The 46,391-nt window shown below is 48.7% G+C and carries 36 protein-coding genes, 31 tRNA genes and 1 pseudogene; 49 read left to right on the forward strand and 19 right to left on the reverse strand.

Annotated features, from left to right (window positions below):
• Positions 1-770: 770 nt before the first annotated feature.
• The 3 genes from H6F86_RS01115 to H6F86_RS01125 all read right to left on the reverse strand — a co-directional run bounded on the left by H6F86_RS01115 (position 771) and on the right by H6F86_RS01125 (position 3,952).
• Entirely contained in the window at positions 771-1,874 is a 1,104-nt protein-coding gene (locus tag H6F86_RS01115; protein WP_190446296.1) for a response regulator, read from the reverse strand.
• 21 nt (positions 1,875-1,895) lie between these two features.
• On the reverse strand, positions 1,896-3,530 hold the full coding sequence (locus tag H6F86_RS01120) for an ATP-binding protein (RefSeq protein ID WP_190446297.1): 1,635 nt from the start codon (positions 3,528-3,530) through the stop codon (positions 1,896-1,898).
• A 227-nt stretch (positions 3,531-3,757) separates the two neighbouring features.
• The gene (locus tag H6F86_RS01125) at positions 3,758-3,952 is read right to left on the reverse strand and encodes a hypothetical protein (protein WP_190446298.1); all 195 of its coding nucleotides are present in this window, start codon (positions 3,950-3,952) and stop codon (positions 3,758-3,760) included.
• Between the two features lie 1,718 nt (positions 3,953-5,670).
• On the opposite strand from H6F86_RS01125, the gene H6F86_RS01130 reads away from it, so the two are divergent.
• From H6F86_RS01130 to H6F86_RS01145, 4 genes are all read left to right on the forward strand, one after another.
• A complete protein-coding gene (locus H6F86_RS01130) occupies positions 5,671-6,036 on the forward strand; it encodes a response regulator (protein WP_190446299.1) in 366 nt (121 codons plus the stop codon).
• Positions 6,033-6,893, forward strand: a complete 861-nt coding sequence (locus H6F86_RS01135; protein ID WP_190446300.1) for an HD domain-containing phosphohydrolase — start codon at positions 6,033-6,035, stop codon at positions 6,891-6,893. The genes H6F86_RS01130 and H6F86_RS01135 overlap by 4 nt, the downstream gene beginning before the upstream one ends.
• Before the next feature lie 200 nt (positions 6,894-7,093).
• Entirely contained in the window at positions 7,094-9,715 is a 2,622-nt protein-coding gene (locus tag H6F86_RS01140) for a response regulator (protein ID WP_190446301.1), read from the forward strand.
• Positions 9,716-9,717: 2 nt separating this feature from the next.
• A complete protein-coding gene (locus H6F86_RS01145; protein ID WP_190446302.1) occupies positions 9,718-10,080 on the forward strand; it encodes a response regulator in 363 nt (120 codons plus the stop codon).
• A gap of 735 nt (positions 10,081-10,815) precedes the next feature.
• On the opposite strand, the gene H6F86_RS01150 is transcribed toward H6F86_RS01145, so the two are convergent.
• The 4 genes from H6F86_RS01150 to H6F86_RS01165 form a co-directional block, all read right to left on the reverse strand.
• Entirely contained in the window at positions 10,816-12,159 is a 1,344-nt protein-coding gene (locus H6F86_RS01150; protein ID WP_190446303.1) for an S-layer homology domain-containing protein, read from the reverse strand.
• A gap of 2,277 nt (positions 12,160-14,436) precedes the next feature.
• Complete coding sequence (locus tag H6F86_RS01155; RefSeq protein WP_190446304.1) at positions 14,437-14,583, reverse strand: hypothetical protein; 147 nt, start codon at positions 14,581-14,583, stop codon at positions 14,437-14,439.
• Between the two features lie 34 nt (positions 14,584-14,617).
• Positions 14,618-15,367 carry a hypothetical protein gene (locus H6F86_RS01160; RefSeq protein ID WP_190446305.1) on the reverse strand — a complete coding sequence of 250 codons (750 nt, stop codon included), beginning with the start codon at positions 15,365-15,367 and terminating at the stop codon, positions 14,618-14,620.
• Positions 15,368-15,547: 180 nt separating this feature from the next.
• Positions 15,548-15,697 (reverse strand): hypothetical protein, encoded by a 150-nt coding sequence (locus tag H6F86_RS01165; RefSeq protein WP_190446306.1) that lies wholly within the window; start codon positions 15,695-15,697, stop codon positions 15,548-15,550.
• Between the two features lie 201 nt (positions 15,698-15,898).
• Here H6F86_RS01165 and H6F86_RS01170 point away from each other — a divergent pair, with 201 nt between their 5' ends.
• Positions 15,899-16,216 (forward strand): ATP-dependent helicase, encoded by a 318-nt coding sequence (locus tag H6F86_RS01170; RefSeq protein ID WP_190446307.1) that lies wholly within the window; start codon positions 15,899-15,901, stop codon positions 16,214-16,216.
• Between the two features lie 44 nt (positions 16,217-16,260).
• On the opposite strand, the gene H6F86_RS01175 is transcribed toward H6F86_RS01170, so the two are convergent.
• From H6F86_RS01175 to dinB, 4 genes are all read right to left on the reverse strand, one after another.
• Positions 16,261-16,416 (reverse strand): hypothetical protein, encoded by a 156-nt coding sequence (locus H6F86_RS01175; RefSeq protein WP_206755994.1) that lies wholly within the window; start codon positions 16,414-16,416, stop codon positions 16,261-16,263.
• A gap of 135 nt (positions 16,417-16,551) precedes the next feature.
• Entirely contained in the window at positions 16,552-16,740 is a 189-nt protein-coding gene (locus H6F86_RS01180) for a hypothetical protein (RefSeq protein WP_190446309.1), read from the reverse strand.
• Positions 16,741-16,826: 86 nt separating this feature from the next.
• Positions 16,827-17,039 carry a hypothetical protein gene (locus tag H6F86_RS01185; protein ID WP_190446310.1) on the reverse strand — a complete coding sequence of 71 codons (213 nt, stop codon included), beginning with the start codon at positions 17,037-17,039 and terminating at the stop codon, positions 16,827-16,829.
• A 128-nt stretch (positions 17,040-17,167) separates the two neighbouring features.
• On the reverse strand, positions 17,168-18,322 hold the full coding sequence (gene dinB, locus H6F86_RS01190; protein WP_190446311.1) for a DNA polymerase IV: 1,155 nt from the start codon (positions 18,320-18,322) through the stop codon (positions 17,168-17,170).
• Positions 18,323-18,671: 349 nt separating this feature from the next.
• Between dinB and H6F86_RS01195 the strand changes: the two genes are divergently transcribed.
• Complete coding sequence (locus tag H6F86_RS01195; RefSeq protein ID WP_190446312.1) at positions 18,672-19,463, forward strand: SAM-dependent chlorinase/fluorinase; 792 nt, start codon at positions 18,672-18,674, stop codon at positions 19,461-19,463.
• A gap of 1,337 nt (positions 19,464-20,800) precedes the next feature.
• On the opposite strand, the gene H6F86_RS01200 is transcribed toward H6F86_RS01195, so the two are convergent.
• Together H6F86_RS01200 and rsgA are read right to left on the reverse strand one after the other, a co-directional pair.
• Complete coding sequence (locus tag H6F86_RS01200; protein WP_190446313.1) at positions 20,801-21,007, reverse strand: hypothetical protein; 207 nt, start codon at positions 21,005-21,007, stop codon at positions 20,801-20,803.
• 141 nt (positions 21,008-21,148) lie between these two features.
• Positions 21,149-22,210 (reverse strand): ribosome small subunit-dependent GTPase A, encoded by a 1,062-nt coding sequence (gene rsgA / locus H6F86_RS01205; RefSeq protein ID WP_190446314.1) that lies wholly within the window; start codon positions 22,208-22,210, stop codon positions 21,149-21,151.
• A gap of 1,276 nt (positions 22,211-23,486) precedes the next feature.
• On the opposite strand from rsgA, the pseudogene H6F86_RS32005 reads away from it, so the two are divergent.
• Positions 23,487-23,864, forward strand: a pseudogene (locus H6F86_RS32005) (IS6 family transposase); the annotation flags it as partial.
• A gap of 95 nt (positions 23,865-23,959) precedes the next feature.
• Here the strand turns inward: H6F86_RS32005 and H6F86_RS01215 are convergent.
• Both H6F86_RS01215 and H6F86_RS01220 read right to left on the reverse strand, forming a co-directional pair.
• Positions 23,960-26,416 carry a tetratricopeptide repeat protein gene (locus H6F86_RS01215; protein WP_190446316.1) on the reverse strand — a complete coding sequence of 819 codons (2,457 nt, stop codon included), beginning with the start codon at positions 26,414-26,416 and terminating at the stop codon, positions 23,960-23,962.
• A 179-nt stretch (positions 26,417-26,595) separates the two neighbouring features.
• Positions 26,596-30,450, reverse strand: a complete 3,855-nt coding sequence (locus H6F86_RS01220) for an AAA-like domain-containing protein (RefSeq protein ID WP_190446317.1) — start codon at positions 30,448-30,450, stop codon at positions 26,596-26,598.
• A 100-nt stretch (positions 30,451-30,550) separates the two neighbouring features.
• Between H6F86_RS01220 and H6F86_RS01225 the strand changes: the two genes are divergently transcribed.
• On the forward strand, positions 30,551-32,554 hold the full coding sequence (locus tag H6F86_RS01225; protein ID WP_347240062.1) for an AAA-like domain-containing protein: 2,004 nt from the start codon (positions 30,551-30,553) through the stop codon (positions 32,552-32,554).
• A gap of 126 nt (positions 32,555-32,680) precedes the next feature.
• Here H6F86_RS01225 and H6F86_RS01230 read toward each other — a convergent pair whose 3' ends face one another.
• Entirely contained in the window at positions 32,681-33,136 is a 456-nt protein-coding gene (locus H6F86_RS01230) for a hypothetical protein (RefSeq protein ID WP_190446318.1), read from the reverse strand.
• 315 nt (positions 33,137-33,451) lie between these two features.
• Here H6F86_RS01230 and H6F86_RS32680 point away from each other — a divergent pair, with 315 nt between their 5' ends.
• Complete coding sequence (locus H6F86_RS32680; protein WP_277881629.1) at positions 33,452-33,574, forward strand: hypothetical protein; 123 nt, start codon at positions 33,452-33,454, stop codon at positions 33,572-33,574.
• Positions 33,575-33,720: 146 nt separating this feature from the next.
• Here the strand turns inward: H6F86_RS32680 and H6F86_RS01240 are convergent, their stop codons facing one another.
• Positions 33,721-34,266, reverse strand: coding sequence for a GNAT family N-acetyltransferase (locus tag H6F86_RS01240; RefSeq protein ID WP_190446319.1), 546 nt, complete (start codon positions 34,264-34,266; stop codon positions 33,721-33,723).
• Between the two features lie 805 nt (positions 34,267-35,071).
• Between H6F86_RS01240 and H6F86_RS01245 the strand changes: the two genes are divergently transcribed.
• From H6F86_RS01245 to H6F86_RS01255, 3 genes are read left to right on the forward strand one after another with little or no spacing between them, the layout of a single operon-like run.
• Positions 35,072-35,308: a hypothetical protein gene (locus tag H6F86_RS01245; protein WP_190446320.1), complete on the forward strand. Its 237-nt coding sequence runs from the start codon at positions 35,072-35,074 to the stop codon at positions 35,306-35,308.
• Between the two features lie 53 nt (positions 35,309-35,361).
• Positions 35,362-35,622 carry a hypothetical protein gene (locus H6F86_RS01250; RefSeq protein ID WP_190446321.1) on the forward strand — a complete coding sequence of 87 codons (261 nt, stop codon included), beginning with the start codon at positions 35,362-35,364 and terminating at the stop codon, positions 35,620-35,622.
• Positions 35,619-36,128: a hypothetical protein gene (locus tag H6F86_RS01255; protein WP_190446322.1), complete on the forward strand. Its 510-nt coding sequence runs from the start codon at positions 35,619-35,621 to the stop codon at positions 36,126-36,128. Before H6F86_RS01250 ends, H6F86_RS01255 begins: the two co-directional genes overlap by 4 nt.
• Here H6F86_RS01255 and H6F86_RS01260 read toward each other — a convergent pair.
• Positions 36,110-37,813, reverse strand: a complete 1,704-nt coding sequence (locus tag H6F86_RS01260) for a protein adenylyltransferase SelO family protein (protein ID WP_190446323.1) — start codon at positions 37,811-37,813, stop codon at positions 36,110-36,112. The two genes, H6F86_RS01255 and H6F86_RS01260, sit on opposite strands and share 19 nt — an antisense overlap.
• Positions 37,814-38,133: 320 nt before the next feature.
• A complete protein-coding gene (locus H6F86_RS01265) occupies positions 38,134-38,511 on the reverse strand; it encodes a hypothetical protein (RefSeq protein ID WP_190446324.1) in 378 nt (125 codons plus the stop codon).
• Between the two features lie 134 nt (positions 38,512-38,645).
• Between H6F86_RS01265 and H6F86_RS01270 the strand changes: the two genes are divergently transcribed.
• The 37 genes from H6F86_RS01270 to H6F86_RS01450 all read left to right on the forward strand — a co-directional run bounded on the left by H6F86_RS01270 (position 38,646) and on the right by H6F86_RS01450 (position 46,149).
• Complete coding sequence (locus tag H6F86_RS01270; RefSeq protein ID WP_206755996.1) at positions 38,646-38,828, forward strand: hypothetical protein; 183 nt, start codon at positions 38,646-38,648, stop codon at positions 38,826-38,828.
• 75 nt (positions 38,829-38,903) lie between these two features.
• The gene (locus H6F86_RS01275; protein WP_190446326.1) at positions 38,904-39,434 is read left to right on the forward strand and encodes an HNH endonuclease; all 531 of its coding nucleotides are present in this window, start codon (positions 38,904-38,906) and stop codon (positions 39,432-39,434) included.
• A 28-nt stretch (positions 39,435-39,462) separates the two neighbouring features.
• Positions 39,463-39,729: an alr0857 family protein gene (locus tag H6F86_RS01280; RefSeq protein WP_190446327.1), complete on the forward strand. Its 267-nt coding sequence runs from the start codon at positions 39,463-39,465 to the stop codon at positions 39,727-39,729.
• 268 nt (positions 39,730-39,997) lie between these two features.
• On the forward strand, positions 39,998-40,192 hold the full coding sequence (locus H6F86_RS01285) for a hypothetical protein (protein WP_190446328.1): 195 nt from the start codon (positions 39,998-40,000) through the stop codon (positions 40,190-40,192).
• Positions 40,193-40,244: 52 nt separating this feature from the next.
• Positions 40,245-40,318: transfer RNA gene (locus H6F86_RS01290), tRNA-Asp, on the forward strand.
• Between the two features lie 82 nt (positions 40,319-40,400).
• Positions 40,401-40,495 (forward strand) — tRNA-Arg (locus H6F86_RS01295).
• Between the two features lie 112 nt (positions 40,496-40,607).
• A tRNA-Cys gene (locus tag H6F86_RS01300) sits at positions 40,608-40,683 on the forward strand.
• Positions 40,684-40,688: 5 nt separating this feature from the next.
• Positions 40,689-40,764: transfer RNA gene (locus tag H6F86_RS01305), tRNA-Ile, on the forward strand.
• A 4-nt stretch (positions 40,765-40,768) separates the two neighbouring features.
• A tRNA-Trp gene (locus H6F86_RS01310) sits at positions 40,769-40,839 on the forward strand.
• 30 nt (positions 40,840-40,869) lie between these two features.
• Positions 40,870-40,934: transfer RNA gene (locus H6F86_RS01315), tRNA-Met, on the forward strand.
• Between the two features lie 32 nt (positions 40,935-40,966).
• Positions 40,967-41,043, forward strand: a tRNA-Glu gene (locus H6F86_RS01320).
• A 10-nt stretch (positions 41,044-41,053) separates the two neighbouring features.
• Positions 41,054-41,138 (forward strand) — tRNA-Tyr (locus H6F86_RS01325).
• 109 nt (positions 41,139-41,247) lie between these two features.
• Positions 41,248-41,347, forward strand: a tRNA-Arg gene (locus tag H6F86_RS01330).
• Positions 41,348-41,352: 5 nt separating this feature from the next.
• Positions 41,353-41,435: transfer RNA gene (locus tag H6F86_RS01335), tRNA-OTHER, on the forward strand.
• Positions 41,436-41,440: 5 nt separating this feature from the next.
• A tRNA-Phe gene (locus tag H6F86_RS01340) sits at positions 41,441-41,513 on the forward strand.
• A 5-nt stretch (positions 41,514-41,518) separates the two neighbouring features.
• A tRNA-Asn gene (locus H6F86_RS01345) sits at positions 41,519-41,594 on the forward strand.
• 5 nt (positions 41,595-41,599) lie between these two features.
• Positions 41,600-41,675: transfer RNA gene (locus H6F86_RS01350), tRNA-Gln, on the forward strand.
• 1 nt (position 41,676) lies between these two features.
• Positions 41,677-41,749: transfer RNA gene (locus tag H6F86_RS01355), tRNA-Gln, on the forward strand.
• A gap of 135 nt (positions 41,750-41,884) precedes the next feature.
• Positions 41,885-41,961, forward strand: a tRNA-Leu gene (locus H6F86_RS01360).
• A gap of 5 nt (positions 41,962-41,966) precedes the next feature.
• Positions 41,967-42,042 (forward strand) — tRNA-Pro (locus tag H6F86_RS01365).
• Positions 42,043-42,045: 3 nt separating this feature from the next.
• Positions 42,046-42,119 (forward strand) — tRNA-Leu (locus tag H6F86_RS01370).
• A gap of 5 nt (positions 42,120-42,124) precedes the next feature.
• Positions 42,125-42,200, forward strand: a tRNA-Leu gene (locus H6F86_RS01375).
• A 1-nt stretch (position 42,201) separates the two neighbouring features.
• Positions 42,202-42,276: transfer RNA gene (locus tag H6F86_RS01380), tRNA-Ile, on the forward strand.
• An 80-nt stretch (positions 42,277-42,356) separates the two neighbouring features.
• Positions 42,357-42,428: transfer RNA gene (locus H6F86_RS01385), tRNA-Lys, on the forward strand.
• Positions 42,429-42,459: 31 nt separating this feature from the next.
• Positions 42,460-42,534, forward strand: a tRNA-Lys gene (locus H6F86_RS01390).
• 5 nt (positions 42,535-42,539) lie between these two features.
• Positions 42,540-42,613: transfer RNA gene (locus H6F86_RS01395), tRNA-Leu, on the forward strand.
• Between the two features lie 80 nt (positions 42,614-42,693).
• Positions 42,694-42,768: transfer RNA gene (locus H6F86_RS01400), tRNA-Thr, on the forward strand.
• Between the two features lie 4 nt (positions 42,769-42,772).
• Positions 42,773-42,846 (forward strand) — tRNA-Gly (locus H6F86_RS01405).
• Positions 42,847-42,849: 3 nt separating this feature from the next.
• Positions 42,850-42,921, forward strand: a tRNA-Gly gene (locus tag H6F86_RS01410).
• A 5-nt stretch (positions 42,922-42,926) separates the two neighbouring features.
• Positions 42,927-43,001, forward strand: a tRNA-Val gene (locus tag H6F86_RS01415).
• Positions 43,002-43,007: 6 nt separating this feature from the next.
• Positions 43,008-43,082 (forward strand) — tRNA-Arg (locus H6F86_RS01420).
• A 3-nt stretch (positions 43,083-43,085) separates the two neighbouring features.
• Positions 43,086-43,162, forward strand: a tRNA-Ala gene (locus tag H6F86_RS01425).
• A gap of 176 nt (positions 43,163-43,338) precedes the next feature.
• Positions 43,339-43,412: transfer RNA gene (locus H6F86_RS01430), tRNA-Val, on the forward strand.
• A 2-nt stretch (positions 43,413-43,414) separates the two neighbouring features.
• Positions 43,415-43,491 (forward strand) — tRNA-His (locus tag H6F86_RS01435).
• A gap of 121 nt (positions 43,492-43,612) precedes the next feature.
• Complete coding sequence (locus tag H6F86_RS01440) at positions 43,613-43,813, forward strand: hypothetical protein (RefSeq protein ID WP_190446329.1); 201 nt, start codon at positions 43,613-43,615, stop codon at positions 43,811-43,813.
• A gap of 191 nt (positions 43,814-44,004) precedes the next feature.
• Positions 44,005-44,075, forward strand: a tRNA-Leu gene (locus H6F86_RS01445).
• Positions 44,076-44,715: 640 nt separating this feature from the next.
• Positions 44,716-46,149 (forward strand): hypothetical protein, encoded by a 1,434-nt coding sequence (locus tag H6F86_RS01450; protein WP_190446330.1) that lies wholly within the window; start codon positions 44,716-44,718, stop codon positions 46,147-46,149.
• Positions 46,150-46,391 lie beyond the last annotated feature (242 nt).

The following is a 46,391-nucleotide window of genomic DNA, read 5'->3' on the forward strand; positions in this document are numbered from 1 at the left end:
TCACTTCGCTCAAACTCAGGCGGGAATGGCTCCGGCGTTCACCAGGCATGGAAGGCAACTGCACTTGGTGTTGCCAACCGTGCTCAAAGTGCTGATAAAAATCGTCCAGTTCATAAAAAAGGTGTGCAATATCCAGACGCGATACGATGGTTTCCATAGCTGAGACCGTTACTTCAAAACCAGTCTCAGCTTTTCTTGTGTCAATTTCTGTTCGTCGAACTCACGTTAACACAGCCTATCTGCACCTTGGCTGGGTGAACTTTAGTCATCTAACTGACTCACAGGCAAAGGCGACGGGCACTCTAGAGGCAGTGACCTTGTACAAAGTGGTAGCCATTTGAACCATGTCAGATTTTTCAGACGAGCAACTGCAAGTGATCTGTGAAGCTGCCGCGGTGATAACCTGCGCATGCCCGCGTCCTTGGTCGATTTGTTGCGCCACGTCCGCCAGTTTCGCCGCTACACGCAAGAAGATTGCCTGGTGTTAGTGCCGGATGCCGCCGAGACGCACCATTGATTAAGTGACCCGCTGCTACTGCTGGAAGCGGCACTCGCTCAGATCCTCACGGCGTTTCTGCAGCGCGAGCACCTGTTGGACGAGCAGCAGTGCAATTGCACCGGCGGTTTGGTTAGCTGCGGGTGGCAGCAGGAGGGCCGCTTTAAGGTCAACGGCTTACTGCTTTGCTCAAACTTAGCCCGGCTAAGGCTTCTAGGTCATCTGGCACCTTTTTGCCTTAATGTCGGCTCAAGCCCATCGCGAACACCACCAATTATGCGACTTGAGCAAGCGGCAAGACGAGCCGCACCACTGTTTGCTGACCAGGGATACTTTCAAGCACAAAGACTCCCCCCTGTAACTCAACCAAACGTTTCACAATCACCAGGCCTAAGCCAAAGCCCTGCTGGTCAGACAGTTTCCGTTCAAACTGCATATAGGCTCCCATACTGGTCATTTGCTCGGTGGTCATACCCCTACCGTGATCAATGATATGGAGTGCAAAAGTTTCCTCTTTCACAAGACTCACAATCCGAATCAGCGTACCAGGCTGAGAAAATTTGATGGCATTATCCAGCAGTTCCTCAACAATCTTTTTCAGTCTAATTTCCGAAATTTGGACGGCGGCATCTTCCAGTTCTAGCGCTAAATCAGCTTCTCTATCAGCTCGCTGCATCTTCTGAAGCGCCAGTTCTGTAATCACTGCTCTAGCAGAGTGAGTCTGCTTGGTGCGAGCAGATTTGGCCCGTTCTGGGGCTTCCTTTTCAGCCAGCTCTAACTGGGCATAAAGCAGAAAATTTTGCACAAGTCGATACAAACTTTGTGAGGATTGATGAATGTTTTCTGCAAGTTCTACAATCTCATCCTGCTCCATAAGAGCGGATGCATCCATGAGCAAGCGGGAAGAAGCGGTAATCGCATTCAAAGGACCGGTTAACTCTTGTGGGAGTGACAGGGTAATGCTACTCCGCAATTCACTCAATTTTTGCTGCAGCTTTTGGTCTAGGGTGGCTTGTTTCTGCATGCGAGTCGTCACCGCTTGCAGCAAATCCGAGCGCGTAAAAGGCTTAGACAAATAGTCATCGGCACCCAACCCCATGCCGGCTCGGAAGTCGTCCTGCCCTGCTTTTGCCGTCAAAAAGATGAAAGGAATGGCGGCGGTGGCTGGATTCTGGCGTAAGGCTGTTAACACGCCATAACCATCAAGCTCAGGCATCATGACATCACAAATGATTAATACTGGCGACATTTCTTGGGCTAGCTGCACTCCCACCCGACCATTTTCTGCCCCGATGGCATAAAATTTTTCTTCTTCCAAAATGTCGAGGATAATTTCTCGCACATCTTGCTCATCTTCAATCACTAGCACTTTTTGCATTGGGTCTATCCTTCTCTCAGGCTAGTCATGATGGGTTGGCAAGGTCACAGTAAAGGTTGTACCTTTACCGACTGTACTGGTGACTGTAATATTGCCACCGTGCGAATCAACGGCTCGTTTCACAATCGATAACCCTAGCCCAGTACCAGAAATGTTACCGACATTAGTCGCTCGGTAGAACGAAGCAAAAAGTTTTTTTAGATCGGGAGCGGGAATGCCAATACCAGCATCTTGAATTTGAAAAATAGCTGTATCGGCTGCATGAGACAAAGCAAACGTCACTTCGCCACCTTCCGGCGAATACTTGAGCGCATTTGATAGGAGGTTAATCAGAATATGCTGTAAGAGCTTCTCGTCCATCACTGCTTCCTGGGAAGGGTAATTTGCCAAAAAGTTAATTTGGTGCTTACTCCCTACAGTCAGTTGTAAATCTTCAACCAAATGACGACAAAACTTTTCTAAGTCAAGGGGACTGGCCTGGAATTCTACTTTCTTAGCATCGGAACGACCCAGGAATAAGACATCTTGCAGTAGCCGATTTAAGTAATCAACTGCAGTTTGAATGCGCCGAAAGTACGCTTGCTTCTTCTCGTCAGTCCATTTATGACCATAATGCTCCAATGATTCTGCTGCAGCCAAAATCGTCGTTAAAGGTGTGCGAAATTCATGAGAGGCAGTGTTAATAAAAAGAGATTTCAGATCATTTAATTCTTTTTCTTGAGTGAGCGCCTTACGCATTTCGCGCTCTGCTTGCTTCCGCTCGGTGATATTGCGAGTGACACCCCGGTAGCCTTGCAACTTACCCTGTACATCAAGTATGGGGGAGCCACTACTTTCGCAGTCAATCAAGCGACCGTCTTGATGAATAAGTTGATTTTCTAGAGAGGAGAATGGCTCTTGTTGAGTCATAAAGTAATGCATCACCGTGTTGTGACGCTTCGCCTCATCATCAGCCATAAAGTTTTCTAGGGTTTTGCCGATGACTTCCTTGGGCTCATAGCCTAAAATTTGGCTGACTTTGGGGCTGACGTAGCTAAAAGCAGCACTCAGATCAATTTCCCAAACCCAGTCATTGATTTGTTCAACGAGGTTGCGAAAGCGCTCCTTCGTCTGTCTCAGGGTCTCTTCGGTCCGCTTTCGTAGCTCTGTAATCCGGCCTAAGACGGTGAGATTATTCCGCAGTTCAAGTTGTTTAACAACCAAACGCCCTAGAATTCGCAGTGCTTTGATTTGCTCGTCACTTAGTTCTCGGGGTTGTAAATCGATCACACACAGTGATCCCACTGCATGACCATTAGAGGTGATCAAAGGTGAACCAGCATAGAACCGTACGTGCGGTTCAGCTGCAACGAGCGGATGATTGGCAAAGCGCTGATCAGCCAGCAGATCAGGCACTACAAGGACGTCTGATTGCAAAATTGTGTGAGCGCAGAAAGCGATGTCTCGTGTGGTTTCTACCAGTTCTACGCCTACTTTTGCCTTGAACCACTGGCGTTTTTCATCAATTAAACCAATTAGCGAAATCGGCGTACCGCAAATATAAGCGGCTAGATGAGAAAGGTTATCAAAATCTGGCTCGGGTGCCGTATCAAGAATTTTATAAGCGTAAAGCTCATGGAGCCTTTCTAATTCCTTGTCTGGCAATGGGGCTGTCATAAGCACTCAACTTGAATTGGCACGCCTACTGAACTGCTAGAGCCGCCGCACAACTCTAGCAGTAGCGCCTTGGCTTCGTTTGCGCTACGGACACCAAAGGGTCGTTAAGGCTGGAAGGCTCAGACATGCAAGCTTGCAGCAGTCTCAAACGAAGCCCGAGCCGGTCACTGGCTTGGTGCCGCCAACAGACCCTCTAGTAAGTTCAAAACGCGCTAGCACCCTGATGACTATAGCGGTTGAAAGGCTTGCACAGCAACCGTTGTGCTCGAAAGCACCAGTGCGAGTGTGGCGAGGAGACTCAGGAGAAGACTTGGCTTTGCCTGGTGTTTGCCTGGGTTGCTGGAGGATTCTGTGTGACCGTCTTGGGGCTTACAGACAGCCTCCACCGCCAAGCTAAAGGACAGTGGACGTGAGCTGGGCATTAGGGTGTGATTGGCTGAGCACTTTCTCAAAAAACGTGCTTCCAGCTGAAGTGCCTTGAGTTTTGGCTAGTTGCGGGTTCTGCAAACGTGTAAGTAGCTTAAAAAGTAGAACTGCCACTATGTAAGGTTTCCAAGGATTGTGCCAGTTTTGAGCGAGTGCAGCAGAAGCAATAGAGACAGAGCTGGCTCGGTCAACTTTGATGGGCTGATACAAGTAAGCGATGATGGGGTTATTTGCACAACCCCCGTAAGCCTAAAAATGGCGAAAAAGTCAGTCCCAATCAACCAGCGGAAAGTCAGCCACAAAGGTCAAGCGTATTGCTGGAACAGGTGATTGAAGCGAACGTGTCACCAGGTGCAATTAGAACTAAACCGAAGCCTGAAACAGCCTGACTTTGTTGACCAGTAAAGGCAAATGGGAGAATACGGCAAAACTTATAGTACGGAATGATTACTTCCAATTCCTTACCCTGTATCAGTTCCAGCCTAATTGCACTTCATGGCAACTGCGCTTCAATCACCCCGGCAAGACTGAAACTCTTGACTAATAAAAGTTTGGACTACTTTTGGACAGTGTACTAATCAAAAATCAGTAGTACACAGCCTCTTTTGATACGGTTTCAACGGCTGAAAGCTCCCTTCTCTCATACCACTTCTGCATATTGCCGCAGCAGTGCCGATGCTAAGTCTTTCTTCAGTAGATTCTCTGTAGCTCAATCTGGATAGAATTTTCCAGCCCCTCTTGCACTTTTTTGGCTATATGTCGGCTCAACTCTACATAGACATAGTAAAGGGCTTAGCCGAGCCTGAACTTGACTACCTTACTACTGACCAGTTTTTGCAACACAGCTGGCTGAACAGCTTGAGGCATGGCTAAAGCAAGTATGGCAAAATAATATTCCTGCTTTTGTGAGTTTTGCTACTGGTTTGCAAGCAAGAATTTCTGATGTTGTCTTTTCTGTGGTTACCCGAGTAGAGCTAAGCAAGAGTGAAGTTTACTTACTCATAGGAATCACTGATGCAAACAAAAGCTTGACAGTAAAGACCTCTGTTTTCTATGTGTTCATTGTTTATCCAACTACGGTAAAACCACTTGCAGTAGTTAGGCAGATTCGTTGTGCTTTTTAACACATAAAATATCTTTTGGGGTTAAACAATAGTTGATGATGTACCTCGCTAGACGAGTTTCTCTAAAGCCCAGTAGCGGTTTTGACCAAGAAAAGGGAAAGGTAAATTAAAAGTTTTCCATGAAGCTGCTGGGTAAAAGACCGTAAGAATACGGATGAATCAATCTTAATAAGACTCTGCAATGAGACTTTAAAGATTTACATCATCAGAATAACTAATCGACTAAACTTTCTTGTTGAAGTTCAAGAGGCAAATTCTTAATAGATCTATTAAGATTAGGTTTACTGGTTGTTGATAGGTTTGAGCGACTGTAAAAGTTGTTAAAACGATAAGAAGCTTAAGTAGAAAATGACATCAATATAAGGTAGCTTGAACAAATTTTCACAAGTTGCAAACTTGAGCATAGCTCTAGCAATTTGTCTAATTATGATGAGAGATCTGCATTATATTGCAAGAAATTGAAGTCAGATTACGAGGTTAATGAACCTTAATCGTGTTGAAGTTTTTTACAACCTTAAATTGCCATAGACAAGTATGAAGAAATTTGCCAGCTCAAGTTAAGCTGGCAAAGACGTTCACTCAATGATCAGATGACTAAAGTGATTTTAATTGCAGATGACGAACCGCAGCTACGTCTGTTAGTAAGGATTACTTTGGAAGATGATGACTATGCTATTTATGAGGCAGAAGATGGTCAACAAGCCCTAGAACTAGCAGAGAAAGTAAGTCCAGATCTGTTTTTATTAGATAACATGATGCCCGGATACAGCGGTATTGAAGTTTGTCAAAGACTTCGTATGAATCCTAAATTCATTCATCATCCAATCATTATGCTGACTGCAAAATCACAACAGCATGACATTGCTGCAGGTAAAACAGCCGGTGTAGACCACTATTTAATCAAACCATTTAGTCCTTTGGAACTGATGCATTTAGTAGAGGCAGTGCTTTCATGAATACTGGACGCCTTGAGAAGGATAGGTTTCTTCCTGAAGCCAACACTGATGTACAACAGCAGTTAGATGCCGCTAATTCTCAGCTAGCAATTTATGCCCGTGATCTGAAGCGTCTTGCTATGGCCGAAAGCGAGAAGTCTCAGAAGTTGCTTCTTGCTAACCAACAATTACAAGCGTTTGCCAAAGATTTGAAGCTAGCTGTAGTAGCAGAAAAGCAAAAGGCGGCGGAGTTAGAGGTTGCTTATTGCGAACTTATCTTCCGACTCACTCGTGCCTCGAAGTACAAAGACGAGGAAACTGGTGCTCATATTCAACGTCTCAGTCACTATGCTAAAGCAATGGCTTTGCATTTAGGTTGGAGCGAAGTGGAAGCCGAAATGCTCTTCCAAGCAGCGCCCATGCACGATGTTGGCAAAATTGCCGTCCCTGATGCCATTCTGCTCAAACAGGGGGCACTCTCCACCGAGGAATGGGAAACGATGAAGCAACACCCAAAGTTTGGAGCAAGTTTGCTAGAAGGATTAGATTCACCTTTAGCACAGATGAGCCGAGATATTGCGCTGACTCATCACGAGCGTTGGAATGGCACAGGTTACCCAAATGGATTGAGGGAAGAAGAGATTCCTGTAGTTGGTCGTATCATCATCCTCGCCGATCAATATGATGCTCTGCGTAGCCAACGTCCCTATAAACCTGGATTTGAACACGATAAAACTTGTGACATTCTCCTCAATGGCGATGGACGGACCCAGCCTGAACATTTTGATCCGCAAATCATAGAGGCATTTCGCGCTATCCATCCCAAATTCGCTGCGATTTATGAGCGTATTTCGGATGACGAGTTGTGCACTGCTTGAGGTCGCTTTGTTCATTAGCCTCATTTTTGGGGTAAAGACTCTAACCATTTCTCTACCAATTTGAACTTTAACTGGGTGCAAAGCTTCATTGCTGGATCGAAGCATGGCACTTCTTCTACCAGCTTTATGTAAGGTTGGAGCTCATCATTGCAATGATGCCTATATCAGTGATGCAACGTTCATCGAAGCTGTGGTCCAATTTGTCTTTACGCTCTAAGGGCGCGATCGTCACGGCAATTCCAGTCATCTGCTTAGTCACCTCGCTGACTACTTTTGCTTTGCTGCAACGTCACCTTGATCAAGCGGAGCAATGGGTAAAACACACTCAGGAAGTGCGCTTGAATGCAGAACAGGCGCTCCGACGCTTAGTAGAGGCTGAAACCGATGTACGCGGTTATGACTTGACTCATAAAGAAGAATATTTACAGCCTTACACGCAGGCACAGTTTTTAATTCCTGGCACTTTAGCTGATCTCGCTCAGTTAGTGAGTGATAACCCTAAGCAGAAAGATCGTCTCAAACAGATTCAAGTTCTGGTTGGACAGCAGCTGGTGCTGATGCAAAACGACTTAGAACTCATTCAAGCTGCTAAGGGCAAAGCGCGGAATGTAGCTAAATTAACGCCGCTCCTGGATCAAAGAAAAGCAGGAATGAATGTCATTCGGCAACGTGTGGATGAGTTTACTCAGGTAGAAGATCAACTATTACGGGAACGTAGCCAAAGGCTACAGAACAAAAGGAGCATCACGATCGCAGTGCTTTGGGTCGCAAGCTTGATTGGCGTAGCGGGTGGGTTTGTCGCTCATTCTCTTTACAGTGTGGGCATTGTCCGACGCATTCGTCAATTGCAAGATAATGCTCACAAAATGGCGCAGGGGGAACCTTTGACCGCTTTGATTCTTGGACAAGATGAAGTGAGTCAGCTGGACCAGGTGCTGCACACTACCGCTGAGAAAATTGCTGAACGGCAAGCCCAACTGCATGAAGCCAATGTTTTGCTGGCGGCAGCAGCTCGTAAGGAAAAGGCACTGATTGATAATTCACGCGATGTGATTTGCTCAATCAACGCAGAGGGCAAGTTTGTGGATCTTAGTCCTGCCTGCCTACTGCTGTGGGGTTACAGTGCCGAAGATCTGGTCGGTCGCCCTTACCTTGACTTCGTTGTACCCGAAGACGTTCAGAAGACGATTGCAGTTGCCACTGACGTGATGGCTGGTCATGTCGTCTCAGGCTTTGAGAACCGCTATCAACGTAAAGATGGGTCGTGGATCGATCTTCTATGGTCTGCAAGTTGGTCAGACTCTGAACAATTAATGTTCTGTGTAGCACGAGATATGACTGAGCGGAAGGAAGTCGAACGATTGAAAAATGACTTTATTTCTACAGTAAATCACGAATTACGCACGCCTTTAACAAGCTTACGTGGCTTTACCGAACTGCTACTCCACAAACAATCTTCACCAGAAAAACAGCGCCAATATCTGACCATCATTTCTAATGAAACTATACGCCTCACCAATCTCATTACTAACTTTCTCGATATTCAACGTATTGAATCAGGACAGCAGACCTACTATTTTGAGCCTGTAGCTCTTGCATCGTTGCTGCATGAAAGCATTTCGCTGTTTGCCCCTAACCATCACGAGCATGCTTTTAACGTTGTAGTACCTGACTTACTGTCACCTGTTAAGGCCGATGCTGATTGCATTCGTCAAGTTCTTGCTAATTTGATGTCCAATGCCATCAAATACTCTCCTGCAGGAGGAACAATCACAATTTCTGCTCATGAAGAGGAAACGGCTATTCGTGTTTGTGTCGCCGACCAAGGACTTGGGATGACGCCAGAGGCAAGGGCGAAACTCTTCACCAAGTTTTACCGCGTTGACAGTACGGCGACTCGCAAGATTGGTGGAACAGGGCTAGGATTAACCTTAGTCAAGTCCATTGTTGAAGCTCATCATGGCAACATTACCGTTGAAAGTGAGCCTGAGAAAGGTAGTACTTTTTCTTTCACTTTGCCTAAAGTGCTAGAGCCGGTGCCCTTGGTGTTTCAAGAGCCAGTCTTTGCAACAACCATTGATGTCTTGCTTGTGGAAGATCATGAAAACTTTGCCAAACTCCTTCAAGATCAGTTTGAGTCAGCAGGTTTCAATGTCGTCTCCACTGCCTTTGCTGAGCAGGCTCTACAGTTGCTGGAGCAGCGCTCTCCTCGCTTGATTGTGCTAGACATTCATCTAGCAGGCAAGTTAGACGGTTGGGACTTCTTGATTGCGCTACGAAGTAGAAGTAATCCTAAATTGCTGTCTACCCCAGTTTTAATCATCACCCTTTCATCGGAGCCAAACATCAGGGGGCTTGCTTTTAGAGGAGCAGACTACCTACCTAAATCAGTTGTAGCTGAGAGACTACTACAAACTGTAGAATATCATTTGCCTCAGCTCGCAGGAAAAACTGTGTTGGTTGCTGATGATGATGCCGCTTTTCGTCAGCAGGTCATTGAAACTATCAAGTTAGAAAAAGACGTGCGTTGCCTAGAAGCTGTGAACGGTAGAGAAGCGTTAGAGTGCATCCATCAACAAATGCCCGATCTACTCATTCTTGATCTATTAATGCCCGAAACCGATGGTTTTGAAGTATTGAAGCAACTGAGAATGAATAAAAATGCCTTTGACTTACCTGTCATTGTCGTCACGGGTGCTACTTTATCGGCTGAAGAGAAGAAGTATCTCAAGAACAGGATGGGAATTTTAGTTAATAAGCAGAAAGCCACGCTCGAGGCCTTGACCCAACTTGTTGAACAAACCCTTGGTAGCCTGAGGTAAGAGTGAAGAAAGTTGTTTTTGTCGATGACGATTACCAGTTGCAGCAACTGGTGTCTGCAACGCTAAGTGACACTTATAAAGTTGTTGGAGTGCAGGATGCGGATGAATTTCAGAAGAAATTTACTGCTTTACAGCCTGACCTAGTGATTCTTGATGTTGCTTTGAAACGGTTGGAACCATATGCTGGTTTCAGATTATTAGAGTGGCTGAAAACAAATTGCTCTCATGTTTCCATCGTTTGCTTTAGTGGTTTTCCAAATCGAGACGATATGAAAAGAGCTCAAGCCTTGGGAGCGGATTGGTGCATCCGCAAACCCTGTTCGATGTCTGAGCTAAAAGCGGTTGTTGAAGCAGTGGTTCGGTAATTGCAAACCTTAAAACATGGCTCTCCTACATACAAGGGATAAAGGTTCTAACCGTTATGCGGCGTGGGATACAGCGACGCACCTTTATCCAATTTCACCCGCTTGCATCTATTAGGCGTTCCCGTAGCAATCGGACCAAAACCAATGTGAAGCCTGAAAGCACCGCTGAGCTCAGTTTACGCTGTTTAACATCTCAGTTCAATCAAAGTAAGAATCGAACCACTGATAACCTTACTCAATTGCTCGATTCGGCTCGGTCCGTTGCGGGTGGCAGCAACTATGCGAACTGGCGGAAAAGTAAAACTGCTGCTATGCAAAGTTTTCAAGGATCGTGCCAGTTTGTGGCTAGTCCAGGTTTAGTTTTAGCAGCGGAAAAATTCTGGTCGCTAGTAAGCAGTTGGAGTGAACTGTCCCATTTACGGAGCCTTGTCGATCATGACTGAGAAACCTGTAAGGGTGCAAAATCGTTGTTTGTGATGCGGACTGTCCCATTTAGGGGTGAAAACGAGACAGCTCAAGCCGCTAGGTAGCCAATTAGAGCGATCGCTGAAAGCTTTATCTCATGAGCTTTCTAGCCTTAACGACCACTTTTTGTCCGTTGCTATAACTAAGCCATAACGAGCTTCCACCAAAGTGTAAAAACCAAAAATTTAGTTCTCTCAGGGGGCGAACGACCGTCCGCCCGCACAAAAAATATCGGAGTTATTTACTTCCTGTTCCTTAGTAATTCAAGAATTACTTATTACCAGGAGTTCTGCCTCCTTCGTCATTACTACCACCGCGAGGTCGTGAGTTACCAGGGTCACACCCCTCTGCACCATTGCCAATTCCCTGGTTGCAATTCTGCTTTTTGATCTGGTTTGTACTGCTGTTGCTGCCACCCTCTGTTACGCCGGTCTCGACCAGACCTTTTCTGATGACATAAGGGGAGGAAATGGTTTGGACTTTACCGACGCTAGCAAGTGCCTGATAAAGGAACGCTGTGACTTCAGATCGTGTAACGGTGCGGGTTAGCTCTAGTCGATCGCTATTAGGATAGTTGACCATCACTCCCCGCTCGGTTAAAGCCGCAATTGATGACCGATAGTTAGTTGGAATACTAGCAGCATCTTTATAAACGGCTAGGATGCTGTTCACCGAACTTGTTGTAGTCGTGTAGTTGAGCACCTTTGCCAGTGTCACTAAAACATCTAAGCGAGTCAGGCTACGGGTAGGGGCAAATTCATTGCTTGAACTCACGCTCAACAATCCTGTTTCATAAGTTTCACGAATTGCGTTATATGCCCAGTAGCTTTCTGACACATCCCGGAATGCGATCGCGTTGCGAGTTTTTGTTTGCTCGAACGCTTTGCTAATAACAGCTGCAAACTGAGCCTTGGTTAAAACATCATTAGGGCGGAAGGTGCCATCAGGAAAGCCTTCTACGATCGTCAACCTTGCCAGTTCAGTAATAAATGAGCTAGCCCAATAAGTGCTTGAGACATCTGTAAAGCTAACCTGCGTAGAACTAGTAGAACTAGTGGTCGTTGTCGTTTGAGTTTGGGTCGTTACTTGCTGATTGATTTGTTGAGCAATGGTTTTAGATGCTACTTCATCGTAAACAACTGCAGAACCTGATTCGTTTGTGCGATAAACCCAATACTGCTGTCCTTGCAGAACGACAACTTGATAGCCCGGAACAACTGCCTGGGTACAACCTACTCCTTCACGGCTGATCCCTAGACACCCATCTGCCCACGTCTGCTTTTCAATTCTGACAACACGGAAGGTTGAGCGCTTCGCACCTGTTCGCTGAATTAAATCCTTGAATACCGCAGTTGAAACAGACTTTGGCAGCTTTTTAGCCTCTTTATCATCGTCATCGTCATCGCCGTCATCGTTATCATTGTCGCCGTCATCCTTAGCCTTATCTCCAGCATCAGCCAGTTGTTCTACTTGAACAAGCTGTGCCGAAGTGGATTTTTCTGTTTGACCTGACTGCATTGAAGATGTTGCTGATGCTGCTCCCATTTGAGCGATTAGAAGAACCGCCATTGCGAGAACAGTATTACCAAGAAGGGCAAGAAAATTTAGACTCATAGTTCTCAGACAGAAGTGTACGTGAAGATTGACCTTGCTCAAAGTAAAAGATCTCTCCAACTGAATGAACCTTCTGTAAAGTGCCCTAAAAATCCGGCAACTTCTCACAAAGTTTGTCAAAGCTTACTCAATCGCTGTCGCTCAGTTAAATATTCTCAAATTTTCAGTGCTAATAGGTACAATGCGCTGTACGATACCTCATTTGTACCTTAGTGATAGAATTTGAGGTGAGGACGGTCAAGCCGCTTGGGTGACGGGTGGCTTGGTTTAACCCTATGGAGGAGGAATGAGGTCGTGAACACGCTAGCAAAAATTCAAGCCCTCACCGCTGCAGAAGCTCCAGTTGGTCCAAGCTGGGAACCCTACTTCAAAATGTTTGAAGCTCTACCGACCCTTATCGAAGCAGATTTGATGCATCGAACTTGGATGATGGAGCCATCTTCTACTTGCACTCTGATCGGCGGCAATGAGGCGCCTTTGTACACAATGAGCTCAGAGCGCAGGACTACCATTCGGACCATCTGCCAGGACTGTAGTTTCATCAATCAAGCCATTGCACAATAGTTGCGCTATTACTAATACAACCTTGTTGACTACCGGCCTCAAGAGAAAACCCTTGAACCTGTAACGGAGGCTGAAGCTCTCTACATAAGGGCAATGTTTGTGCTGTGTAAAGGGCTTTGTAAGCGCGTGGAATGGTTCAGGATCAACTTTAGAGAACCCAGGATTGTGTGGCTAAGCTGGCTCTATTTAGACCTTCTTGCCGTTTTGAAGAACTCTGCTCCAATCGCTGCGCTTCCCTTTGGGAAAACCACTTTCTATGGGAAAAGCAAAGTTGTTCGCGCATTTGCACAAGGCTGCCAAGGTGGAGGAGAATCTAGAAAACGCTCAGGCAGCAACAGACTACAGTCACCTAGAAGCCTTTCTAAAGAGTGATCTCGTGACTACCTTTGCTGAATTCAAAAGTTTCACTGAGGTAATAGTACTCATAGAAACAATGCCAAAAGCGTACACCGCAACGGCGCGATTGAGCCTCGACTTTGAATTTCACTATTGGATTCCTTTCACAAAAGCACGAAGCCAGTACCACTGTACATTGCGGAAGGATAAAAGGTATCAGATGCCTCGTATGTAGAGGACCGACTAGGTCTGTTTTCTCATGCCCTACGTGGAAGGCAGCAAGCCGAAGCAAGAGCTTGGTTAAGTTAGGTAAAGTTTTCTGGTGTTACGGTACTGAAATCTTTTGCCAATTTATTTGGTCTAGTGTTGTCTGAGGAATTTGAGGTGCAGTGGAATGGAAAACCGGGTTAAGAAAACAATCTGAATAGCCAGAGGGAAATTGGACAAGCTGGTGTGCTCATGTTCGCGTTCAAGTAGCTTTGAAAGCTCATTCCTCTAAGCTTTCGAGACAGATCGCTCCTTATAGCAAACTGGCTTCCATGATTTTAGGTTGAGGCGGGCAATCGCTTGGGAGCACTGGTTCAAAGGGGTATACCCCATTGACCTTTCCTAGCAGCGCTAGCCAAAACCAAAACTGCCGATGTTAAGGGGCTACAACCTCTTTGACTCGGTAAAAGGCATCTTAACTCGGTTTTTCGTTCCACTGAGCCTCAAAGCTCAAGCTCGGCGCGATCGCTCTTAGTCAACCTGGCAGACGAGACTTCAGGTTGGAGCGTAGAAATTTCCTCCTGTTTGCTTTCAAGGCACTGCACTAGCTCTAGCTGTAGTCGTTTCAAGCTGCTGTTTTCGTCTGAGCAGCAGCGCTAGAAACCTTACTAGAAAAATGAACCATTAGGTGCGTTGGTCAGCGCGACAGCCCTGCCACCATCGTGGTTCTTCTACTAGAGCCGACGATTGCCATCAACCGTCGGCTTTAGCAAAACCATCTGCTATCACTAACCTTGGGCAAGGCTTTAACAAGCGATGGTATTTTCACTGGGCACAGGCCTATCCCGTTCGAGAACAGTTAGGAAGGCAGCAAAAAACGTTAGGTAATTAGAAAAAAGAGAGGGTTCAAAGCCGCGTGCCGCTGTTGGTTCTTGTGGACCTCTTCAACGCCATATTAAGGTTCAAAGCAGTCGAAGCCCTTATGACTGTGATTGGGTCTATTGGAGTCAACGAACAGGCAGGTTTCCCACCATTAAACCAACGGTTGTCAAACTGTTGATGGCTCAAGCAGGAAAGTGTCAATTGTATGGATTGTATCAGTCAGAGGATCGGATGGAAGTGCACCATGTGGACGGCAACTTAGCCAACTACAGGCAGGACAATCTGGCTTTACTGCATCGACATTGCCATGACCAATTGCACCGAAGTCTGCGTGACAAGCACCGAACGGTTGAGGAGCCGTGTGAGGCGACAAGTCTCACGCACGGTTCTGAAGACCAGCGGAGTGGGTAACTGCTCCGCTGAGTTCAACTCCATTGCTATACAAGGGCGATGAGGAGCAACAGTGACTTTAGCGAAAGGTCTGTGCTCGTACAAAGGTGCCGTCGACTGTCACCACAACGTAGCGATATTGTTTTGGCGCCACTTGCCAAAACCGCTGTAGTAAGGCTTGGCTGTAACCCACAGGCGCATTCACTTCAAAGTGACCCTGTTCTGGTACCCAAGCAAGCCACCAGTCGTTTGCGGCCTGTTTGTAACCGATCGCTTGCCAAAATTGCAGCCGCGTTGCGCGCTCTTGTGCAGCGGCAAGGGGAAACCGTACCGTTCGCCACGCTGGACGACCGACATTCCGTGAGTCTACTGCTCGCTCCGCTTCCGAAGCTGAGCGAGCAGCACCACTGTAGTAAGACGCATAGCGCGCTTTCTCGGTTAACGTCATCAGATCATGACACGTATTTGCCTGGTAAAGCCTGCATCCATCATGGGCATAGATTTCATAAGGTGCCCTCATCGTTCCAGGGATTGCTTGTTGTTCTGCGGGCGTTAACGTGTAGGCAAAGACAGCCTCAAGCACCTGTCGTTTTTGTGCGCCGGTGAAGCGATCAAAGGCTGAAGTGAGTGTCACGCGATCGCCAACCAGTGTACCAAAGGGACGGGCTGCTCCCCAAGGATAAGTGGTTTGCTGTTGTAACTGCTGCCACTGGCGCTCCATAGCTGGCTGCAGCAGTTCTATTGGAGACGATCCATCAAGACACCATGCGAGGGTTGGTGCCAGTTTGCCTAAATTTGCTGCTGTTAACGTCAAGCTTAAAACTGTCACCGAGGACCAAAAGGGAACATTTAGTTGGAGCAGCCTTTGCCAGCCCTCCTAGGCAGTGTGTCGCAATCAGTGTCAAAGTTGAGCATATGGGTGTTAAAGCCTTAAAGAGAAAAGCTTGCAGCGTTCGATTCCAAACAGGGTTCATGGCGTTGGTTGCCTTGCCGGCAGGGCAACGGTCAGCTACGGCTTGCAGGCAACGCCTGGAGCCGCAAGCAAGTGCCAAAGGGAGGCGTACTGGTCCAGCGGATTAACTGACGGTGTCTCAGGCAAGAAAGCACCCGCTGGCTCTGACCGGGTTGGCTCTGTCTCTGTTTGTTCTAAGGTGCCCATTGCTCAGCGTGGCTAACGCTCAACTAGCGTTGCCAATGCGGGACTAGCCGCCCACTGGCACAAGCACTCAAAGCCTTACATAGTAGCAGTCTTACTTTTTTAACCCCTTGCCCGTCTGCTATTGCTGCAACTAACCAACCAAACTAGCCCTGTTTTGAGTTGAACGGCGGAAGCCCTTCTGTGTAAGGTTTCAGCGCCAATATGATAAATTTTGCACGAATCTCAGCACGATGCCTGAAGCGAGATCAGGACAGTCAGCTCTGTAAGGCGATAGCGCCTAGCATCAAACTGGTGATGAGGCACTCTATCAAGGGCTTAGAGTTCCAAGTAGTCTGTATTCCTGGCGTGGGCTATCTACCCCACAAACAGCGTACGACAGAGGATGAGGCACACTTGCTGTATCTTGCAATGGTCAGAGCGATCGCTCAATTGGTGCTGACCTGTGATCGCAACTCTGCTTTTGTGCAACGCCTGGAGGGCGTTTTGGACAGCCAGCGTACTGCAAGATGGGGGAATTGAACGCGATGAACACACGCCAATGCGCTCAATGCCTTGAGTGGCTGCTATGAACGGGCAAGATCGAGGGCAACCAACTTCTTACCCTGTACCAGTAGTTCAAACACTAGCAGCAAGGAGCCATCAGTGAGGCAACGATGTAGACGGTGATCGACGACGTTGATCCTGACTTGGCGGTACAGCCCTGCTGGAAGCAGACTCACGAAACCTTGAGTGAGGTTCGTCTGTTGTGCAAGACAGTGTAGGCTGAAAGCCTCACTCATAGCAGAGGACAGTAAGGTTCGGAAACCTTAAAACAGCACACATGAGCGATCGCAATCGTCTCTAGTGCTGGAGTCCTACCCAAGATGATGGCAAGCACCACAATACGTCTGCAAAGGACTTTGGTTGGCGACAGCAGCGGGCAGCGTGAGCCAAACATGAAAGCTGTAGAGGAGGGTTAAAAGACTGGCATGATAGAGACGGCGCATGAGCGGTACTCCCAAAGCAATAGGAATACGCTTCTTGTAGCGCTGCTGAAGTGACAAAACAGCCGTAAGTTTGCTCAGTTAAAGGTAAGCGCTCACCGTCTAGCCTGGGGTTGTCTCGGCATGTACTGAGCTTTTGCTTAACGCTAGTTTTTGTTGCCGGGTAAGTTGCTTGCTTTGCTCTTCCCGTTGGAGTGCGGCTGACTCAGTGGGAAAGCGCCAGGAGTCAAACAGGATGACAGGTAGACGGGTGCAAGTGTAGTGAACGTCCTTGCCAGTACCGTCACACTGGCAAGGACGTCTGGGTGCTCAGACGCCAGCGTCTTGATCCAGCCCTTGGCAGTGGTAGCGGGAGGCATGAAGCTACTCCTCAACCGCTCTTAGGCTTGAAGGTCTACGTTGCTTGCACGCAGCAGCCAGCCAAAGGTGGCTCTAATGATACCGATCGCCCTGTCCTGCCGCTCGGACGTGTGCGTTTGGTCAGAGGCTACGTTGGTCGTAGCGGACAGACTTCTAGGAAGGTTGAGGTTGGCTTGTCCCGATGGGCTAGTGACAAAACGGCGGCAAGTGCAAACTCAATTGGGTGTAAGCGTGGTAATGCCGTTGGTTCGCCCAGATTGGACACCGTGAGTCCTAGCAATCTGACTTTGCGATTGGGATCAAGGTGTGACCGCAGCAAGTCCTTTGCCAGGCTGTGTAGCGTCGCGGCATCCCGTAGCAACCCTGTCACTGTTTGAGCACGAGTCATCTGCTGGTAATCGGCATACTTGACCTTCAGCGTCAGAGTATGACCATAGCGCTGCTGTTTGTCCAGGCGGGTCGCTACTTCCTCAGCCAGTGTTGCCAGTGCTGCTTCCATCGCTTCTAGCCCTTCCAGATCGTCTGCAAAGGACTGCTCGGCTCCAATGGACTTGCGAACACGGTGTGGATTGACGGGGCGCTCGTCCTCAGTCCTGGCAACGCGGTAGTAATAGCCGCCAGTTTTACCAAAGTGTTGGCGCAGGTCTGCCTCGGACCACTGCTTCAGGTCTAGCCCGGTGTGAATGCCGAGCGCCTGCATCTTTTGAGCTGTCGCTGCTCCCACGCCGTAGAATTTCGTGATCGGCAAGGCTTCCACTACTGCCTGCCCTTGCTCGGGCGCAATGAGGTAAAGCCCATCCGGCTTGTCTAAACCAGAGGCAAGCTTGGCGAGAAACTTGTTGTACGAAACCCCGGCTGAAGCCGTCAGTTGCGTTTCTGCCCGAATCGCTTGTTTGATGGCACGGGCAATCGCCATCGTGGAAGCAAGGCCGGGTTTGTTCTGGGTCACATCCAGATAGGCTTCATCCAACGAGAGCGGTTCTACTAAGTCGGTATAGCGATCGAAGATGTCCCGAATCTGCTGTGAGACAGCACGGTAGACTTCAAAGCGAGGTTTAACGAAAATGAGGTGAGCACACCGCTGCTGGGCGATCCATGAGGGTAGTGCAGAGTGAATCCCGTATAGTCGTGCTTCATAGCTGGCAGCAGCCACCACGCCTCGTTGGTCTGGTCGACCGCCGACCACGATGGGCTTGCCGCGATACTGCGGGTGGTCACGCTGCTCCACGGAAGCAAAGAAGGCATCCATGTCGATGTGGATGATTTTACGCGGCACCGCCATCGTGTCGTCAAATGGGTTGCTTGCAGTTGGCGACTCCAGTTTAGCCGCTCACCTAGAGTGATCGTCGGCATGACTGGCACGGTAGAAAGACCGATAGCGACGGCAATAGCTCACGGTGCTATAAATAGGTGCAACCAATTATCGAGCCTTGTTCAAGGTGAGAGTAACGACTCTGAATCAGCTTGGAGCATTGTTAAGCGCTCAGCCTCATGTTCAGCCAAGTGTGTGGCGCTGTCGTCTTGCAGACGTTGGCGGTCACACCTAAACTGCTGGAATGGTCAAGACCGCCAATGCCTCCTCACGCCTTGGCTGGTACCTTGCCGCTTATCTCCTTACCTAGAAGTACCGCATGTTTATTGCTGTCATTGCCGATTACGGGACGGGTGATCCAGCGTTTGCTGAAGTCACGCAGCGTCTCCTGCTGGCTCTACCACAAGCGCAAATCCAAACGCTTTCTGTACCACCTTTCAGCACGCTGGCAACGGGTTTCTGGCTCGCGCAACTGGGTCTCAATCCCGGTCCCGGTCAGCGGTTGCTTTATCACAACTGTGCCCCGCGCCAGGACGACCCGGAAGCCCGCCAGGATAACGAAGGTGAAGGTCTGACTTATGCGCTCTTACCCAACGCGGTCCAAGTTGTCGGTGTGAATGCGGGCTATACCCTTTCCTTCATCAAAGACCAGGCTCAGGTTTTACAAGCGGTCAATGTCTCGCGTGGCGGTTCGCAATTTCGTTCGCGCGATGTGTTTCCGTTAGCGGCGGCGGCGATTGCTCAGGGAGACCATAGCCTTTTAGGAGACCACTTGCACCCAGCCCAAATCCCGTCTGTGCCACTTGACCGTGTTGCCTGGGTCGATGGCTACGGCAACATCAAAACCACCATTCCAGCCCACACGCTGCACCTGGAGCCTGAAACCAAGCTGGTGATTCGCATTGGCGATGTCGTGAGTGATGCGATCTACTCAGACGGCAGTTTTAAGGTGGCTGAAGGGACCCTTGCCTTTGCCCCTGGTAGTTCTGGTTGGTCAGCGCCGAGTGGAGGAGAGCCGCTACGCTGGATGGAACTTTTCCTCAGGGGCGGCAATGCCTGGGAGCGGTTCGGTAGACCACGCATCAACCAGTCCATCACTCGCCTGAACTGATCGCGCTGCTCAGTCACAGTGTGAATAGCCAAAAAATATGGCGCAATTCGCAAATGAGTGGCACAGTCCTCCAAAGCCTGAAGCCACTCATCTAAGGAGCTTTCAGCGCTTTTATCTTTTTTAACTCTCCCCACCCATGTTTTGCAAATGGGTGGCACAAGTTTATTATTCCTTAGTATAGAAACGCTTTTGACAAAAAGATCTTAAGTTTAAGCGTTCGCAAATCAGTGGCGCAAATTTTGCGATCAATCAGAACATTGCTGGGAGAGGGTTTGACACCTGTAGGGCGAAGAGATAAGTGTCACAATCGAAGAAATAAATGTCAAAACCGCTTTTTGCCTTAAAGCCCTGCAGAGCAAGGCTTTGAGATGTTTTAGTCGTCAATTTTTAGAGAAAACCCTACCGAAGAATTACGTGTCACTTTGTAGCGCTAACGAAGGAATAAATGACAATTCGTCAGCCATCGCTTGAAATCTCTGCCCTAAAACGACTTCAGCGTTTTCTGCGATCACCAAAGCATTCCATGTCATTTCATTGTTATAGAAGCTAAAACTTCTATGTATGGGTGGTTTTAAGCTTTACTAGATTAACCGAAGGATTACGCGTCATTTCGTAGAGCCATTCTAACCTCTAACGTCCAGATTGCCTATCGCTCACAAAGCAATTTTCTGCTTATAAATTATGTTGGGAGCCAATTGCTTTTGTGACTGAGCACATTATATTGCGCAATTTGCAAATGAGTTGCGCTTTCTTTTAAAAGCTGAAATTCTTATACAGCAGCAACTTCAAGTTTTTTAGAACTTGCACACCCCCATCAACCCTAAGAGCAAACGAGTTACGCAGAATTATTCTCTAGGGAGCCAAATAATCCTTTAGGCGAAATTGCCCTTTTTAGGCGCTTTCAAATAAGTTGCGCAGAATTTTAGTCGCTGAAGTCACTACTACGAAAGGGTTCCAGGCTTAGTTAAAGCCGCGTCGCAAGTAATCACGCACAAAGTCTGTTGCTTCTGCAAATTTCCCTTCTAAAGCACTTGCAAATGAATTGCGCAGAATTTACGATCGCTATATCCTTTGGAGAATAAGACTTTCAGTCCTTCAGCAGTATTGAAACGGAAATATGAGCAAACGAGTTGCGTAGAATTTGTGGACGCTGAAAGCCTTACAGATAAAGCTCTTTAGAACATACATAATCTTTTCTAGCCGCAGCACCCCTCTTTCATGGCTTATCGACGGGCGGATGCCAACTAAACTCAATCTACAGTGAGCATGCCTCAACCATGTTCTCGTTGTTGAGCCGTAAGACAACGACGGTCGTTCGACCTGTAGTGTTGTTCCGATTATGTAAGTTCCGCCATTGAACCAAGCAAATTGGTCAGTCCATCCTTGTGTTTGGAGCTGGAACAGTGGCGCAAGCTGTCCAGCTTCAGGGTCGGTTGCAGCAGTTTTTGCTCCCTTAAATTCGTTGCAGTGGTAGCAGGCGGTAACCAGATTACTACGGTCGTCACTGCCGCCCAGCGCCTAAAGCGGCGAAGTAATTGCAGCAAGATAGCTTTTCAGGTTTTTGTCGATTGCCGCCACAAACTGTCAAACCGCTTGCCTCTCCTAGCGCTGGAATTACCCGCTAACAGTAGGAGAGGCAAACAATTTTGAATGACGAGAGGACTTTCCCGTCTAGACTTCTGACGCTACCCCTTTTGATGATGGCGCATCGACTTGTGAATTTTCTTCCGCCGTCCTTTTTCTGCCAGGTTTACTCGCTGATCCTGTTTGCGAACCTGGTAGTGAAGTTCCCGCTGCAACTTCTGGTAGTTCAGTAGTCGGTCTGCGTCAAGTTCTCCGTCTGCGATCGCCTGCCGAACGGCACATCCTGGCTCCTGCTCGTGTCGGCAGTTGCGGAAGCGACACTGTTGCGCCAAAGCTTCCACATCGGCAAAGGTCTCGGGCAGTCCCTCTGCGCCTGACCAGACTTGAAGTTCTCGCATCCCTGGGGTGTCGATAATCAGTGCCCAAGACGGCAGCGGAATCAACTGCCGATGCGTCGTAGTGTGCCTGCCGCGGTCGTCTCCCTGCCGAACTGACTGAACAGCTTGCACCGTTTCACCTCGAAGTTGATTGGTGATGGTCGATTTGCCGACACCAGATGATCCCATCACTGCGATCGTCTGTCCCGGTTGCAGATAAGGCTGGAGTGCTGCCATACCCTGCCCATCTGCCGCACTCAGCACAATGATCGGAACGCTGATCGCGATCGCCGCTACTTCAGCTACTCGCTCTTCCACGTCTGGACACAGATCGGCCTTGTTCAGCAAAATCACAGGCATTGCGCCACTTTCCCATGCCAAAATCAAATACCGCTCGATGCGCCTGAGATTGAAATCGCCATCTAGCCCACACACAAGAAAGACTGTATCCACATTCGCGGCAATCATTTGCTCTTCGGTGGTGTTGCCTGCCACGTTACGCGAAAACTTGCTGCGACGCGGCAAGATCGCGTGAATCGTCGCTCGCGCCTCGGCTACTCGTGTCTGGACCACCACCCAATCACCGACCGTGGGAAAGTCTTGAATGCCATTGGCTTGATGCCGCAACTTGCCTGTAACTTCGGCAAAGTGCTCGCCCTGTGCGGTGTAGAGCAAATAGGTATTGCGATACTCAACCGCAACTCGACCAATTGTAAATCCGGCTTGACGATAAGGTACGAAGCTGGCAGCGAAATGATCGCTCCAGCCCAATTGTTCTAAATTCATTGATTTCCTGACTGTGACTTGTGTAATGACAAGGTTCACAGAGGAGTTCTAAAGGTCATGCCTGTGTGCAGGAGTGAACGAGACTCTCTGTGCCTTGCTGGTGAAGGGTTAGCGTCATCTTGGTGACTTGCTCGGCATCAAATACAGTCATCGTCCACCTCCTTGTGAAGTTCAGCAGGTAGCTACAGTTCTACAGCCCTTTATTCCCGATCTTTCTACAAACTTTTCGACAATAATTGGAATAAGTACAGTTACCAGGCATTCAAGAAATGAGAATCAGTCATTTGTTAAGTGCAAGAACATAGTAATTTATGACACTCGTTTAACAGCACAGAATGATTCTCACTAAGTAGGTGGATCAGAGGAAATCTAAGATGGCTTCGCCTGAAACCTTTACATAGGCTGAAAACCAGCTTCAGTTTAATTACGTCCACCGACTTAGCAGTAAAAAATCTTAATCCTTTCGAGTGAGATATAACTTCAATCAGGTGATGATCGAGCAGCAATGCCTCTAAGTCTTCCGCGACTCGTTTGTAGAGAGCAGGTGATTCTTTTGATACTAGAAGTTGCAGCACATCACAGATGGCTTTGTCATGCTTTTTGCCCTCGAAGGTGTCACTCAAATACAAAAGCCCCAAAAAAGGTCATTGCGCAACTCGTTTGGAAATTGCGCAATATAATGTGCTCAGTCACAGCTACCGAAGAAATAAGGGTCACTTCGTTGGCTCAAAAGTTAGAACCTATATACATGAACAGTTTCAAGCTCTACTAAATTTGCCGAAGGATTACGTGTCATTTCATTGGAGCAGTTTCGCCTTCAGCTTTGCGGGAGCTTCGCTGCTGCTGAAGGCGATCGCCTACCGACTAAAGGGAAACTTCTCTCAGAGATTATTAAGTAAGTTGCTGTGTTCTTAAAAGCGACTCTTATGGCATTAGTGTAGCTGCACGATGCTTATCTTCCTCAAGATGCTCTCGGTAGAATATAAGGAGATAACTTGTTGTCCTCGTATGACTGCAACTGTCATACTGCAACTTCCAGATCCTATCTATCAACGATTGGTTAATACGGCGATCGCAACGGGGCGTGCAGCTTCGCTGATCCCGTAGGGCACGCTTGAAGAGGTCATGCTCCATGCGCTGAAAGTCGGTAGTCCTCCAGATTGGGAAAACGCACCCAATGAGTTTAAGACAGATTTAGCCGCTCTTGACCGTTTGGAAGATTAGGCTTTATGGAAGCTTGCCACAGACCACAAGACTGAGGAGGAGATGGCACGGCATTTCGAGTTGTTGGAGCTTAACACACCTTCTGCCTGAAATCATCCTGCTGAATTTTCGCTGGTACTACCGCTATGCCTTGAGCTACCGATACCCACAGGAGATGAGGCAGGAACGGGGGTGGAGGTGGATCATTCCCCAATCACCCGATAAGTACTGAAGTATGGCCCGGAACTTGACGAACGCCTTACGCCATCTGAAACCGACAAACAACTCGTGGTGTATGGACGAGTCATATATCAAAGTCAGCGGGGTGTGGAAGTATCTGTACCGAGCCGTGAATTTCCAGAGCAATAGCTTGAATTTTCTACTCAGTGCCAAGCGGGATGGCAAGGCAGCCGCAAGGTTCTTCCGCAAGGCTTTGAAGGGTCGGCACCCTTAGGTTCTACGAGGCATTACCGTAGACAAGAATGCGGCTTACCCAGCGGCAATGGAGTTTTCGTCAATCCTCCTGCCATTCGGATTCTGTTTGAGTTATCGTAGCGCGGTTGTTCGATAAGATTCTTCGTTAAACCCCATTGCTATTTGTGCTGCGAGAGCAGGCTCCTCGGCACCTAGGGCTTCTTCAACCATCTGCCAGAGGAGTTCCCGTTGCTCGAAGCGATCGCGCATCGTTGTTACAGTCTCGCGCGAAAATTGTGCGGCTTGATTGGCGCGGTTCGTTTCGCCTTGAAACGCATAGGCTTGAGCAATGAGGAACCAGTTGTAAGCCTTCAAGTTAGGAGACTGAAGCTCGGCGTTGATTTGTCCTGCCTGTAGCAGCTGCGAGATAGATGGATTGCGGACTCCCGAAAGCACAAAATAAAAGCGAACCGCATCATTCAAGGCTTGTTCTCGCTGGTTATCATCGGGAATCGTTTCCGCAATTTGCTGAAGTTGAATGACAACGGCTTGTGCCTGAGTATCTTGATCAGCGGCATGGTAATTCACCGCCATTTGAGCCAGTGTAGAAACGTATCCGGCTTGCTGGGGCTGATTCTGGATAATTTGGAGGGCATAGGCTGGGTCAGAAGATGCGGCTGCAACTGCAATATGCCCAATCATCCAATCCTGCTGAGCAGGGTTCAGGGTTCGCGTTAGGGTCAAGGCAGCTTCTGCGGTTTCCTGCATTTGTGGTTCCGCGCCTATAGTCGCATAGGCTTTGACGATCGCCTCCATTCCTCTAAGCTGCTGCAATGGGTCTGTAGCAGTACTATTGACTGTTCTTAAACTCGATAGCATCTGCATCGCTTCTTCCTTGTCCCCCGCCAGGAAAAACATTTGAGCCACTTCAGCCATCGGCACGACTGTCCAGAAGGGGAAAGATGACGATCGCTCACTTCCAGGAAACTGATTGATCAGGTTAAACGCACCTTCTGCCGCTGCCTGTACTCTCTCATGCTGTTGCAGTTGGGCATACAATCGGGCGATCGTTTCCAGATACTGCACCTGTTCTCGCACCGAATCTTGATTCTGAACCTTTAACGTTTTAGCTGATTCAAGCGCCTCATTTAACACTGCCCTGGCTTGATCGGATTGATTGAACGCCAGATAATCCTGAGTAATTTCTAGCAACAATCCTGCATTAGAAACGGTGACGTAGGTATTGCGATCGTAGAAGATAGTAATCCTGTCCACAGAGCGAGCTACAGCCAAAGCTTGATCTAGCATGGCGATCGCATCTTGAGGTCGATTAACCCGTCGGTACTGTTGAGCGATCGTTCGCAGTGCTTTGACACGAGCCTGCCCCTGAAGAACATTGGCAGCTTGCATTGCTCGATCGTACTGTTTTGTTTTTGCCACTTGCCGGACAACCTGTTGCAGGGCTTCTGCTTTAAGGTCGAGCATATCGCCAAAGGGTTGCAGGATTCCATCTGGCACTTGTTGTGTAATGGCGATCGCTTCGGTATACCGTCCCAGATCGGAGTAAGCACGAGCAATGATGACTTTGGCATGAGCCTGTTCATACCCGGTAAAGCTGTTGGCAAGAGCGAGGGCGCGATCGAAGGCTCCCACCTGGGCGAAGTAACCTGCCCACTGAGCAAAGACCTGCGGCTCTGGCTGGATTTTAGCCAGTTCATAGGCTTCAGAAAGAATGCTAACGGCGCGCTCTTTTGCTCCGGCTCTAGCATAGGCGAGAGCAACTTCTGTCCACAGCTGGACTCGGCTGCTAGGCTCTGGAATTTGGCTGGCAATCTGGTAAGACAGATCAGTCTTGCCACTACGCCATGCCCACCGAGCCAGGGTTGAGAGCAAGGATGATTTTTCGTTTGGGTCTGTGATCTTTTCTACGAATGCAAATGCATCTGTGAAGCGATCGGCGTTGATATAGCTTTTGAGGATGACATCACGTGCCTGGTCCCCGTAATTCTGGATGGATTGGCTGAGGGCGATGGCCTCGCTGAACTGTCCCTGCTCAGCCAGATAGGAAACCACAGGAATTAAGGCTTGGTCACGGGATGGAGCAAACTGAATTCTCTCGGCAAATTGCTGTGCTGTCTTAATCTGTCCGGCATTCAAATAAGCTCGGACGATCGCAACTTCCGCATCCGTCCTCACAGGCACACAGCACCCCAAAGGAGGCAGGGAAGTATAGCTCATTCGGTTAGTGACGGCGATCGCTTGATCGTACTGCCCCAGTTTTGCGAACTCTGCTGCAATGGTGGCAAAGAGTTGGTCAAGGGTAGCGGAATTGGAGAGAAGCGCGGTGAGTTGTTCAGCCTGGAGTAAGTCTGCTGTCGCTTGAGCAACCTGACCATTGGCAGCATTATGGCGGGCTGTCCGAATTAATTCCCAGGCTTGAGCAGCAGGTTTTGACTGAGGACTAACCTGGGCGATCGTAGGGACAGAATGTCCTCCCGAAAAGGTTGACGAATTTGGGATTGCTTCTGCGGCAGCAGGTACAGCAGCAAACAAACTGACAATGATGGACACCATCCAGGGTTGCATCATAGATTTCTTTGATTTTATGGTGATTTCAGATGAAGAATGGAAGAGCATCATTCGCAATCACACTAAAGTGTAGATACATTGTTTGAAAGACTTTTTGGCAATGCTTTGGGATGTTTCAGGAGTTAATTCTGAGTAACTAGGTTGCATTAGTAGAATTAACTCCAGAATGACTTTCAGATTTAGGAAGGACATTGAAGTGTATGGCGCAAGTCTGGATGATGGACGAAATAGAGAGATAACCAATTGCAGCCCTGCTTCAATAGATTTGATAATTCAGGCATTTGCCAGTGATGAATCGTATTGTTATTTCCAACAGTGAAGATTGTTTGACCATCTTTGCTGAAGCTGATGTTGTGTGTTCCCTCTGAAACGCTCATATCGCTCAGCAATTGTCCATCCAATGTCCACAATCGCAACTCGGTGTTGGCTAGGGTGGCAAAGCTGCGGCGATCGGGGCTAAATGCGATTCTAAAGATAGAGTTGGTGTGTCCTGTAAAATCGCTCAGGAGTTGTCCCTGGCGGCTCCAGACTTTGATATTGCCGTTCATTCCCGTGGTGACAAAGTATTCTCCATCAGGGCTGAATTCGATCGAGTAGGCATCGGGTTGGGTTTGTTCTAGTGTTTTAACAAGCTGTCCTTGAACTGTCCAAATTTTGATTGTTCCTTCTAAACCAGTCGTAACCAGGTGTTGATTATCTGGGCTAAATTGCATCGCGATCAGAGCTTGATCGTGAGCTTTGAGGCTTGCTTGTCTTTGCCCATCGGAAGACCAGATTGTCAGAGAGCCGGTGCCATCGGCTTGTCCTACTGCAATCCATTCTGCATTGGGGTTAATCCGCAGTGCGTTAATCGATGACGTAGAAGAGAGCCGAGTTTGTAGCAGCACCTTTCCCTCACGATTCCAGAGATGAATCTGATTGTCGGTAGTCGCAGCGGCGATATGGCTGCCATCCTGGCTGAGGGCAAGGGAACTCACGTAGGGAAGGCGACCCTTCAGTTCTTGCAGCAGTTGTCCCTGCGGATTCCACAGGCGGATCAGCCCTTCCTGTCCGGCGATCGCAATCACCTGCCCATCCTGGCTGAATTGTGTTTGCAGGTAGGATTGTCCGGAGGTATCGAGTGTTGTTAGTCCCCGTCCTGCGGTATCCCAGAGTTGGGCTTTGCCCTCGGCACTGATACCAATCACGCGATCGGCTGCTCCATTAACATCGGTGGATGGCATAAAGTCAGACGAAGTTCCCTGTAGTGGGTAGTAGTTGAACGATTGCAGGTTCCATTCCTGAATCGTTCCAGCGCTCGAAAACGTGAGCAGACGATTACCCTCTGGAGAAAACCAGGCGTTGAGAATTCTGCCCTGTCCTTGCATCGTTGAGACGATTGGCTTAACCGCTTTAAGCTGTTGCCCGAGGTAAATCACGCCAGAGAAATCGCTAAAAATAAGGTGATTCCCCTGGGGGCTGAGATGTAAATTCGCTTCCACTGGCGTAATGGTTTGGGATTTGGAACGGTTACCAGGAACCCTGGGAGTTTGTTGTTTTCCCTCAGGTGTCCAGTAGGTTACATCTCCATTAATTGTGATCGCTACAATTTCGTTGCTCGAGAGGAATTCAGCATCTGCGATCGGTGAATGTGCGACATTGCCATTGCCCGGAATTTTGATTTCACCAAACCGATCGCCTTTCAATGTCCACACCTGAGCAATACCATCCGTTCCAACTGTTAGTAGATGCTGATTATTGGGACTCCACTGCATCTTCAAGTGAGGAGAGGCTCTAAAGCTAGCTAAAGTTTGACCGCTGCGGAACGCAATTTTTACATTACCCCGCTCATCGATCGCCGCTAAATATCGCCCATTCGGGCTAAACTGCACAGCATGAACATTGCCCTCAAATCCCTCCAGCTTAAACTGGTAGCGTCCTTGGGATGACCAAACATCAACAGTTTCAACGCTAGCTGCCGCTAACCGTTCATTATCAGGACTATAGGCTAGATCGAAGATCGGACGCTTTTGAGGGTGTTGAAATTCTCGCAGGCGATGCAAAGCAGTTCCCCCTTCGGGGTAATCGCCCTGCCGATTCCACAGGCGAATTTTGCCATCAAAGCCGGAGGTTGCAAGCAATTGCCCATTTGGGCTAAACGCCATCTCCAATTCTGTGCCACCGTGATCGCCCAGCGTTGCAATCTGCTTTCCCTGCGTTGTCCAGAGTTGGGCTGCGGCATGAACTCCTGCAGAGGGAGATGCAGAAGCGATCGCAACGAGTTCTCCATCAGGACTAAATTTCACCGCCCCCAGGTTAGCCGGAAATCCAGTTACTCGATTTTGTTCGCGAATCTGGCTCAAGACCTGATGCAGCGCTCGAACGGGGCTAATCGCTGGATACTCAGACCAGGGACGATCGCCCTTCACCAACTGGTTTAGCGCCTGCCCAGCCTTCATGGCAAAAACCAGAGCATCCAGTTCAGAGGTTTCAAGCTGTCGTAAAACGGTCATTCCCTGCCGTTCCAGGCGTGTGCCTGTCAGAGCAATCTGCTGTTTTTGCAGGGCACTCTGGGCAAACAAAGCCGCGATCGCCGCTCCCACAATCGAAGCAACCAGCACCACTGCTCCGATCCGAATTCGCCGTTTCGCCGTTTGATTTGCCTGAGTCAGAATTTGATTGGCTCTGGCAATGCTCTCCTTCTCCTGTTTCTCAATATCCCAACCAACCTGAGCTTCCAGTTTCTCCAGTTGAATCGTGTGGTTTTCAACGACCTGACTTGCTGCTAAAAACTGGTAGTCCTCGTCGCTTAAACTCTTACCTGCCGACCAATCTAACGCCTCACGCAAGGCTTGTCCTCTCAGCAGGCGGGAGTCATCCTGGCGATCGGAATTTAGCCAGGCAGCGATCGCCTCATTGTAAATTCGCAATTTGTCTAGCTGTTCACTGACCCAGGCAGCATTAAACACCGTTGCGTAAATCCGATTGGCAATCCACAATTTGCCCTGACGCTGCACCACCAAACCCGACAGCTTTAACGCCATCTGCTCCGGCGAATCATTGGCAGGAATAGATTGACCGGGAGGCAGCAAAATCTGCTGATAAAGTCCTAACAATCGTCCTGCCCGCTGCTCATTCCGAAGCAGACGATCGCGAATCGTTTTTAAGTGTTCGGGGTAGTCCTGTGCTTCCCAGCGATCGATCACTCGCGTCTGGATCAGGACATCAACAGAATGAGTCATGCAATGCTGTCCAGTCTGTTCGTGACTCCATTCTTGAACAATTAATTGACAGACCTTTTGCGTGAGAAATGGCTGTCCCCCTGTCCATTGCAGAACCTCACGCAATGTGGTTTGAGCATCAGGCACAACCCCTGTAAATCCCGCCGCTAAAACTTGGGCTTCGTGTTCAACAAAGCCATACAAATCGATCGCTCGACCAATGTTAAAAGGCGTGCGATTGACATCGCTAATCAAATCACCAGGAGTTGCCACACCTAGCAGTGCAAAGGTCAGTCGACGATAGGCACGATGGTGTGCTCGTTTGTTGTAGCAGGCACGAATCAGAACAAAAAAATCATCTAGCGAGTCTCGAAAACTGAGAACGCTGTCAATCTCATCAATGAAAACTACGATCGACTGAGACTGTTTTAACAAAATCTCTTCAATCAATTGGCTGAGTCGCTGCATCGGAGAGAGAGAACTGCGATCGCGCCACCAGTTCATAAACTCCGCAGCATTAAACAGTCCCAACTGGCTCACTAGCTTGTAGGCAACGCCGCCGTACCACTGCTCCAGAGACACTTGACTACCAATATCGGAAATATCGATTGCGACACAGGCAATTCCCTCCGTCTGCAAGCGATTCATCACCTGCACTTGAAGGCTGGACTTCCCCATCTGGCGCGAGTTCAACACATAGCAGAATTCGCCTGCTCTCAGCCCCTCATACAAATCGAGATCAGCCTGCCGCCTGACATAGGTAGGAGCCTGTTCGGGTAAAGTGCCGCCGACTTGGTAATAGGGAGTGCTCGTTTGGTTAGGATATGCTGTCATAGCGAGTTAGACGAGAAATGAGGGAAATAGATTCTAGGAATCTGTGGTCATCTCCTATGAAAGTTGAGGGGGCAGTGAGTTCAGGCAGGAGAACTTCACGTTGCAATCGAGTTTTCATCGACTTTATCGACTTTGGCTCCTACCTTGCACTACGACAGCGATCGTCAAACCATTTGAGAAGGAAAACCTTACTGTCCTGAGTGCCATCCGAAATGGGGTAGTGGCGGCTATACTATCGGAGTTTATTTCATTCGTCATAATTGAAATCGTCAACACGCTGAGAATCTGTTTTGTTCTCCCTTTTGCCCCGACCATGCCGCGATCGCTCAAACTTCGTCAGTCCTGTATTACTGACATAAAGCTATCCTTGTTGCGAAACGGGTTTCCCAGCCAGCGATTTCTCGCCGAGCAGCTTGAAATTGCCCAATCAACGGTCAGCCATTTTCTTCGTGGCAAGCCGGTGGATTTCGTTAATTTTGTGGAACTCTGTCAGGCATTGGGACAGGATTGGCGCGACCTTGCCGATCTAGACGCAGAACTGCCAGCAGACCAAGCTCAGGCAAAATCAAACGAACAGGACGGTGCTGTAACCCTTTTGATTAGCGGTGACGCAAGCTGTGCTCAATTGATCACACAGCTTCAGCAAACTTTTGCCCAAACTCGGCATCGCGTAGTAACCCCCTCTGCCCCTCTGCTAGCCGCCGAAAATTTGCAATCCTCAGATTACTGGCTATTGCTGTTAACAGAACAATCCATTGCTAGCGAAGCAACTCTAGCAAACGTTCAGCTTGCCAGGGAGATGCAAACGAGAAGGTATCAGCCTGCAATTTTGCCGATTCTGCTCAACTTACCGTGGATGCAGCCCTTTTCATTTGATCTATTGGGTTATTTGCAGGACAGCCAACCGTGGCAATGGCATCTGTCTGAGGCATCTACCCGATTATCATCCGCTCTGTTAGAGGTTTTGCAACAGCGACGGATGACTCTTCCAACCAACCATGAACTCGCCACATCCTGGAGACAACTGACCACGCCTACTAACCAAGCACCTCTTTCACCTCTCCCCAGTGCAGCTCCTGAAATTCCCGGTGGGCAAATCGATCTTGAATCGCGGTTTTACATTCAGCGACCCCCGATCGAGACATTGTGTTACGAGGCGATCGCTCAACCTGGCGCGCTCATTCGGATTAAAGCCCCCCGTCAAATGGGTAAAACCTCCTTAATGGCTCGCATTCTCCAGCAAGCAAAACAGCAAGGAGCACGAGCAATTCCCTTGAGCTTTCAGCTTGCCAACCAGCGTAGCCTGACCAACTCCGATACGTTTCTTCAGTGGTTCTGCGCGAGCGTCAGTTTAGAATTAGGACTGCTTGACCCCGACCAGCTGGCAAGCCACTGGCAACTTGCTCCCGTCATTGGGAGTAACCAATGCTGCAAAGCCTACTTTGAGCAGTATGTGCTGCCGTCTCTCTCTACTCCCCTGGCTCTGGGATTGGATGAAGTCGATCGCGTCTTTGCGAACCTCGAAATTGCCGATGATTTTTTTGGTTTATTGCGTGCTCTCCACGAAGAGGCAAAACGGCGAGAAACCTGGAAGAATATTCGTCTGATAGTGGTGCATTCTACAGAGGTCTATATTCCGCTCGACATCAACAAATCCCCGTTTAACGTCGGGCTACCGATCGAGTTACCAGAGTTCACGGTATCTCAGGTTGAAGAGTTGGTGCAGCGTTATGGTCTTTCCTTCTCTCAGGAGGCTATCCAAGCCTTAATGGAACTCGTTGGAGGACATCCATTTTTGGTGCGACTGGCGCTGTATGCGATCGCTCACCAGGCTCTGAGCTTTGATCATCTGCTGCAAGAGATCTCGTTTACAGGCGGCATCTATACTGATCACCTCCGTCGCCACCTCAGCAATCTTGAACGCAACCCCTCTCTGCTGCAAGTGTTTCGGGACGTTGTTTTACAGGAGACCCCCATACGACTGCCCTCTGAGCAAGCCTTCAAACTGGACAGTATGGGGCTGGTTCGATTGTTGGGTAATACAGTGATTCCTCGATGCAAACTCTACCGTGACTACTTTCGTTGCTGCTTTACATCGTGCTAATCCGCATGCAACTGATAGAGCTAGGCTAATTGGGTCTTGCAATACAGTCGATCGTCCAATACCTGAACTAACCCCCTGTCACTAGAACAACGTGATCTTCAAAGGTGGGTAAATTCATCGGTCAATTCAAAAAATTCCTTCACCAAGCCATGCTTCAGCTTCCGAGAGTTGGCAAAAGAAACGTTCATTCGATCGTCCAAGATTTTGATTGTAGAGCGCCATTTTGTTGCAATCATGATGAACATGAGCTACTGCAACACAACGGGCGCGATCAGGACTCGGAGGAATAGTATTTTGAACTTCAAAGAGTCGAAAAAATCCAACTTCAAACCCATGTCTTGCTAAAAACGTCGGGATGACGACTCGCTGCTGTTGATGAACGGCTTTGTCTTGTTCACTCACTTCGTAGCCTTGAATGTCAACCAGCATCGTAAAGTTGAGGTGTTTGGGAATCTGCCGACTCATTTGCTCCAGACTTTGCTCCCATGCTTCAACCTGCTCCTGATTCAGTACACCAGAAATGCGAGTGCGGAGAATTTGTTCGGTGGGATTCCAAGTTGTGTGCATTATTTCAGTCATCATTTCCAAATTCTAAATATGTTGAGCAGTACGATGTAGTGCTTCCGCTGAGATAATTTCTCGTTGGGCTTCATCCATCATGCTTCAGCCCTATTTTCTTGGAATCCCCCAGTAGGGTCTTAAGCAAGCGATGAAAGGATCTTCAGGTCTTGAGGGATATCTAAATCAATGGCTCCCTCCGCAAATAGAATGCTGATAGTGCGAGAGCGATACTGGCGGATGATGGGTTTAGCACCAACAGCTCCTTGACTTGAAGTAAAGCTAATTCTGGAAATAATGCTTTGCTTCAGTTCACTCAATTGTTGTTTAGAACAAGCGATGGGACGGAACACTATGAACCAGCAGTTGCCCCTGTTCATTCATCATGTTGTTGATCGATTGCAGGTAATTGAGGGAATTGTGGCGATTGCGTTGAGTGGCTCAAGGGCAAGAGGCAACTAGCTAATAAGCTGTTTACACGCTAGTTAAGTCCGAAAAGTATCACGCTGTCGCAAAGGCACGGGTACAGGCCACGCCACCAATCTATCAGTTTCGCTGGTTTGGGGAGGATGTCATTACACGATATGACCTGCCCACCGACAAGAGCTTCAGCAAATGGTTTTGCAGTCATTTCGATGAATACCATATTTTACTGTTCCTTCTTCACTTCCTGCACCAAGCAGAGTCATGTTGTTTTTCTCCATAACTCGAATCGAGGCAACATGATTTGGGAAAGTCTCAGCCGTTACACAGGTCACTTGAGGGTGCTCAAATGCCCAACGTAGCAAGCCAGCAACTGCTTCGGTAGTGTAACCCCGTCCTTCAAACGGTTGGACGATAGAATATCCCATCAATAAAATCCCATTTTGATCGGGATAGCCAGTGAACCCAGCCGTACCAATGAGAAGACGATGCTCAGGGGATGGATTCAATACGAAATACCAGCCCCACCAGCCCATCAAATTTGGATCAGCTTCCAGCTTCTGAGCAAAAAGCTCCATCACATCCAACATAATGTCTGGCGGAAATTCAGCAGGAACTTGAGCGTTGAGCAGTTGAGCCAGTTTATCTCGATCGTCTACAGCGGCTCTTGCCAACTCAGGATAAAGAGCAATGCCCTCTAAGCGAGGAGTTCTAATTTGGAATGTGTTCATTGTCTCTCAATCAATCTCCGAGTATTACCTCATTATGAGACAGCCCTAATTTAGTAGTCATAATCATACTCCCCAAGAGGCGGGAGAGGTGGGAGAGAGGGAAGAGGAGGTAAAGAAGACCCGGAATTCTAGGAGAGATCGTCTCTAGAGCAGGTGCGGCGCGTTTCTTTTTCTTCACCCATCCCGTTTGAAAACTTGTGTCCCAATGATTGTCTGGTGCATAAACTTTTAACCATCTTCCGCGTCGTCCAATCACATCAAGTTGGTTTCCATTTGGGATGCTAGTGATCAAGTTGAAGATGTTATTCGGGGGTGGGAACGCACTGCTACTGAACCGTCCCAGCCATGTGCGATCGCACGACAATGACTTGCTTGAGCAATAGAAGTGAAACTAAATATGGGTAAAGCCAGCGTGAGGCCAATCAGGCTTATTTTTGTGAATAATGCAGTCAAACTCATCATTAGCTCCTAAAATAGTAAATTCAGATGTACCGAAAGCAGTCAATGAAATAATCTAAATGGGTGCCAAGAACCTGGGTGGACTTCGAGAGCGGCATGGCAAGGTTGTTTGTTGTTGAGTTGTCATGGTATGTAGGCAATGAATGCAATTGTTTCGTTCAAAATGTGACCATGACTGAAGCTTAAATTTTTGCTCCAGGTTCGACTTCCCCTAATTCGTCTCAGTGGATCGACTCATCCAATCGGGTGAATCGATCGATAACAGAATCCCTACAATCGCGGGAAGTATGCAACCTTCCAAATCAGCGATGCTGGTTCCAGAATTGATAGAGACGAATCCATAAAAATGGTTACAACTCTTACACCCCCAACGCTGATGCACCAGACTGAGTGCATTTCATCTAAAGTTGCCCTGGAGGTTGCCCTCACCCAATTCATTCACGGGGCACTTCGGGCTACGGCAACTGGCCAGTATTCTGGCGATACCGCGATCGTGCTGCTTGACCCATCAGGCAAAGTGGAGCTTAAAAGAAGCTTTGTCAGCGTTGTCAAATTGGTGGCGCGAAAAATTTTAATCTGGTAGAGTACTGATAATTTTTCAAGGAACTCTATTGGGCTGAACCGTGTTTTGTAGCTATGAGCGATACTCCCTTACCCGCACTCCCGGAATGCCCTGATGACGCTGTGCTATTGGATGAAAGCAGCTTTAGCTCAGACATTGACGAGTTTGTGCGACATCTTGTAGCTCAGGGTACCTGTGAAGCTAGTAAAGATGATTTGCAACCTTGGATCATCCAATGGGTTGCTGATTCGCCCGATCGCTCTACTTATCGAGATAGGAAGTGGGAAGCCATTCGGTACTTAGGAACTCCTGAACGGACTTTTCAACGGGGGTGAAGAATTTCTGTGAGAGAAAAGAATTTCCAAAGAAACAGTCTAGAGGTAAGGACCAACTGACTGAGTACTGGAAACCAGAAATTATTAGAATTTGGGAAGAAGGAAATAAGAACGGTCAGATTAAAACTATTCAGGCTGTGTTGGATGACCTGGATAGCGAAGCATTTCACAACCACGAAGGGAAGGAAGTTGTTTCGTATTCAACCGCATATCGCATTTTGAAGCCCTTGATTCAGCAAAAAAAACTTGCTGAAGGAGCACGCAGTTCAGGTCAAGGCGATCGCTGTATCGTCAATACACGCGACGGCAAGGCACTTCAAGCAAGGTGGAGTAACGAGGTTCTTCAGATTGACTCCACACTAATTGATTTATTTACTGAATATGAAGACGGCAAAGAGGTTTTAGGCTATCGAATAGTTAAGGGAAAAGAGCAGGAGGTACCACCTCTGCCAGGGGTTCTTCGCCTTTGGTTAACTCTTGCAGCTATTCAAGATGAACAGCTATAGTGCGACACGCCACCCGTGTTAAAAAACGCCTTAGGTCTTAGACGATAGTATTTATCTTCTACGTCTTGTGATTGCTCGTCATATGGATAGCTAAGGACTTCTTGCAACTCTTCAACTAAAGTATAGTCACCCTGCATGGCTTGTTGGTAGGCAGGGGCAATCAACCACTCTCGCCATGTGTATTTTGGGTTCGTCTGTTTCATCCTTGTTGATATCTCAGCCAAATTGCCGTCGTTAATGACGAGGTCGCGCCAGCTTTTTAGCCAAGATTGCCATTGTTCATCGAGTTGTGGTGAAGTTTTAATGTAGAAGCTTTTTTTCAAGGCTGAGATATCATTTGGTATATGAGATAACTCGCGGAAGAAAATGGTGTAATCTACCTCTGAGTCAGTCATTAACTGCATTAATTTTTCAAATAGCTTTGGGTGATATTCAGTCAAGCCAAGTTTGTCCGCCCACATTTTTTGGATTTGTTTTTGCATGACTTCTGAAAAGCCGCGGCCTACTTCGTCGAACTGTTCTAACGCTTCAGCATCTTCTGTAAGTAGCAGTCTCACTGCTTTCCAAAACATGTAATAATTTGCTTCTGCTGCGATGGGCTGATTGAAGAATGAAAAGTGCTCACCGCCACCAGTCCAAGGTTGAAACCAAGGGTCAAATTTTTCACAAAATCCAAAGGGTCCATAGTCTAGGGTAAAGCCTCCAGCAGTGCAGTTGTCACTGTTAAAATTACCCTGGCAATAACCAACCCGTAGCCAATTAGCCACCAGTGAAGTGAGACGCTGGCGAAATAGCTTAGCCAACTCAACTAATTGATGGGCAAAACCAAGGCTTTGATTAATGTCGCTTTTGTACTCTCGCTCAATTAAGTGCGACACTATCATGCTCAACTCTTCTAATGCTTTTGGATGAGCATTGCTGCGAGTGCGGCGGGCAAATAACTCTAGCTGACCAACGCGCAAAAAGGATGGGGCAACGCGAGTTGAAATGGCCACAGGATTGTCCACCAAAACATCAGGGTCAATCGAGTAGGAGTCTTGAGAATACCAAGGCCGGGTAACAGTCTCAGATTTAGAAACATACAGTGTCAAAGAGCGCGATGTTGGCACACCTAACGCTTGCATATAGTCTTGCGCTAGAAACTCGCGCACACTTGACCGGAGGACAGCGCGCCCGTCGCCACCCCGGCAATAAGGCGTTGGGCCACCCCCTTTCAATTGCATTTCCCAGCGCTGTCCATTGATGATTCCTTCAAATACAGATATCGCTCGACCATCGCCATAACCATTACCCGTACCGAATGGACAATTTTGAGTATACTCGGTGCCATAAATCGACAGGGCATAACCCGTCGCCCAACCCACCTGACGCATCGGCTCATGGGCAGCAGAGAGATCACCAGAAAAGACACGGCGAAATTTTTCATTAAACGCCAGCTCATCGCTCAACCCAAGTTCCTTAAAAAAAGTTCGGCTATGAGCTACATATTCTGGGTCTGCAAGCGGCATGGGTGTCACAGGTACGAAATGACCCGAAAAAACCTGGCGGGGCCGGTGATCATCACCATCGACCGTGGCATCAGGATCGGCATTTAAGGTATCCATCAGAGAATAATCCGCCAAGTGCACAAACTCATCGAAGGTCGTTACACAAGGCTCAGCAGAGGGTTTAGATGGATATGACATGGTTGCTAGCGCCGATATTATCGGCAAGGATTCATGTTTAATTGAGGACTTTGCTGAGGCTAACACATTAAATGTGAAGCTTTCTAGACTAACCGACTGCTTAGTCGGGGTGATTGAAGCAGCCCACCTTGAATTCCTTGGCTACCACCAGAGGAATCTGCTCATCTGAGCTTCAGCGCTACAAATAACCGAATAGCTGCCTGCCCAGCAAATAGTCAATGCTTTCATTTCGGTCGCCGCACACCCTATCCACCAAAGCTTTGATGCCTATATGATAATTTTTTACACGTATCTCGGATCGATGCCCATTACTGGAAGCACTATGAAGCGATCGCCATACTGAGAGCAATAATCTCCCCGTTTGTTGTTAACCCTAACAGCATCTCTTGCTGTGGTTGAATACGCTGCCCTGTAATGGCACATTGCTCTTCTTGTTGAGAGACTGCCCTAAACGTCGCTCGAATATCCGACATAGATAACAGAGGGGGATGAGAGGGCGATCGCCCCTGTCTAACCACGCGAGATCGTTCCCCATCAGGCACTAGCTGCTGCTCCACAAACTGCCAAAGCACTTCTCGAATCAGGGTTTGATAGCCCTGTTCACCGGAAATCTCCCGCAATTGCTCCTTCAGTTCAGGTTCCAATCGAATACTCGTGACCTGCATTTCCGAAGTGCTACCCCGTTTGCATGTATCCATAACCGAACATCCTAAATTTCAATCAAGAGTGGACAATCTAATACTACAAGTGTAGTATGTAGACATTTGGACTTGTAATACAAATACTACAGCCTTCCATGATACGCATCCTTCACGCCACTTTAGCCAGCGCCATGCAATGCCGACCTCAACACGGTCTAGGCAGAGCAGCGGTGCTGTTTGCGTGCGAGGGAACGTATCAGGTTAGCGGCGGTAAAGCCGTCAGCGAAGGCATTGATAGCAACATCGCCGGACGACTCAATCCGGATCAATCCACTAGCAGCGGGAGGTGCAGGGCAACCCTGACACCGACATAGGGAAAGCCATATCCACTTCCCCAACCCCCGCTCCTGGTCGTCAGAGGCGGGGGTTATTTTTTGAGGAGAAAACTGATGCAGACCGAACAGCGACAGAAAATTCCCATACTCCAGAAACAGGTCGTGGTGTTCTCTAAGAACTACTTGCCCCTGGCGCGAATCAACCTTAAACGGGCGATCGTTTTGCTCGTCACGGGACAGGCAGAGACTCTAGAGTTCAGCAGCACTCAGCAATGGGAAGTCCGCTCTCCCAGCGTCGTACTACAAATCCCAGATCACATCCGGTTGACCAGCGGCAATCCAGAGCGGCACTGGAAAGTACCTCCAGTCAATCGGCGGGAAGTCTTCCGCCGCGACAACCACACCTGTCAGTACTGCGGCAGTACCAAGCATTTGACGCTGGATCACATTATTCCCCGCTCAAAAGGCGGAACCCATACCTGGGACAACGTGGTGACCGCCTGTGAGAAATGCAATTCCAGTAAAGGCGATCGCCTCTTACATGAAACCGGAATGGTACTGAGAACCAAACCCAAAGCACCGATGCATCCAGCGATCGTCTTTGCTGAGCAGTTTTGGAAAGACCAGCAGCCCATTGAACCCTGACCTCAAACCCAGAAAGGAGGCACGACCGATGTTGAAGCTGAACTACACCGACATTGGGTTGTTTATGGAGCGAACCATGACCAACCCCGAACGGTTGATTGCCCAGCGAGTCCTCATAGCGATGCGGTTAGGACAAACGCTGTATGTCGAACCCGGTCATGCCTCCTTTTTATTACCTGCGGATTTACCCGAACTTGAAGAGTTGGAAGCGGCATTGCAACGGGAGTACAACCCCAACGCAACGATCTTCTCGGTTGATGATGCTTCGGTAGAAGTCAACCTGAGTGGTTGCTGAGTGGCTGAAAGCAAAGAAGCTCACGAGGGGATGTTTTTGACCGTGATGAGTGGTCGGATTGAGCGTTTCATCTACAAACTGTGGCAGATGAGCGAAGTCTACATTTCCTCTCCAGCTTAGGGATCAAATTCAGTGGGAGAGAGCGATACAAGGATTTTCTGACAGTCATTCTCTCCCGTTTCAAAAAAAGTTGTAGCGCCCCCTTGACGCTTTGTAGTATGTTGTATTATGTTTGTAGTACGAGCTGACACACAGAGGAGCGAATCCAATGAACACTCATTCCCTTACTAGAAGCAATGGTCTCTTGAAGTTCTTAGAGTTCTTACCCACTCATGTTTCTGGCACTTCCGTGCCACTTCAAGACGACTCATCAGATCAGGGAAACTCATCTTTCACTCAGTACAAACAAAAGCGACAGAACATCCAGCAAGTCTATTACCTGGAACGGCATTGCTTCTTCTAATTCCTGCTGATTTATCAGCAAACTTGAACCTTGAAAACTGAATCGCCACCTTGGGGGTGTAGCTTAGTGGCTCAAAGCAGTCGCCTGTCGAGCGAAAGATCGTGGGTTCAAATCCCATCATCCCCGTGCAGCCTTGTGGACGAATAGAGAAGTCGCTCTGGTTCTCAGCCAGAAAGAAGCGGGTGCAACTCCCATCAAGGCTCCCAATGAGGATGTAGCTCAGATGGACAGAGTGCTTATTTCCGAGACAAGTGGTCACAGGTACCGCTTCGCGGAAGCAAGCTACAAACCCTGTCATCCTCGCTCGTGGGAACGGATTGGTGTCACTTGCTCCGAAACCAACAAACGGACGGTTGCAGGATTGGGGTACCCTCTGGGAAGGCAAAGCCTACAATTCCCCACGTTTCCACCAAAGCTCCAGGTCGCCAAGTGGGAAGGCGTTGGTCTGCAAAACCGACTATTCGTGGGTTCGATTCCTGCCCTGGAGTCCAATTATTGCAGTGTCACCTAATGGCTAAGGTACTCGGCTCATAACCGAGGATATGTGGGTTCAACTCCCACCACTGCGACCACAATGCACAGATGGTGTAACGGCAACATCGCGGTCTCCAAAACCGTTGTTCGAGGTTCAAATCCTCGTCTGTGCGTTGTCGTGCCCTAATCGAAGAAGCTTACATACTCGCCTAATGGTAAGGCAACTGTCTCATAAACAGTCCATTGCAGGTTCAAATCCTGTGTGTGAACAACAGCTTTTTCAACTTGCACGGCATACATGGTGCAGAAGCGAAGTGGTCGAGCGGCACGTCTTTCAAGCATGTGATTAACGGGTTCAAGTCCCGTCTGCACTGCCAAATTCAACATGGGTCGGCTCGCCTATCAGCGTGGGCAACTGTCTGTAAAACAGCCGCTTCTTGCGTTGCAGGTGCGACTCCTGCCCGACCTACCAACGGTTTGATTGACAACAGTATGGAGAGTAAATCGATCAGGCGATCGGCGCTGTTTGCTAAACAGATGGATGAACAATTGTGGTTCGAGTCCACTGCTCTCCGCTGCGTGAGGACGTGGTGTAACTGGATGAACACGTCGGTCTACGAAACCGTTCGCGTAGCGCGGCGTAGCCGTAGAGTGAAGGTTCAACTCCTTCCGTTCTCGCCAATCATGGAGGGCACCGCTGAATGGTCGGCAACTGGTCTTGAAAACCAGGGTAGTCCTTGGGCTAGGGGTTCGATTCCTCTGCTCTCCGCTTGTGGGAAGTTGGTGAAGCTGGTGCTCACGTGCCGCTGAAGACGGCGAGAAGGCAGTTCGATCCTGTCACTTCCCACTCATTGCCCCGTAGCTCAGTGGCAGTAGCGGTCGCCTGTTAAGCGAACGGTCGCAGGTTCAATCCCTGCCGGGGCAGCCATTCATTGCAGGATGAACGATTGGCAAGTCGCTCTGACTCTGAATCAGAGAGAGGTTGGTTCGACCCCAACTCCTGCATCCAATGCCCTGTGGTGTAACTGGCAACATCCCGCTCTTTGAAAGCGAAGATTCCAGGTTCAAATCCTGGCAGGGCAGTTGGGAGGTAAACAGTCGCCTGGGTCAATCCTCTGTATTCCTCCCATCTCTCACTCCTGTAGCCCAATTGGAAGAGGCGGCTGTCTCAAAACCAGTCAATGTGCGGGTTCGACTCTCGCCAGGAGTACCAACAATGCTGCTGTAGCCCAACCGGAAGAGGTGCTGGTCTTAGAAGCCAGAGGTTGTGGGTTCAAATCCCACCAGCAGTACCAAGCATCGGGATGTAATTCAGCGGTCAGAAGCCTTGGTTTGGGACCAAGGAGTCGTGGGTTCAAATCCTACCATCCCGACCATTTGCCCTTGTAACGGAACTGGCAGACGTGCTGGCTTCAGAGACCAGATTTTGTGGGTTCGACTCCCACCAAGGGTACTGATGCTCCTGTGGCGGAAGGGAAGACGCTCTAGACCGAGGATCTAGGTTTTGTGGGTTCGATTCCCACCAGGAGTACCAAGCACCGAAGGCGGAAGTGGTGGACGCGCACGCCCGATAAGCGTGTTATTAGCAGGTTCGACTCCTGCTCGGTGTACTGAATTTTGGATTTTAGATTTTAGATTTTGGATTGAAGCACTAAATCTAAAATCCAAAATCTAAAATCTAAAATCCCTTGGGTCGTTGGCAGAGCGGATATGCAGCCGCCTTTTAAGCGGAGAGATCCAGGTTCAACCCCTGGGCGACCCATGTTCAACTTTAAGTTGAGCAATTCACAAATGGGCTATTAGCTAAGTGGTAAAGCAGCCGCCTCTTAAGCGGAAGAGCGTAGGTTCAAATCCTACATAGCCCACCAAACTTACCCCTGTGACGCAACTGGCAGACGTAGCCCGCTTAAACCGGGATTGGTGCAGGTTCAAATCCTGTCAGAGGTATGCGGAGATGGAGCAACAGTGGCTCGGAAGGTTCATACCCTTCAAATCAGTGAGTGCAATTCTCACCTCCGTCACCGAATGCTGGTGTGGCTCAACGGTAGAGCAACTGTCTTGTAAACAGTCGGTTGCAGGTTCAAATCCTGTCACCAGCCCCAGAATGTGGACATGGTGTAGCGGTAGCATGTGAGGCTTCCAACCTCTTGGTGTGGGTTCGAGTCCCACTGTCCATACCAAACGCGAATGTGGTGTAAGGGCAAACACCGAAGCACGCCAAGCTTCAGATGCGAGTTCGAGTCTCGCCGTTCGCTCTCGTAGTCCTGTAGCTCAAGGGTGGAGCATCTGTCTTACAAACAGAGGGTTGCAGGTTCAAATCCTGCCGGGACTACCAACTTGTGGGAGTGCCGCCTAATGGATGGGCATCGATCTTCTAAATCGACTGGTGTAGGTTCAATTCCTACCACTCCTGCCATACGGGTCTGTAGCTTAACTGGGAAAGCGTCTGCCTTGCAAGCAGAAAGATGTCGGTTCAACTCCGACCAGAATCCACCAAACCTGGGTCTGTAGCTCTAGTGGCAGAGCGCCTAAACCACCTTGTACCCCAATCTGCAAAGCTTACATACTAACTTCCTGTTAAGAAGCAAAAACAGCTTTGTGAACTTGTACGAGGGATGAGTGCAACTCTCATCGGGAGGCGATCGGTTCGATTCCGATCAGATCCACCAAATGGGACCATAGCTCAACTGGCTAGAGCGCCTGTTTTACAAACAGGAGGTTAGGGGTTCAAGTCCCCTTAGCTCCACTGTGACTGAACCCGAAGTGGTAGAGGGGCTGGTCTGTGACACCAGTGTTAGCGAGTTTGACTCTCGTCAGTCACCCCAAATGGGAGGTGCCGCTGAATGGACGGCAACCGGCCTCGAAAACCGGGGTGGGGTAATACCTAGGGGTTCGATTCCTCCACCTTCCGCTTGTTGTTGATCTGAGATACAGGAGGTGATAGAGATGGTACACATTCGATTTGAAGGGCGATCGCTTGATATCACAGAAACTCAATTGGGAATTACCACAGGCATGAGTGATGTCGCCGTCAAAGAACAAGTTTCCAGACATCTGGATATCAATACCAATCGGCTTTCTGCTTATGTGATCGATCGTCGTCCGAGTGGTGACTTGATCATTCGCCCTGAAGCGGTTTACGGTTAGTCGCTCAATTCCGCACCCTGACTTGAAAAGCTTACATACTTAGGGATCAGAAGGTTGCAGGTGCGACTCCTGCTTACTCCGGTTGGGGTGATAGCTCAATCAGTAGAGCATCTGAATGTATCAACCGCTTTTCTAACTTGTGCGGAATCGCAAATTCAATTTGCACTTCGTGCCCTGACCCAAAAAGCTTACATACTCGCCGAATGGAAAAGGCACTTGACTCAGAATCAAGCTACTACAGGTTCAAATCCTGTGTATGACAAAACCACTTTTTTACCTTGCACGAAGTGATTTTTTCAACAGAACTGGAGGTCAGGACAATGAAGCAAAATAATTCTTATAACACCAATCTAGATAACGATTTGGAAGACCTCAACGACCTACAGTTGTTCTGCTTTTGAACCCTCTAGCAAACGTCGTCGAGGGTACCCATCAGAAACCGCCGTCAAACGAGGACATCGCATCATTCACGGGGATAAAGAACTACAAGAAAAGCTGGGTAACAACGATTTGCGTCCCTGTGGTTCTGGACGTTCCTTTCAAACGATGTTGCCGTAACAGTGGCAGATATGACGGTCGTCTACGCAGCCACTACTTTTAGGCAATAGCCTCACCCATTTTCACTTTTACTGGCAGTTGTTGCCGCGCCCCAATCGCAGAAGCTTACATACTCTTCACCAAATCATGGTGCGTATCTGGAGAGATACGCTGCAAGCCTGAGACCGATAGCAGGCAAAACTGGAGGGATAACACCCTTCAGCCAAGCTTCTGTAACTTGCGCGGTGACGCTTCACCGTTGCGTGCAACACCTGCCTCCTTCAATTTTGGATTTTAGATTTTGGATTTTAGATTGCAATCCAAAATCGCAAATCCACAATCCAAAATTCTTCGAGGAGGTTCTCATGAACAACACTGAACGCGATTTGCGTCTGGAAATGCTCAACAGCTTGCTCACCACACCTCACCGCAAGCTGGAGCAAGTGACAGAAATCCACCAACTGATCGTCGAACTTGATCCTATCTTTTACGGACATCTGGCAGTCTGGTATCAGCGCAATGGCGATGTGCGCGATCACAAGGAAGTGTTCGTCGCTCACCTGCTGACCAGCGACTTGGTAGAACATCGTGATGCTGGCTTCGTTATGCTGCAAGAGTTTCCGCCTTATCAGGTGGCTCATGTCGTAGACTTCATGAAGCAGCACCGCAACAAGTTACCTCGTTCTGCTCGCACTGCTGTGCAGCGGTATTTGAAGGTGCGGGAAAGCAACTCTGCCCTGTTCGATCGCGCCGCTCTACGGGGACGCAAGGCAATGAAGCACCTGTATGCTTCGCTGCACATTAAGCCTGATGAGCGGGCAAATGCTATCTTGTTTCGCGATCAGCCTCCGGTGGGTTCGCTGGCAGAGGTGCTGAAGCAGTTGGCTAAGGCTGAAAGTGCGGCAGAACAAGCACGGTTGATTGTGGAGTTTAAGTTGCCTTACACGATCACCATTGGTGCGATCAAGCAACTGACTCCCACAGTTCTGGTGGCATTAATCAACAGCATGACCCCGCAGGAAGTGATCAACAACCTCAAGTCGCTCAAGGCAAGAGGGGCAATGGATCACCCAGAGGTGAAGGCGTTGATTGATGGCAAGCTGGACGAGGCATCGAAGAGTGCGCGAGTTGCGGCATTCAAAGCTCAGGTTGCCGCCGATGCAGCGGATCTTGATGAAGACACCGTTGCCCGGCTGGAGAAGGTGACGAATGAGCAGGTGAAGCGGCGTGGTGTGATTACCCGTCTCACTGCATTGCTCGTGGACAAGTCGGGTTCGATGGAGAATGCGATCAAGTTGGGGAAGCGACTGGCTGCCCTAATCTCTGGCATTACCCAGGCAGACCTGTTTGTTTACGCCTTCGATAACATTCCCTATCCTGTCACTGCTCAGGGCAAGGAGTTGACCGACTGGGAGCGGGCATTCCAGCACATCAAGGCTGGGGGTGGTACCAGCATCGGTGCGCCTCTGGAGGCCATGCGGAAGCAGCGGCAAATTGTGGATCAGATCATCATCGTCACAGACGAAGGTGAGAACGCGGCTCCCTACTTCGGTGAGGTTTACAAGACCTACTGCCGGGAGTTGACAATCATGCCCAATGTAGTGATTGTTCGTGTGGGCGGTTACTGCAACTGGCTAGAGAGTCAACTAAAGGGACAGCAGGCACCTGTAGAGACGTTTACCTTCGCAGGAGACTACTACAGCTTGCCCAACCTTGTGCCGCTGTTGACCCGTCCTTCTCGTCTGGACCTGCTGATGGAGATTCTAGACACACCGCTGCCGGTGCGATCGGATAGGTGAGGTTAGAATAGGGCATTGCTTAGCGTTTTGCTAAACAATGCCTGCTATTGACTGATACATCGCCACTCTCCTACTTTTTCACCTGAAGATGAGATACACAGCATTCACTATTTATAACTTTAGAAAGTGTTTGTAAATGCTGGTTAAGCAGGTTTCAAGTTCCTCGTTCGTCGGTTGTTTGTTAACCGCCTCAGCATCAACCGAATCATGACCACATAAACCATGCCTTCATGATTTTCAGG

It is taken from the genome of Phormidium sp. FACHB-592 (assembly GCF_014695795.1).
Classification (GTDB): domain Bacteria; phylum Cyanobacteriota; class Cyanobacteriia; order Leptolyngbyales; family Leptolyngbyaceae; genus Stenomitos.

Coding starts and splice junctions, on each gene's coding strand:
- H6F86_RS01135 (WP_190446300.1), top strand. CDS start 6,033: ATGAATACTGGACGCCTTGAGAAGGATAGGTTTCTTCCTGAAGCCAAC.
- H6F86_RS01115 (WP_190446296.1), bottom strand. CDS start 1,874: ATGCAAAAAGTGCTAGTGATTGAAGATGAGCAAGATGTGCGAGAAATT.
- H6F86_RS01165 (WP_190446306.1), bottom strand. CDS start 15,697: ATGGGCACCTTAGAACAAACAGAGACAGAGCCAACCCGGTCAGAGCCA.
- H6F86_RS01125 (WP_190446298.1), bottom strand. CDS start 3,952: ATGCCCAGCTCACGTCCACTGTCCTTTAGCTTGGCGGTGGAGGCTGTC.
- dinB (WP_190446311.1), bottom strand. CDS start 18,322: ATGGCGGTGCCGCGTAAAATCATCCACATCGACATGGATGCCTTCTTT.
- H6F86_RS01195 (WP_190446312.1), top strand. CDS start 18,672: ATGTTTATTGCTGTCATTGCCGATTACGGGACGGGTGATCCAGCGTTT.
- H6F86_RS01265 (WP_190446324.1), bottom strand. CDS start 38,511: ATGGATACATGCAAACGGGGTAGCACTTCGGAAATGCAGGTCACGAGT.
- H6F86_RS01215 (WP_190446316.1), bottom strand. CDS start 26,416: ATGATGCAACCCTGGATGGTGTCCATCATTGTCAGTTTGTTTGCTGCT.
- H6F86_RS01250 (WP_190446321.1), top strand. CDS start 35,362: ATGAGCGATACTCCCTTACCCGCACTCCCGGAATGCCCTGATGACGCT.
- H6F86_RS01280 (WP_190446327.1), top strand. CDS start 39,463: ATGTTGAAGCTGAACTACACCGACATTGGGTTGTTTATGGAGCGAACC.
- rsgA (WP_190446314.1), bottom strand. CDS start 22,210: ATGAATTTAGAACAATTGGGCTGGAGCGATCATTTCGCTGCCAGCTTC.
- H6F86_RS01240 (WP_190446319.1), bottom strand. CDS start 34,266: ATGAACACATTCCAAATTAGAACTCCTCGCTTAGAGGGCATTGCTCTT.
- H6F86_RS01150 (WP_190446303.1), bottom strand. CDS start 12,159: ATGAGTCTAAATTTTCTTGCCCTTCTTGGTAATACTGTTCTCGCAATG.
- H6F86_RS01155 (WP_190446304.1), bottom strand. CDS start 14,583: ATGGAGTTGAACTCAGCGGAGCAGTTACCCACTCCGCTGGTCTTCAGA.
- H6F86_RS01260 (WP_190446323.1), bottom strand. CDS start 37,813: ATGTCATATCCATCTAAACCCTCTGCTGAGCCTTGTGTAACGACCTTC.
- H6F86_RS01170 (WP_190446307.1), top strand. CDS start 15,899: ATGATAAATTTTGCACGAATCTCAGCACGATGCCTGAAGCGAGATCAG.
- H6F86_RS01245 (WP_190446320.1), top strand. CDS start 35,072: ATGGTTACAACTCTTACACCCCCAACGCTGATGCACCAGACTGAGTGC.
- H6F86_RS01285 (WP_190446328.1), top strand. CDS start 39,998: ATGAACACTCATTCCCTTACTAGAAGCAATGGTCTCTTGAAGTTCTTA.
- H6F86_RS01275 (WP_190446326.1), top strand. CDS start 38,904: ATGCAGACCGAACAGCGACAGAAAATTCCCATACTCCAGAAACAGGTC.
- H6F86_RS01450 (WP_190446330.1), top strand. CDS start 44,716: ATGAACAACACTGAACGCGATTTGCGTCTGGAAATGCTCAACAGCTTG.
- H6F86_RS01120 (WP_190446297.1), bottom strand. CDS start 3,530: ATGACAGCCCCATTGCCAGACAAGGAATTAGAAAGGCTCCATGAGCTT.
- H6F86_RS01440 (WP_190446329.1), top strand. CDS start 43,613: ATGGTACACATTCGATTTGAAGGGCGATCGCTTGATATCACAGAAACT.
- H6F86_RS32680 (WP_277881629.1), top strand. CDS start 33,452: ATGGGACGGAACACTATGAACCAGCAGTTGCCCCTGTTCATTCATCAT.
- H6F86_RS01230 (WP_190446318.1), bottom strand. CDS start 33,136: ATGATGACTGAAATAATGCACACAACTTGGAATCCCACCGAACAAATT.
- H6F86_RS01270 (WP_206755996.1), top strand. CDS start 38,646: ATGCAATGCCGACCTCAACACGGTCTAGGCAGAGCAGCGGTGCTGTTT.
- H6F86_RS01185 (WP_190446310.1), bottom strand. CDS start 17,039: ATGCCTCCCGCTACCACTGCCAAGGGCTGGATCAAGACGCTGGCGTCT.
- H6F86_RS01130 (WP_190446299.1), top strand. CDS start 5,671: ATGACTAAAGTGATTTTAATTGCAGATGACGAACCGCAGCTACGTCTG.
- H6F86_RS01220 (WP_190446317.1), bottom strand. CDS start 30,450: ATGACAGCATATCCTAACCAAACGAGCACTCCCTATTACCAAGTCGGC.